This is a genomic window from Paenibacillus sp. YIM B09110 (assembly GCF_037167145.1).
Classification (GTDB): domain Bacteria; phylum Bacillota; class Bacilli; order Paenibacillales; family Paenibacillaceae; genus Pristimantibacillus.
The window spans coordinates 1-53,001 of the sequence record NZ_JBANSP010000038.1; the positions used below are offsets into that span (position 1 = coordinate 1).

General features: G+C 49.9%; 37 protein-coding genes, 13 tRNA genes and 1 pseudogene. 39 read left to right on the top strand and 12 right to left on the bottom strand.

The features are described 5' to 3' along the window. Window positions 1-196: 196 nt before the first annotated feature. The 13 genes from V8F51_RS29420 to V8F51_RS29480 all read left to right on the top strand — a co-directional run bounded on the left by V8F51_RS29420 (window position 197) and on the right by V8F51_RS29480 (window position 1,586). Window positions 197-273, top strand: a tRNA-Ile gene (locus tag V8F51_RS29420). A 9-nt stretch (window positions 274-282) separates the two neighbouring features. Then, window positions 283-358 (top strand) — tRNA-Ala (locus V8F51_RS29425). Between the two features lie 3 nt (window positions 359-361). Next, a tRNA-Asn gene (locus V8F51_RS29430) sits at window positions 362-437 on the top strand. A gap of 3 nt (window positions 438-440) precedes the next feature. Next, window positions 441-531: transfer RNA gene (locus tag V8F51_RS29435), tRNA-Ser, on the top strand. Window positions 532-577: 46 nt separating this feature from the next. Then, window positions 578-652 (top strand) — tRNA-Glu (locus V8F51_RS29440). Window positions 653-656: 4 nt separating this feature from the next. Further along, window positions 657-732, top strand: a tRNA-Val gene (locus tag V8F51_RS29445). A 17-nt stretch (window positions 733-749) separates the two neighbouring features. Continuing rightward, a tRNA-Met gene (locus tag V8F51_RS29450) sits at window positions 750-826 on the top strand. 35 nt (window positions 827-861) lie between these two features. Continuing rightward, window positions 862-938, top strand: a tRNA-Asp gene (locus V8F51_RS29455). 53 nt (window positions 939-991) lie between these two features. Continuing rightward, window positions 992-1,067: transfer RNA gene (locus V8F51_RS29460), tRNA-Thr, on the top strand. Window positions 1,068-1,156: 89 nt separating this feature from the next. Further along, window positions 1,157-1,232, top strand: a tRNA-Lys gene (locus tag V8F51_RS29465). A gap of 113 nt (window positions 1,233-1,345) precedes the next feature. After that, window positions 1,346-1,420, top strand: a tRNA-Gly gene (locus V8F51_RS29470). A 10-nt stretch (window positions 1,421-1,430) separates the two neighbouring features. Further along, a tRNA-Arg gene (locus tag V8F51_RS29475) sits at window positions 1,431-1,507 on the top strand. Window positions 1,508-1,512: 5 nt separating this feature from the next. After that, window positions 1,513-1,586 (top strand) — tRNA-Pro (locus V8F51_RS29480). 252 nt (window positions 1,587-1,838) lie between these two features. Here V8F51_RS29480 and V8F51_RS29485 read toward each other — a convergent pair. Continuing rightward, window positions 1,839-2,789 carry a DsbA family protein gene (locus V8F51_RS29485; protein ID WP_442956510.1) on the bottom strand — a complete coding sequence of 317 codons (951 nt, stop codon included), beginning with the start codon at window positions 2,787-2,789 and terminating at the stop codon, window positions 1,839-1,841. A 167-nt stretch (window positions 2,790-2,956) separates the two neighbouring features. Here V8F51_RS29485 and V8F51_RS29490 point away from each other — a divergent pair, with 167 nt between their 5' ends. Continuing rightward, complete coding sequence (locus tag V8F51_RS29490; protein ID WP_337104080.1) at window positions 2,957-3,514, top strand: TetR/AcrR family transcriptional regulator; 558 nt, start codon at window positions 2,957-2,959, stop codon at window positions 3,512-3,514. Between the two features lie 10 nt (window positions 3,515-3,524). Here V8F51_RS29490 and V8F51_RS29495 read toward each other — a convergent pair whose 3' ends face one another. After that, window positions 3,525-4,490, bottom strand: coding sequence for a helix-turn-helix transcriptional regulator (locus V8F51_RS29495; protein ID WP_337104081.1), 966 nt, complete (start codon window positions 4,488-4,490; stop codon window positions 3,525-3,527). 146 nt (window positions 4,491-4,636) lie between these two features. On the opposite strand from V8F51_RS29495, the gene V8F51_RS29500 reads away from it, so the two are divergent. From V8F51_RS29500 to V8F51_RS29510, 3 genes are all read left to right on the top strand, one after another. Continuing rightward, window positions 4,637-4,936: a DoxX family protein gene (locus V8F51_RS29500; protein ID WP_337104082.1), complete on the top strand. Its 300-nt coding sequence runs from the start codon at window positions 4,637-4,639 to the stop codon at window positions 4,934-4,936. Between the two features lie 77 nt (window positions 4,937-5,013). After that, window positions 5,014-5,493, top strand: coding sequence for a GyrI-like domain-containing protein (locus tag V8F51_RS29505; RefSeq protein ID WP_337104083.1), 480 nt, complete (start codon window positions 5,014-5,016; stop codon window positions 5,491-5,493). A 23-nt stretch (window positions 5,494-5,516) separates the two neighbouring features. Then, the gene (locus V8F51_RS29510; protein WP_337104084.1) at window positions 5,517-5,984 is read left to right on the top strand and encodes a phage tail protein; all 468 of its coding nucleotides are present in this window, start codon (window positions 5,517-5,519) and stop codon (window positions 5,982-5,984) included. An 8-nt stretch (window positions 5,985-5,992) separates the two neighbouring features. Here the strand turns inward: V8F51_RS29510 and V8F51_RS29515 are convergent, their stop codons facing one another. Then, on the bottom strand, window positions 5,993-6,166 hold the full coding sequence (locus V8F51_RS29515) for a hypothetical protein (protein ID WP_337104085.1): 174 nt from the start codon (window positions 6,164-6,166) through the stop codon (window positions 5,993-5,995). Beyond that, window positions 6,163-6,402, bottom strand: coding sequence for a hypothetical protein (locus tag V8F51_RS29520; RefSeq protein ID WP_337104086.1), 240 nt, complete (start codon window positions 6,400-6,402; stop codon window positions 6,163-6,165). Before V8F51_RS29520 ends, V8F51_RS29515 begins: the two co-directional genes overlap by 4 nt. A 503-nt stretch (window positions 6,403-6,905) precedes the next feature. Here V8F51_RS29520 and V8F51_RS29525 point away from each other — a divergent pair. The 10 genes and pseudogenes from V8F51_RS29525 (at window position 6,906) to V8F51_RS29565 (ending at window position 21,013) form a co-directional block, all read left to right on the top strand. After that, window positions 6,906-9,929 carry an ATP-binding protein gene (locus tag V8F51_RS29525; RefSeq protein WP_337104087.1) on the top strand — a complete coding sequence of 1,008 codons (3,024 nt, stop codon included), beginning with the start codon at window positions 6,906-6,908 and terminating at the stop codon, window positions 9,927-9,929. A 4-nt stretch (window positions 9,930-9,933) separates the two neighbouring features. After that, window positions 9,934-11,046, top strand: coding sequence for a response regulator (locus V8F51_RS29530; RefSeq protein ID WP_337104088.1), 1,113 nt, complete (start codon window positions 9,934-9,936; stop codon window positions 11,044-11,046). Between the two features lie 266 nt (window positions 11,047-11,312). Continuing rightward, window positions 11,313-11,705, top strand: a pseudogene (locus tag V8F51_RS31630) (DNRLRE domain-containing protein); the annotation flags it as partial. Window positions 11,706-11,747: 42 nt separating this feature from the next. Then, window positions 11,748-14,291: an S-layer homology domain-containing protein gene (locus tag V8F51_RS29535; RefSeq protein ID WP_442956512.1), complete on the top strand. Its 2,544-nt coding sequence runs from the start codon at window positions 11,748-11,750 to the stop codon at window positions 14,289-14,291. 134 nt (window positions 14,292-14,425) lie between these two features. After that, window positions 14,426-15,262, top strand: a complete 837-nt coding sequence (locus V8F51_RS29540) for an alpha/beta hydrolase (RefSeq protein ID WP_337104090.1) — start codon at window positions 14,426-14,428, stop codon at window positions 15,260-15,262. A gap of 234 nt (window positions 15,263-15,496) precedes the next feature. Next, a complete protein-coding gene (locus V8F51_RS29545) occupies window positions 15,497-16,585 on the top strand; it encodes an iron-siderophore ABC transporter substrate-binding protein (protein WP_337104091.1) in 1,089 nt (362 codons plus the stop codon). After that, window positions 16,578-17,618 carry a FecCD family ABC transporter permease gene (locus V8F51_RS29550; protein WP_337104092.1) on the top strand — a complete coding sequence of 347 codons (1,041 nt, stop codon included), beginning with the start codon at window positions 16,578-16,580 and terminating at the stop codon, window positions 17,616-17,618. The genes V8F51_RS29545 and V8F51_RS29550 overlap by 8 nt, the downstream gene beginning before the upstream one ends. Next, a complete protein-coding gene (locus tag V8F51_RS29555; protein WP_337104093.1) occupies window positions 17,615-18,646 on the top strand; it encodes a FecCD family ABC transporter permease in 1,032 nt (343 codons plus the stop codon). Before V8F51_RS29550 ends, V8F51_RS29555 begins: the two co-directional genes overlap by 4 nt. Before the next feature lies 1 nt (window position 18,647). Further along, the gene (locus V8F51_RS29560) at window positions 18,648-19,451 is read left to right on the top strand and encodes an ABC transporter ATP-binding protein (protein ID WP_337104094.1); all 804 of its coding nucleotides are present in this window, start codon (window positions 18,648-18,650) and stop codon (window positions 19,449-19,451) included. A gap of 197 nt (window positions 19,452-19,648) precedes the next feature. Beyond that, on the top strand, window positions 19,649-21,013 hold the full coding sequence (locus tag V8F51_RS29565; protein ID WP_337104095.1) for a TrkH family potassium uptake protein: 1,365 nt from the start codon (window positions 19,649-19,651) through the stop codon (window positions 21,011-21,013). 251 nt (window positions 21,014-21,264) lie between these two features. Here V8F51_RS29565 and V8F51_RS29570 read toward each other — a convergent pair whose 3' ends face one another. Continuing rightward, window positions 21,265-22,356: a GntR family transcriptional regulator gene (locus tag V8F51_RS29570; RefSeq protein ID WP_337104096.1), complete on the bottom strand. Its 1,092-nt coding sequence runs from the start codon at window positions 22,354-22,356 to the stop codon at window positions 21,265-21,267. A 322-nt stretch (window positions 22,357-22,678) separates the two neighbouring features. Here V8F51_RS29570 and V8F51_RS29575 point away from each other — a divergent pair, with 322 nt between their 5' ends. From V8F51_RS29575 to araA, 3 genes are read left to right on the top strand one after another with little or no spacing between them, the layout of a single operon-like run. After that, on the top strand, window positions 22,679-24,295 hold the full coding sequence (locus V8F51_RS29575; RefSeq protein ID WP_337104097.1) for a xylulokinase: 1,617 nt from the start codon (window positions 22,679-22,681) through the stop codon (window positions 24,293-24,295). A 2-nt stretch (window positions 24,296-24,297) separates the two neighbouring features. After that, window positions 24,298-24,993 (top strand): L-ribulose-5-phosphate 4-epimerase, encoded by a 696-nt coding sequence (locus tag V8F51_RS29580; RefSeq protein WP_337104098.1) that lies wholly within the window; start codon window positions 24,298-24,300, stop codon window positions 24,991-24,993. A gap of 44 nt (window positions 24,994-25,037) precedes the next feature. Next, entirely contained in the window at window positions 25,038-26,462 is a 1,425-nt protein-coding gene (gene araA / locus V8F51_RS29585) for an L-arabinose isomerase (protein ID WP_337104099.1), read from the top strand. Window positions 26,463-26,569: 107 nt separating this feature from the next. Here araA and V8F51_RS29590 read toward each other — a convergent pair whose 3' ends face one another. From V8F51_RS29590 to V8F51_RS29600, 3 genes are all read right to left on the bottom strand, one after another. After that, entirely contained in the window at window positions 26,570-27,595 is a 1,026-nt protein-coding gene (locus V8F51_RS29590) for a carbohydrate-binding family 9-like protein (protein ID WP_337104100.1), read from the bottom strand. 160 nt (window positions 27,596-27,755) lie between these two features. Further along, the gene (gene nspC / locus V8F51_RS29595) at window positions 27,756-28,883 is read right to left on the bottom strand and encodes a carboxynorspermidine decarboxylase (RefSeq protein WP_337104101.1); all 1,128 of its coding nucleotides are present in this window, start codon (window positions 28,881-28,883) and stop codon (window positions 27,756-27,758) included. A 1-nt stretch (window position 28,884) separates the two neighbouring features. Further along, window positions 28,885-30,123 carry a saccharopine dehydrogenase family protein gene (locus V8F51_RS29600; protein ID WP_337104102.1) on the bottom strand — a complete coding sequence of 413 codons (1,239 nt, stop codon included), beginning with the start codon at window positions 30,121-30,123 and terminating at the stop codon, window positions 28,885-28,887. Between the two features lie 571 nt (window positions 30,124-30,694). On the opposite strand from V8F51_RS29600, the gene V8F51_RS29605 reads away from it, so the two are divergent. The 4 genes from V8F51_RS29605 (at window position 30,695) to V8F51_RS29620 (ending at window position 36,609) form a co-directional block, all read left to right on the top strand. Beyond that, on the top strand, window positions 30,695-30,820 hold the full coding sequence (locus V8F51_RS29605; protein WP_337104115.1) for a hypothetical protein: 126 nt from the start codon (window positions 30,695-30,697) through the stop codon (window positions 30,818-30,820). 28 nt (window positions 30,821-30,848) lie between these two features. Continuing rightward, window positions 30,849-31,877, top strand: a complete 1,029-nt coding sequence (locus tag V8F51_RS29610; protein WP_442956511.1) for an NADP-dependent oxidoreductase — start codon at window positions 30,849-30,851, stop codon at window positions 31,875-31,877. A gap of 334 nt (window positions 31,878-32,211) precedes the next feature. After that, window positions 32,212-34,008, top strand: a complete 1,797-nt coding sequence (locus V8F51_RS29615) for a putative bifunctional diguanylate cyclase/phosphodiesterase (protein WP_337104103.1) — start codon at window positions 32,212-32,214, stop codon at window positions 34,006-34,008. 108 nt (window positions 34,009-34,116) lie between these two features. Continuing rightward, window positions 34,117-36,609: an S-layer homology domain-containing protein gene (locus V8F51_RS29620; RefSeq protein ID WP_337104104.1), complete on the top strand. Its 2,493-nt coding sequence runs from the start codon at window positions 34,117-34,119 to the stop codon at window positions 36,607-36,609. A 111-nt stretch (window positions 36,610-36,720) separates the two neighbouring features. On the opposite strand, the gene V8F51_RS29625 is transcribed toward V8F51_RS29620, so the two are convergent. After that, window positions 36,721-40,995 carry a helix-turn-helix transcriptional regulator gene (locus V8F51_RS29625; protein WP_337104105.1) on the bottom strand — a complete coding sequence of 1,425 codons (4,275 nt, stop codon included), beginning with the start codon at window positions 40,993-40,995 and terminating at the stop codon, window positions 36,721-36,723. Between the two features lie 326 nt (window positions 40,996-41,321). Next, window positions 41,322-41,501, bottom strand: a complete 180-nt coding sequence (locus tag V8F51_RS29630; RefSeq protein ID WP_337104106.1) for a hypothetical protein — start codon at window positions 41,499-41,501, stop codon at window positions 41,322-41,324. Window positions 41,502-41,723: 222 nt separating this feature from the next. Between V8F51_RS29630 and V8F51_RS29635 the strand changes: the two genes are divergently transcribed. Further along, complete coding sequence (locus tag V8F51_RS29635) at window positions 41,724-45,287, top strand: S-layer homology domain-containing protein (protein WP_337104107.1); 3,564 nt, start codon at window positions 41,724-41,726, stop codon at window positions 45,285-45,287. 257 nt (window positions 45,288-45,544) lie between these two features. Then, window positions 45,545-46,429, top strand: a complete 885-nt coding sequence (locus V8F51_RS29640) for an AraC family transcriptional regulator (protein ID WP_337104108.1) — start codon at window positions 45,545-45,547, stop codon at window positions 46,427-46,429. 81 nt (window positions 46,430-46,510) lie between these two features. On the opposite strand, the gene V8F51_RS29645 is transcribed toward V8F51_RS29640, so the two are convergent. Beyond that, the gene (locus tag V8F51_RS29645; protein ID WP_337104109.1) at window positions 46,511-47,002 is read right to left on the bottom strand and encodes a pyridoxamine 5'-phosphate oxidase family protein; all 492 of its coding nucleotides are present in this window, start codon (window positions 47,000-47,002) and stop codon (window positions 46,511-46,513) included. Between the two features lie 200 nt (window positions 47,003-47,202). Between V8F51_RS29645 and V8F51_RS29650 the strand changes: the two genes are divergently transcribed. From V8F51_RS29650 to V8F51_RS29660, 3 genes are read left to right on the top strand one after another with little or no spacing between them, the layout of a single operon-like run. Then, window positions 47,203-48,378 (top strand): glycosyltransferase family 4 protein, encoded by a 1,176-nt coding sequence (locus V8F51_RS29650; protein ID WP_337104110.1) that lies wholly within the window; start codon window positions 47,203-47,205, stop codon window positions 48,376-48,378. 2 nt (window positions 48,379-48,380) lie between these two features. Next, the gene (locus V8F51_RS29655; RefSeq protein ID WP_337104111.1) at window positions 48,381-49,706 is read left to right on the top strand and encodes a UDP-glucose dehydrogenase family protein; all 1,326 of its coding nucleotides are present in this window, start codon (window positions 48,381-48,383) and stop codon (window positions 49,704-49,706) included. A 42-nt stretch (window positions 49,707-49,748) separates the two neighbouring features. Next, window positions 49,749-50,720, top strand: coding sequence for a metal-dependent hydrolase (locus V8F51_RS29660; protein WP_337104112.1), 972 nt, complete (start codon window positions 49,749-49,751; stop codon window positions 50,718-50,720). A gap of 76 nt (window positions 50,721-50,796) precedes the next feature. Here the strand turns inward: V8F51_RS29660 and V8F51_RS29665 are convergent. After that, a partial coding sequence (locus V8F51_RS29665; protein WP_337104113.1) for an S-layer homology domain-containing protein occupies window positions 50,797-53,001 on the bottom strand: 2,205 nt, incomplete at its 5' end.

Sequence of the window (53,001 nt, forward strand, 5' to 3'; positions counted from 1 at the left end):
ATAGGTTCGGGGTGGAAGCACAGCAATGTGTGTAGCTGACGAATACTAATCGGTCGAGGGCTTATCCTAAAAAGCTTATATGGTCCATACAACCTATAGGCAACAGCTAAAGTTCAGCAGCAACATTCTTTCGTATCCAGTTTTCAGGGTGTAATCATACTGAATGACATCACCCCACGACTTGTGGGTTTTTTATTGGCCTTTAGCTCAGCTGGTTAGAGCGCACCCCTGATAAGGGTGAGGTCGGTGGTTCGAGTCCACTAAGGCCAACCATATATGTACGGGGCCATAGCTCAGCTGGGAGAGCGCCTGCCTTGCAAGCAGGAGGTCAGCGGTTCGATCCCGCTTGGCTCCACCATATTCCCTGATAGCTCAGTTGGTAGAGCACTCGACTGTTAATCGAGTTGTCACAGGTTCGAGTCCTGTTCGGGGAGCCATACAGAGAGGTGTCCGAGTGGTCGAAGGAGCACGATTGGAAATCGTGTATATGTTAACCGCGTATCGAGGGTTCGAATCCCTTCCTCTCTGCCAGTTAAGCTTATGCTTACGTAGCAGATTTTGCTTCGCAAAACTTTAAGGCCCGTTGGTCAAGGGGTTAAGACACCTCCCTTTCACGGAGGTAACAGGGGTTCGAATCCCCTACGGGTCACCATTATGGAGGATTAGCTCAGCTGGGAGAGCATCTGCCTTACAAGCAGAGGGTCGGCGGTTCGATCCCGTCATCCTCCACCATGATACATTCGTAACGACGCGGGGTGGAGCAGCCCGGTAGCTCGTCGGGCTCATAACCCGAAGGCCGCAGGTTCAAATCCTGCCCCCGCAACCAAACTTTACCTTCGGGTTTATCCGAGAATATGATGTGGAGCTGTGGTGTAGAGGCCTAACATGCCTGCCTGTCACGCAGGAGACCGCGGGTTCGAATCCCGTCAGCTCCGCCACTTTCCCCAAAAAAGTGAGCCACCATGATGTACTTGATGGAACTGTAACGCATGCCGTTGTAGCTCAATTGGTAGAGCAACTGACTTGTAATCAGTAGGTTGGGGGTTCAAGTCCTCTCGACGGCACCATTTGAAGGATTAGCAAAGCGACCAAACGCGGGAGACTGTGAATATCTTCCCTCGGTTTTGAGTCCTTAATCCCCAGACTTTTTTTTTAAGAGCCATTAGCTCAGTTGGTAGAGCACCTGACTTTTAATCAGGGTGTCGTAGGTTCGAGTCCTACATGGCTCACCAGTATTACCTTGGTTTTACACGGGCACGTATGGCGGAATTGGCAGACGCACTAGATTCAGGTTCTAGTGTCAGCAATGACGTGGACGTTCGAGTCCTCTTGACCACATCAACTAGCGGAAGTGGCTCAGCGGTAGAGCATCGCCTTGCCAAGGCGAGGGTCGCGGGTTCGATTCCCGTCTTCCGCTCCATTTTATTTTTGCGGCCTTAGCTCAGCTGGATAGAGCGTTTGACTACGAATCAAAAGGTCAGGAGTTCGAATCTCTTAGGCCGCGCCACTTTTCGGGATGTAGCTCAGCTTGGTAGAGCACCTGGTTTGGGACCAGGGGGTCGCATGTTCAAATCGTGTCATCCCGATTTCAAAAAAAGGATTATCTAATAAGATCATTTTGTGATCTTATTAGATAATCCTTTTTTTATGGGTAGCGTCCAAGCGGCTGGTTCAAGCGAAACAATCCAGGCGGGTAATAATATTGCCGAGTTCACGTATCAGGGACAAGGTTGATTCTATTTTGATTCATAAACGAAGGCACCCGGCGGGGTGTCTTCGTTTTATGCTCAAGGCTTCCGAAGATCAACTTCACATCAGGATATGACTTTTCTCCATAATTATTTCGTAGTTTTAAAATAGGATTCCCCTAGAAGTTCCTTCGCTTGATAACTGCTTGGTAAAAGTTCTCTTTCAATAAAAGCTTTGATTTCCGACTTTTCAATATCATACATAACTTCAATCTCTTTAGAAAATAACAGCTTTTCTTTTTCAAGCAAGTTAGAAAGGGATAACTGCTTTTTTGGTTGTAATTCTTCCGTATTTAGAATTTGCTTTAGGCCATCAACATAGGACTCTAACGGACGGCTGCCTGTGATTTTTATCCCTTTATTTTCCCCATTCATTATAATAATCGTCGGGAAACCTCTAACTCCAAGGCTTCTGGCGAGACTAAAATCTTTATTCAATAATTGTTGGCCGGTTTGTTGTTCGGCATCTTGAACAATAGCTTCTCCATCAAGTCCAATCTGATTTACGATGTCTATCATGATGGTTTCATCGGCAATGTTTCGATTAAATGCGAACAGAGCTTCTCGTGAGCGTCTTAAGTAATCATAGGCTAATTCATCGTTATAAATTTTTTGAATCACTTTAAATACACGAGAAGGCGGGAAGGAGGATTGAACCGGATTGTCTAGCATCAGAGAACCGTCAATCGGCATGCGCGAATGTTCTCCAACCTCTCTCCAGTGGCCGAAGACGTCAGCAGGTCCCGATATTCCGTTACGCGGGTCGACAGGCTCATCACTCCACTTTTCCAGCAATCCACCCATAACCGTATGAAAGTTGAAATAATGCCCATATTGCTCTTTAAAACGACGAAGAACAGGTTCAAGCGCCCAGCAGTGAGAGCAGATGGGATCCGTCACATAATAAACTTCAATAGATTTCTGAGGGTGATTAAAATCGATAATCTCCAATTCTTCCTCCCCGGCTGTTCCGCATACACCTGTTTCTAAATCACAAATCATAGGATTATCATTTATCATTCGTTTATCCCCATTTGCCATCATTGTTGCCTCCCTAAAGTGTCATAAACAAACGTTGTTAGTAACATCACTTTGTTTTACAATCATATTCTAGCCATAAAAAATGTAACGGAATACCAATAGATCATTCCATATGTCGTTTATGCAACACATGGATACAATTGTTTAAAAAGTTGGAGGGACATGATATGACTCAATCAAAGACAGATCCCCGCGTTTTACGAACTCGTAAGTTAATTATGGACTCTTTTATTGAACTTTCAGGGAAAAAAGAATTCAAGGATATTACCGTTAAGGATATTACAACAGAGGCTAAGATTAATCGTGCAACGTTCTATTACCACTTTGACGATATATATGACTTGTTGAACAAGGTATTGTCGGAAGTTTTATTGATCAATTTGAATGCCATAGACTTCGAGAAAAGCGAATTAAATGAAGCATCGATTATTGATATCTTCGTGGCCGTAACGGATTTTCAGAAATCGTTATCCAGTCGATGTCATAGAGGTTACGATGAGACCATAGCCCGTATTATTAGGGAACAGCTTGAAATTATTTTCTACGGAATGTTGCGAAAGCAACATTCTGCAGAAGACGATAACTCTCCGAGAATTACTGCTATCATTTTAAGTTGGGGCGTTTATGGCGCTTCTGTGGAGTGGAGGAGGAATAGTAAGGAATTATTGCCGGAGGAATTTGTTAAGTCGGCCATTCCTTTTCTGCTGTCTGGGATTAAACACTAAGCGATGGCATTCAATCATTCCCGAAAACATCCATCCTCTCCTGCAAACCCTCCAAAACCTTGTTTGGCACCTCTCTAACCTTGATATCTTCACCTAAGAAAAGTAGCCAATTTGTCACTTCGGCCAATTCCTCCGGATGATGAACATTGATGAACGTCTTTAGAATAGCCGTAGTTTGATAAGGATTCGTATAGGAAATGGAAATTTTTAATGGATGGTACTTTTTGAACTGGGCAATCGCCTTTGGACCGAGTTCAACGACTAGATTGACGGCTTCTTCCTGCTTGCTCAGCTGTTCGACAATCTTCTTCTTGCTAATTCTTTTTTTCTCAGGGTATGGTTTGACATCGGTGAGGTTGTCGACTGGAATAATCCGCCTCTTTTCCTCCTCTAGATCGAAGCCTTCAATTTGCCAAGAGCTTTTTTCACGATATAGGCGCATGAGATAGATAGGATAAGATTTTATTTCCCTACCTTCTTCAACGGTAACCGCTAAGTAGCAGTCCATAAGAAGGTTTTGGATGAGTTGTTCCAGCATGGGATGGGGCAGATCCGATAGATCTAGCAGGTCAGGATTGTGGGGGTTGGTACCTTCGAAGAGCAAGATTTGATTTAACAGAACAAGGTCATCTTGCTGGTTTTGAGAGATGAGACCGAGCAATTTTTCCGCTAAAGAGTGGCGACTCTTGAGATACGGGAGTTGCAGATTTCGTGTGGCCATGAAGGCGATAAAAAGAGCCTTAATCTCATTATCGGTAAAGCGGACAGTGGGCAGCACGGAGTTTTTCATCACAAAATAACCCCCGTCCCTCCCGACTTCGGCGACTAGAGGCATTCCCATTGCTTCAATTTCCCTAATATCTCTAATCGCCGTCGAACGGGAGATATTAAACTCCTGCATGATTTCCGAAATGGTAAAATGGGCGCGGTTGTTGATGTACCGCATGATGATATTAATCCGTTCTACTTTTTTCATGGGCACCTCTAAACAGTGTCATATTTTGATATGATTTAAAGTTATTATAAACGCATCAAGTAAAAAAACAAATCATTTGATCCATTCAAGAAAAGGAGTGGTGATGTATTTATTAAGAAGTAAACGAGATCATTGGAGGGATGAAATTGAGTACGATAATCGGTAATGGTAAAATTAAGAAAGCAGAATATCGTCTTATTGGAAAGATAGTTGCTTATTGGACTGTCACAGTAATACTCGCATTCTCAATTGCGTTAAGCGGTGTCGGGCAACTGATGCGATATGGGGGGAATGTCGATCTAGTGACCGATATTGGTTTCCCGTTATATATCACGAACATTCTCGGAGGCTGGAAATTGCTTGGAGTCATTGCGATCGTAATGCCGCGCTTGGCATCGCCTCTTGGGCGCTGCGTCCGAATAGCCGTAAACAGTACCACGTTTTGACATGATTTATATTTATAATAGACCTATCAAGTGAAAAACAAATCAGTTAATCGAATCCCAAAAAAGGAGTGTTTATTATGACCATGTATACCCTTGAGGAAAAAGACAGTTTTATCGTACTAGGTGTTGGAACAGAGCTTAAGAGCGATTACACCGATTATGCCGGCATGAACAAGGAGAAGGAAAACTTCTGGCAAGCAGTGGAGCAGGATGGAAGGCTTGACGCTTTGAAGGCTATTGCCGCGAATGATTACATTTTTGCCGTGAATGAAGCTGTAAATCACAAAATGATGTATTATGCGGGTGTTATGACAGAAGGAACGGTAGCGGAAGAACACAGAGTTATTCAATTCCCGAAGGGGCAATACCTCGTCGTTAAAGGTGAAGGGAATACAGCCGAAGAGATGAGCAATAAGCTTACCGGCATTGCCTTTGGCAAAGCCTTGCCGGATGCCAAAAATTTCGCCTATGTCGGCGGACCCAATGCAACGGTTGAGATGGGGCAGCGAGACGGCTCCGTATACGGGGAAATGTGGATTCCTGTTGTTAGGAAATAAACGAAACCATTGGAGGGATGAGAATGTCCTATATCGTTGACTTTAAAAATGTGTCTACGGCTGGTCTGGAATCTTCACCGGTAGCAGAAGCGCTTGCGGGACTGCGTGCGAATGAAGGCCGTTACTTCATGAACAAATATAAGCATGAATTTACGGTTGTGCCAGCCAGCGAGAGTCAGGAAACGGTTGAATACGTACATCGAATTCTGAAAGAAGAACGCGGCATTGAGTTTGCGGCTAAACCTCTGGAGACATCGCAGCTTCAAGTGGAAAATATTAAATGGACCTTTGTCTTTTATGAGGACGGTCTAGCGGTTAACGTCTTGTATACGGTTGATGACCCTAAGAAACGGGCAGTCGGTTTTAAGCTATCCGAGGGGATGGAAGTACCCGGAGAGTTGGAAGAGAAAAAGTTCAAATTTGCAAGACAGAAATCCAAACTGGCTGGGACGATCCGAGGCTCGTTCTTCGTCATTAAAGGAGAATATTGAAGCAATATCTAATCTGATCCAATAAGAGCACCCGCCGGTCTGGAGTCGAACTCATTCCGGCGGGTTTTGTTTATGGCGATCAAGCAAATGATAAGTGGCGGCAGTACGCCGATGGGCAGCGTGGTTAACATCGGCCCTCTCTTGATATCGCTTGCTTCATGAATTCGTTTGTTCAACCTCATCCGACACCGTCGCTTTCCAATAAGGAATAGAAGTTATCGCGATCCTCGTTATCGAATTTGCCGAGCGACCGTACTCTGACAAAGGCATGACCGCCATGCAGGTCGATTTCCTCCCCGTAACTATTGAAGAGCGCAATCATATGGCCTTCCTGATTCGACTCCATGTACCCGTAGCATTCGGCCGCGGGCTCCTCTCCGTAAATGAGCATAAACTTGATTTTGTCGACTTTGTGCATGCGGCTCCCCCCTATTTCGTTTAGTTTCCCCAATGATATGAACAACATTTTACGTCATGCCGATTGAATTGGAAAAAGCGATTTTGTCTCCTATCCTCGTATATTCATCCTTTTATTTGAAAACATAGGGGGGATTCTTCGCCGCTTCGCATTTTTGCGCATTTTCTCTTGACGGGATGAGGTTTGGAGACTATGATATCGTGCCGGTCAAATCAACAAGGTTTTTTTGCATTGTATTTTGCGGTGCACGGGGTATTTACCTTTAATGAACTCACGGTTAAAATAATTCAATCTCTAAATTGAAGGAATGAAACACTTAAAGTAGAAATTATAGAATGGGGACATGTAACAGTTAAATTCGGTGTTACATGAAAGGTTTCAATACAATCAGCTCAATAGTGAGAGTAGTGGAGGAGCGAGCTTCATGTCGCTCCTTTTTTATATATGTAGTGGCAGGAAAAGAATTATAAATGGTAAGCATTGCATGAAAAGATGGTGATGCCATGGTCAGAAAAAATGCCGTATTGCTTGGAATGATAGGCGTGTTCGTCATTGTTACGATTGTGAATGTGTTTCAATGGCTTAATCCGCGGGCGCATACCTTGAGGGCGAGCGGAGGATTGCTCGACGCGACGAAATGGGATTTTGAGCAGCAGGGAGTTCTCTCCCTGCGCGGGCAGTGGGAGTTCTATGAGGGGAAACTGTTAGGCCCGGAAGATTTCCAACCTGGCGGCGAATTGAAAGGTCGTTTCGTTCAAGTGCCCGGAGGCTGGAAACACACACTCGCTTCACAAGACAAAAACGGTTATGGAGCCGGGACGTACCGGCTGCTTATCCATACGAACGAAGCAGCGCTGTACAGCATGCGGGCCAAAAAAATCCGAATGTCCAGCCGTATATTCATGAATGGCATCGATTTGGGAGGCAACGGGCGTCCTTCCTTATCGGCGGAGGGCTTCGTGCCGAGCAACGTGCCCTTCTTCGGCACTGTCCAAGCGGAAGCGGGAACCGTTGAGATTATTATTCAGGTGGCCAGCTTTAACTACCTGGAAGGCGGTTTGGTTCAGCTGCCGGAATTCGGACTCGCGAATGACGTGATGAAGAGGCGCGAAGATTCCAAACTCGCCGATATGATTCAGATGACGATTTTGCTTGCATTCGGATTGTATTATGCGGGCATGTTCAGACAGTGGCGCCGGGAGCCGCATCTGATGCATTTTTGCCTTTTTTGTCTGTCGCTGGGATTGTTCTTCAGCATCGACAACGAAATATTGGCGATTGATTTTGTGCCCGGTTTGACGTTTCTGTGGCTTCAAAAAATGCTTTTTCTATTGCCGCTCCTGTCGTTTTTCTTCTTCACGCATTATGTATACCGGTACCTAGAGGAGCGGGAGAACGCTGTATTTATTTGGCTTCGCAGACTGACCTACGTGTACCTTGCGATGATTATTCTGGTACCAAATCGTTATTTGGTCAGCCTCCTTGACGCCGGAATTGCGATCGAAGCGGCCGCCTTTGGCATTATGTTCTATGCCGTCTTCCGCAGCCGCAGCCGCGGAGACCTTAGCAGCCATTATATTACGCTCGGCATTTTCTTCCTGCTCGTCAGCTGGCTCTATGCCCAGTTGCGCTACCAGCTTGCGCTCGACAATCCTTATTATATGATCGTAACGCCGGCGCTGCTTGTTCTGTCGCAAGCGCTGCTCATGTCCGATCAACTTCAGCTTAGCTTTAGGAGAAGCGAGCAACTGTCCGAGCGATTGCTGCAATATGATCGCCAGAAAGACGAATTTCTGGTCAAAACCTCGCACGAGCTGCGAACGCCGCTGCATGGTATCGTAAATCTATCGCAGGCGCTGCTCGACAATCGGACTAGGCCGCTCCAAGCTGAGCATCGCGACAATATTCGGATGCTGCATCTGTTGGGCAGACGTCTGGCGGGACTGGTTCATGATATTCTCGATTTAAACCGGATTCGTCACGGGCAACTGCTGATCCATACCACTTCCGTCAACCTGGGGATGTCGGTCCAGTTCGTGATGGAGACGCTGTCCATCTCGCCGGTCAACAAGGAGGTACAGCTCGTCAATGCGCTGCCGGCTAAGATTCCGCTCATCCTTGCAGACGAGAACCGGCTAAAGCAGATTTTGTACAACTTGCTCGAAAATGGGCTGAAATATACGAGAAAAGGTACGGTGAGCATTTCCGCGGAGCGGAGGGGGGACGAGCTTGCCATCTCGGTGTCGGATACGGGAAAAGGCATTCCTGCGCAAGAGATTGCCGGCCTGTTCCAGCCGTTCGTACAGTTGGAGGAAGACGGAAAGGCAGGCGAGGGACTTGGCCTCGGACTGAGCATTGCGAAGCAGCTTGTGGAGCTGCAAGGCGGTCAATTAGAGGTTGAATCCGCAATCGGTATCGGATCGAGGTTTACTTTTACGCTGCCGATCGATCTGGCGTCAGAGGAGGCCGCCGCCGCCGCCGTTTCGGAGGAGACGATGTCTTTCTCGTTGTCCGGGCTGATGCAGGACCATCAGGAGTCGGACTTTCACCTTCTCATTGTAGACGATGAGCCTTCCAACCTGAAAATATTGATCGATGAGATCTCTTCTATGCGTTATGGCTATACGGCGGTCGGAAGCGGAGAAGAAGCACTTGAAGCATTGCGCCGCAACAAGATTAAGCCGGACCTGTTGCTGCTCGATCTCATGATGCCGGGCATCTCCGGTCTTGACGTATGTCGGGAGATTCGAATGCTGCATGGACTTGCGGAATTGCCTGTACTCATGATGACCGCCTCCGGACAGACGGGCGATATCGTGGCTTCGTTCGCCGCCGGCGCGAACGATATTGTGCAGAAGCCGTTTGAGCTGGCCGAATTGAGGGCGAGGGTACAGTCGCTGCTGGCGATGAAGAGCTCGTCCGAGCATGCGGTGCGCCGGGAGATGGATTTCCTGCAGGCGCAAATTACGCCGCATTTCCTGTACAACAGCATGAATGCTCTTATAGGACTTAGTTATAAAGATGTGGACAAGCTGCGGGAGACCATCCACAATCTGACGACCTACTTGCGGGCTAAATTCACGTTTGTCTACTCGGGAGAGCTCGTTCCGTTCGAGCGCGAGCTGGAATTGGTCACGGCGTATCTGGCGATTGAACAGCTGCGTTTTGGAAGCAGGCTGGCTGTCCGGATGGAGATTGAGGCAGGCTTCCACTGCATGCTGCCGCCGCTGGCGCTTCAGCCGATCGTGGAAAATGCGGTGCGGCACGGCATCGGGCCGAAATCATCCGGAGGCACGCTGCGAATCGCCGCATGCAGGCGCGAAGGCGGAGCGGAAATAACCGTGGAGGATGACGGTGCCGGCATCGGTGAGGAATTGCTGCATGTGTTGAGAGAAGGGCAGGCCGCCGGGGTCGGAATTGGCAATGTAAACCGTCGTCTTCAAATGGTCTACGGCGTCGGATTGGACATCCGCAGCAGCGTTGGAAAAGGCACGTTGATTAGGCTGCAAATACCGGAGGCGAAATAAAGCGATGATAAAAGCGATATTGATTGACGACGAGGAAATTGCGCTCGACGTAATGGAAATTGTGCTGCTGGAGGTCGGCGGGGTAACCGTGCTCGACAAGTTTCGCCTAGTGTCCGATGCAATCGCACGCTCTGATGGGATGCAGCCGGATTTGATCTTCCTCGATATCGAGATGCCGGAGATGAACGGGCTTGCGGCTTCGGCCGCGCTTCTCGCGATGTTTCCCGATGCGGATATCGTTTATGTGACCGCCCACCATCACTATGCGGTAGATGCCTTCGATACGAAGGCGATCGGTTATTTGCTTAAGCCGGTAGCCAAGCACCGGCTTGTCAAAACATTGGAGAGACATGCGGAGCTTCGTGACAAAGCAGCGCAGCGGGCTGGAAGCTTGGCTCAAAGCCGGAATAGCATGAATTCCCTCGAGCCCTCCAGACGGTCGTTGTCTCTGAAGCTGCTCGAAAGCATGGAGCTGTACGATGCCGAAGGCCGTTTGATCACATGGCGGACGAAGAAGACAAAAGAAATGTTCGGTTATTTGTGGCATCATGTCGGAACTCCCGTGTACCGGTACCGCATACTCGAGCATCTGTGGCCGGAACTTGATTCCGAGCGGGCGCAAGCGCTGTTTCATACGACGATGTATTATGTGCGGAATACGCTGAAGTTGGCGGGTTTTCCGGAGATGATCGGTTTCGGAGACGAGCGTTACTGGATGCGGACGGACGAAGTGGCATGCGATGTGACGCGGCTGGAAGCGTTGATCGGGAGAGTGAGTCAGGCGAGCGATGCGGAGGAGCTGCTGTCGCTCTATCGCGGCGATTATTTCGAGACGGAAAATTACAGTTGGGCGAATAGCAAAAAGTACGAGCTGCGTGCGGCAGTCATTCGACATTTGGAGACCTGGGCAGAGCATGACCTTGACGCTTCGCTGAAGGAACGTCTGCTGCGCAGGCTGCTCGAGCTGCATCCCTATCAGGAGAAATACTATGACCATTTGGCGCTGCATTTGATTTTGTTGGGAGACTCGGCAGCTGCAGACGAAGTGAATCGTCTTAAAGAAACGACATTCGGGACCGACTTGGGAATGCATTTTAACGCGAAAAGTCGCGAATAATCGAATTGTTTGGAAAATGTTTAGAGGTCGATTGTTAATCTTTTCCCATGCGAACGATGATTTCATTGCAGAAGGGAAGAGTTTCATTGAAAAAACGATCGAAGTTCGGTTTGTTGTCCAGATTAAAGCTTCAACTGCTGCTGGCTTTTGTCCTGGCAGTTCCGCCGATCGCGTTGGCCGGCACGGCAAGCGCGGAGTCCAGTTCGACGGCGACGTTTGCAAGCGAGCTGCTAGCGAGCTGCGAGTACAAAAGCGACGTGAATACTATGAGCACCACCTCGACTTGCCAAGATACGATATCTATCGGTACGAATGCGGGCTACTCGCTTATAGGCGTACTAGGTTTTGATTTGACGGGTCTCGAAGAGACGGTGCTTGAGGCCAATCTAGAGCTGTTCGTTACCGATAATTACGCCAATGGCGATGGTAGCCCCGAGCTGAAAATTTATCAGCATATCGGAGACTGGACGAAGCCCGCAACGAGTTCGGAGGCCTCGGCTGATAGACCTTTTTTTGGCGGTTTGCAATCGCGAAAGTATGCCGTAACGGAGGAAGGTGGCCATTGGGTGAAGTTCAATATTGCTCCGCTGGTGCGCGACAGTATCGCCAAAGGAGAAGACGAACTCGTTCTCGTACTGGAAGGCTCTTGGGCGGAATCCCCGGAACAGCGTTTCTTCCAGTACGCATCGACAGGCGCGAACATGCCCAAGCTGAATATTGCTTACACGACTTCGTCCGTCCAACTGCCGACTCCGCATACGCGAATTGCAGCAGGCGATGGATTTACGCTGTCGCTTCAGAATAACGGAACAGTCAAGGCCTATGGTTGGATTAATGGTCAGAAAATTGAAGTGCCTGACAGCCTGACCGGTGTGCAATCGGTTTACGCGTCCAACCAGTGCGGGTATGCGATTAAGACAAGCGGTTCCGTCGTGGCTTTGGGTGATGGCTGTACCGTTCCCAATGAAGTGCCGGAGGAAGGCGTCGTCGGGCTCGTACTCGACGGGTACGCCTCCGCTGCCTTGAAGAATGACGGGACGATCATCTCCTGGGGGAATCGCCCATTCAATGAGGAATGGAACACGTACCATGCCCTATTCAAATCCATTGCTGGCGGGAATGACCATGCGTCAGCACTGACGTGGGATAATGCTGTCGTCAGTTGGGGCTCCGCGTATTCGACGTCAGTGCCTGGAGACTTGCCTGAAACGACGGCCATCGCTTCTGGAATTAATCATACGCTTGCGCTGCTGACGGATGGGACGGTCAAAATGTGGGGGCCCCCTTACTTAGACAACGTGGTTCCGGAAAACGTAACGGACGTCGTGGCGATCGATGCGAACGACAACTTTTCCGTGGCGCTGAAGAGTGACGGGAAGCTTGTCGTATGGGGAGACGGCGGAGCGCTGCAACCGCCGCCCGGGCTTAACGGCGTCGTAGCCATCGCAGCGGGAAGGTATCATATAATCGCGCTGAAGTCGGACGGCACTTTGGTCGGCTGGGGGCAGAACCGGAACGGCGAAACGCTCACCCCGGCACCACCCATCGGCGGATTGTCATGGTCGCCCGGCAGCGAGATCGGCACGACGACGGCGACGATCGCGGACGGGAGTCTGCAGGACGAGCGCTACGGCGATCTGATTCTGAAATATCGGATCGGCAATTCAGGCAGTGACAGACAGCCTTATGTCGGTGAAGATCCATCCGATTTCGGCTTTGAAACGGAGCTTCAGCCTGGTGAGAATCTGGCCGTTTCTCCGGGGCAGCATATTTATGTCGTGGCGGAGTACGATGAGGAAGACGACAAGAAAGTAGCCTACTGGTCGGATGTCGTCATTAAAAAAAATCAAGTGAAGCAAGCGCCAGGCAGCAATAACAACAATACGTCCGCGCCAAACAACGATAAGGAAATCATAGTGGTGGACGTTGTCATCGGCGGAGAGCAGCCGGCCGACACCGTCAAAGTGGAGATTGAGCGGACGAGACAGGCCAACGGACAACTATTCGACCTCGTCACATTCGACGAAGCCAAGGCGAACGAAGTCGCCGAGCGGGCCGCGACGGCCAATCAGCATGTAGCCAGAATCGTCATTCCCGACACCAAAGACGAAGTCGGCGAAGTTCGCGTGAACGTGCCGCGCAGCGCGCTGGCAGTGCTTCAGAAGAACAAGATCGACCTGGAAATTTACACGGATAACGCGGTCATTCGCGTTCCGATCGCTTCGCTGGTCGGATTGGACGAAGATTTTTACTTCCGCCTCGTTCCTATTCGAGAGGCTGCGCTTCGTCAAGAAATCGAGCAGCGCGCTCGAACGGAAGAGGTCGTCAGGAAGATTGCCGGCAACGACGGTATAGAGGTCGTGGGCCGTCCGATGACCATTGTGACGAACTTATCAAGCAGGGCGATTACGCTGACGCTTCCTTTGCGGGATGTCGTGCTGCCGCAAGATCCGCAGGAGCGGGCGGCATATTTGAATCAAATGGGTATCTTTATCGAGCATACGGATGGAGAGAAAGAAGTGGTAACCGGCAAGACGGTAACCGGGACGGACGGCAAGCTTGGGTTGCAATTCGGCGTCAACAAGTTTAGTACGTTCACGATATTGCATATGGCAGCATTAGGCGACGAAGAACAGCAGTCGGAGACCCACGCCAAGTATATCAATGGCTATCCGGACGGCACATTCAGAGCGGAGCGCAGCATTACAAGGGCGGAGATGGCCACGCTGCTGGTCAACAGCGGCATTATACCGACATCCTCGGAGCCAAATAGAGCGTCGTTCCCGGATGTTGCTGCCGAGCACTGGGCTGTCACGAATATCGGACAGGCGGAGAAGTCAGGGCTGCTTGTCGGTTACCCGGACGGAACCTACCGGGTCGACGCTTCAATTACGCGCGCGGAGATGGCCGCCATCGCTTATCGGTATTTGAAGCTGGAAAGTGAGCCTTCCCGCACATTCTCGGACGTGCCGGCATCCCATTGGGCAAGCGGCATGATCTCAGCTCTATCCGGCTATATGGACGGCTATCCGGATTTGACGTTCCGTCCGAACGACAAGCTCACCCGTGCCGAAGCGGTAACCATTCTGAATCGGATCCTAAAGCGGGGGCCGCTTAACGGAGTCGTGAAGCCGAGCTGGCCGGATGTGGCCGCGTCCTACTGGGCGTTCGCAGATATTGAAGAAGCTTCGACGGACCACGCTTATACGCTTCGATCTGAAGGCGGAGAATGGCTGACTGAGTAGTTTATAACACGAATGAAACGGTGAGGGCCATCGGCTCTCACCGTTTATGCGTTAATATGGCTACGTATTGTTTATTGCTTCCTATCGGATCGCACGTTAAGATTCTTGTAAACCCACTACTAGGAGAGTCATTTATGACGAATAATACGGCTTTGCCGTGGAAAGACGTTTTGTCCAGCGACACGATACATACAATTACCGGTGATGTAAGGGTAATCGAAGCGTTCCCGATTCCGCAGCTGCAGACGGAACGCAGAGTGTGGATTTATTTGCCGAGAAGCTATAACGAAGGCTCTCGCTGTTATCCCGTCCTCTATATGCATGATGGTCAAAATGTGTTCAATCAAGCGACGTCTTGGGGAAGCGAGTGGGGCGTCGATGAAACGTTGGAGCAAATGACGATTAATGAACCTGCGCTCGAGGTTATCGTGGTCGCTATCGATCATGGAGGCGATCAGCGTAACAATGAGTATAACTTCACGATCAATAAGGAGTATGGTTTCGGAGGCAAGGGCGAAGCTCATGCAGCGTTCCTCGCCGAGACGCTCAAGCCGTATATCGACAGCTGCTACCGAACGCTCACCGAACCGCAGCATACCATGATTGGCGGAAGCTCGTTCGGAGCCTATATTTCGCTCTACATCGCCCTACGTTATCCGGCTCAGTTCGGCCGTGTGAGCGGCATTTCGTTCGTAATGTGGCAAGACGACGGGGCGATCATTCAACTGATCCAGCAATCGGTTTTGTCTCCAGCGCTGCGCATCTACCTGAGTATTGGAGAGCTAGAGACCGACAATGCCGACTTTAATCGGATTGCCCATGAACATGTTGAGTTGGCAAGGCAAAAGCTGATCGCAGCAGGGGTAGCAGAGAATCGAATTCGATTCGACTTCATTCCGGGCGGAACGCATCATGAATCCACATGGGGTCCGCTGTTTGCCGAGGCTCATCGTTGGCTGCTCCAGCCATAATGTTGCGCTTTAAACGTACAATAGAGGATGTAATCGCAGCTTAACCGTATTTCCCCAAACCGCAAAAATCCGCAAATCCATTGGATTTGCGGATTTTTGCGGTTTGAAGAAGCATCTCCAACGAATACAGTCTGTCTACATGTTTTTATATTGACAACAATAAACCCTGCCTATATAATTTACGAGAGATTGATAATCATTATCAATAAATTTATAAGTAAAGAAGGGTCTACTATGAAAGCTAGAAAAAAATTGACTGTGCCAATGATTATATCCTCACTTGCGCTTGTGCTCGTGCTGGCAGGATGCGGCGCAAACAGTAACAGCAATAGCAACGCCGGCGCATCGGCTACTAATGCTCCAAGCGCGACGAACGCGGCGAGCGAAGCGCCAGCTTCGGAACAATCCGCGACTCAGTATCCAATTACGATTAAACATGCGCTCGGCGAAACGGTAATTGAAGAGAAGCCGGAACGCGTTGTTACAATTTCGTGGGCGAACCATGATATCGCTCTTGCTCTTGGTGTAGTGCCTGTCGGCTTCTCGGAAGCAAACTACGGCGTTCAAGACGGTTCCAGACTGTTGCCTTGGACGAAAGCGAAGCTCGAAGAGCTTGGCGCAACGGAACCTAATTTGTTCCAGGATACGGACGGTCTTGATTTCGAAGCGATCTCGGACGCAAATCCCGATGTCATTCTGGCGGCTTATTCCGGCATCACTCCGGAAGAATATGAGACGTTGTCTCAGATCGCACCGGTTGTCGCTTATCAGACGGCGCCGTGGGTAGCGAGCTGGCGTGAGCAGGTTCAATATGATTCCATAGGCATGGGCTTGCAGGCCGAAGGCGAGCAGCTCATTAAGGACACTGAGAGCCTCATCAAGGAGAAGGCTGCCGCACATCCGGAGCTTGCGGGCAAGAAAGCTGCCTTCGTTTACATCAATCCTGCCGATCTGTCGACGCTCTCGGTTTATGCTCCCGGCGATCCTCGTGGAGACTTCCTGATCGAGCTTGGCATGCCATTCTCGGATGCTCTGGCAAGCCTCGCGACGGACAGCTTCTACCTGCAGCTTAGCGCCGAGAACGCCGATGCGCTCAATGATACGGATATTATCATCACCTACGGTGACGACAAGCTGCTTGCTGCGCTTCAGGCCGATCCGCTGCTAGGCAAAGTTCCTGCAATCCAAAGAGGATCCGTTGTAGTAATTGAAGACAATACGCCGCTTGCGGCTGCGGGTAACCCGAATCCACTGTCGGTTGCGTACACGATCGATGAATATTTGGGATTGATCGGAGAAGCAGCCAAGAAGATCAATGAGTAATCCATCGTCTCTTACCGATAAACCGCAGGGATCGATTACGCCGACTTATTTTACAATCGTTTTGATTGTTTGTCTGCTCGTGCTCGGCATTTGCGTGCTTGCATCGTTGGCGTTCGGTTCTCGAATAATCGCATTTCAGAATGTAGTGGACGGATTGTTTAACCCGTCCGCCGATTCTTATGACGCCGATGTCATTCGTCAACGAATGACCCGGACGGTGTTCAGTCTCTTATGCGGCGGCGCGCTTGGTGTCGCGGGCGCCTTAATGCAAGCGGTCACCCGCAATCCGATTGCGGATCCGAGCATTCTCGGCGTGAACACTGGCGCAGCTTTGTTTGTAGTTGTCGGGATTGCTTTTTTTAACATTGGATCGGCGAATGAGTACATTGTATTTGCATGCGTCGGGGCAGCGGTTACTGCATTATTCGTGCTTGGAGTAGGCTCGTTGGGACGAGGCGGAGCTACGCCTGTCAAGCTTGTGTTAGCGGGGGCGGCCACCAGCGCCGTTCTTGCTTCGCTCGTGAGCGCTATTGTTATTCCGCGCACTAACGTTCTAGACCAGGTCCGGCGTTGGCAGGTAGGAAGCGTCGGGGGAGTTAGCTGGAGCGATATTGCGACGTTCTCCCCTTTCTTCCTGATCGGTATTCTAATTGCCGTAATCACGGCTCCTGCCTTGAACGCTTTGGCTCTGGGTGACGAGACGGCGACCGGCTTAGGCGTGAGGACAGGAGTGCTTCGGTTAGTGTCGTCGTTGGCTGCCGTTGTGTTGTGCGGTACGGTAACCGCCCTTGCAGGACCAATCGGCTTTGTGGGGCTGCTCTCGACACATCTGATTCGGTTAATTATCGGTCCCGATCAGCGTTTCCTGATTCCGATGTCGGCTTTGGTTGGAGCTATTGTACTTACGGGCTCCGACGTCTTGGGCAGAATTCTTGGAAGACCAGGGGAGCTGGAGGTAGCCGTCGTAACCGCCTTCGTCGGCGCCCCAATTCTAATTCTAGTAGCGATGAGATCGAAAGTGCGTACCTTATGATGAATAATACGATAAATATGATTATGTTGGGCAGACGTCAGAGACGCCGTCGATATGTGCTGGTTACGAGCATTCTTGCGGTCATCTCTTGTGCGCTTTGCGGTTTGATGCTCTATTTGGGAAATACGATCTATTCATTGGATGTCATTATTCGGGTGCTGACGGGAGAGAAAATTAAAGGGGCAACATTTGCGATTGAAACGATTCGGCTCCCTAGAATGCTGGCGGGACTGTTCGCCGGCTTCGCCTTCGGCTTGTCCGGCAGCGTCTTCCAGACCATGCTGCGCAATCCGCTTGCGAACCCGAACGTACTCGGCATAACTACCGGCTCCAGTGTAGCGGCCATCTTTTGTATCGTGATTCTGCATACGAGCGAAGCCGTTGTTTTCGTTGCCTCGGTCCTTGCCGGGCTGGCTACGGTTACGCTTCTCTATTTTTTGTCCATAAGAAAATCTTTTTCGCTCGGGCGGCTGATTCTAGTTGGCATTGGTCTAGATGCGATGCTTGGAGCCGTTATCTCTTATCTGCTGCGGATAAGCGCTGAGTATGACATAGCCAAAGCTTATCGTTGGTTAAGCGGCAGCCTAAACGGTTCGCAGATGGATGAGCTTCCGCCGCTTATCATAACGGTGCTTGTATGTACTCCGGTTATTATTCTGTTAGGGAAGCCTCTTGGTCTGCTTGAGCTGGGCGAACAGGCAGCCACTTCACTGGGGATCCATACGAACAGAACTCGAATAGCGCTGATCCTGGGCTCGGTATGCATGATTGCAGTCGCTACCGCGACAACAGGCCCAATTGCTTTCGTGGCCTTTCTGGCTGGACCAATCGCAAGCAGATTGGTGGGCATAGGTTATTCCACGGTAGTGCCGGCTGGTCTTGTTGGCGTTATCTTGGTTCTGGCAGCGGATTTAATCGGACAATTTGCATTCGAGACCAGATTTCCTGTAGGCGTGATCACCGGAATCCTCGGGGCGCCTTATCTGATCTATCTGCTCATCCGAATGAATCGAAAGGGAGATTTCTAACATGAAGCCGAAGCATCAGTTCCAGGCGGAGCAAGTCGTCTCCGGTTATGAACAGAAAAGGGTTGTCCATGGAGTAAGTATCTCCATTCCAAGCAATCAGATAAGCGTTATAATCGGAGCCAACGCCTGCGGCAAGTCCACTCTGCTCAAAACCATGGCAAGGCTCATCAAGCCAGAATCCGGTCATGTTATGCTTGATGGCAAATCTATTGATCAATACCCGCCCAAGCAGTTAGCCAAGATCGTCGGGTTGCTTCCGCAATCGCCTATTGTGCCGGAAGGTATCAGTGTCGCGGATCTGATCGGTCGAGGCCGATTCCCGCACCAGACTTGGCTCGGCGGTTGGACCAAAAAGGATTACGAGGCTGTCGCGGAAGCGATGGAGATTATGAAGATAACGGAGCTGGCCAATAGCAATATTGACGAGTTGTCCGGCGGTCAACGTCAACGTGTCTGGATTGCGATGGCTTTGGCCCAACAGACCGACATTTTATTTCTTGACGAACCGACGACTTTCCTGGATATTACTTATCAAGTCGAGATACTGGATTTGCTCACCGATCTGAATCGGAAGCGCGGAACGACGATCGTCATGGTTCTGCATGACATCAATTTATCCGCCCGTTATGCCGATCATATTTTCGCGCTCCGCGAAGGTAAGCTGGTAGCGGAAGGCGATCCGTCCAAGGTCATCACGAGCGATTTGATTAAGGATGTCTTCGGACTCGATTGCACGGTCATTGCCGATCCTGTTTCCAAATCTCCGCTGATCGTACCGATCGGGCGCCATTATGTGTACGCTTGATTGTCTGCAACTGGAGGGGCTTTTCCTGACAAAGGAAAGGCCCCTTTTTGCCATAGCTTAGTGGAGTTTCTGCCGGCTTCTCATATTCAATGACTGTTTCCATATTTATTTGTCAGACGTATTCATTCCGCATTAGGAACAAACAATAGGGTTGATATCCTATCATGCGGCGGGAATGCGAAAGGAATAGGTTGATTATGGGAAGTAAAATGCGGGATTGGATCAATAAGCGGTCGCCTGCCCAGGTGATTACCGGTTATTATTTAGCGGCGGTTATCATATCGATTCTGTTGTTCAGCCTTCCTGCCGTTCGTAAACCCGGCGTTTCGGTATCCTTTTTCGATACCGTCTTTACTGCCGTCAGTATCGTAAGCGACACGGGGCTCGGCGTATTTAATGTGGCGGAAACCTACAGCGTATTCGGCTATTTCGTCATTATGCTCGTATTGCAATTCGGGGGTATCGGCATCATGGCGATGAGCACGTTTTTTTGGCTTCTGTTCGGCAGAAAAATCGGCTTGCGCGAACGCCGTCTGATCATGGTCGACAATAATCAGTTCGCTATATCGGGTCTCGTCAAATTGGTTAAAGATATTTTGATTATCACTCTTCTGACCGAGCTCATAGGGGCGCTTATTTTCGGATTTCGATTCTTAAACTATTACGACACCTGGGAGGAAGCATTCGTTCAAGGGTTGTTCGCGGCAGTCAGCGCCACGACGAACGCCGGAATGGATATTACCGGCCAATCGCTTATGCCTTACGCGCACGACTACTTTGTGCAGCTCGTTACGATAACGCTTATCGTGTTCGGGGCAATCGGGTTTCCCGTGCTGATCGAGGTAAAGGCGTATATTTCCCACAAGCGGAGGAGGCTTACGAACCGATTCCAGTTTTCGTTATTTACGAAGATAACGACGTCCACTTACGGCATTCTCCTTGTTATTGGGGCTCTTCTTATTTGGCTGATGGAAAACCAGCATTATTTTAAGGGTATGTCGTGGCATGAAAGTCTGTTCTATGCCTTGTTCCAATCGACAACGACAAGAAGCGCCGGACTTACGACAATGGATATTAACGACTTCACAATGCCGACTCTGCTGCTTATGAGCGTCTATATGTTTATTGGGGGGTCCCCTAATTCCGTAGGCGGCGGTATCCGGACGACCACTTTCGCCTTAAACATATTGTTTATTTATCACTTTGCAAAAGGAAACCGCTCCATCAGAGTATTTAATCGGGAGCTTCATCCGGACGATATATTGAAGTCGCTAGCGATCTCGTTGCTCGCGATTGTCTTATGTTGCTTATCGGTTATCACGATTTGCATTACCGACAGGCAGCATCCGCTTATTGCTATTGTGTTGGAGGTTTGCTCCGCCTTCGGCACGGTAGGCTTGTCTACGGGAATTACCCCGGACCTTAGCATTATTGCGCAATGTATACTCATGATTTTGATGTTTCTCGGAAGAATCGGCTTAACGACCTGCTTATATTTCATTGGCGGCGGCCTAAACGATGCAAAGTTCCACTATCCTGTAGAGAGGGTAATGACGGGTTAAAGAAAAGGCCATCCGGCAAAGGATGGCCTTAAGCTTGTCGTTACAGACTTATGCGATAGGATTGGGTACGCAGATGTCTCTTATGGCGTTCATTGCGAACGGATCTGAAGGGACTGCAAGTATCCGTTCCTAAGTCCAACGGCGTATGGTGGGATGATTGGCCCGGCTTGAGATGCCCAATCCTGCTTGTTCATGGCGGTAAGAGCTTCATTCGGTCACCGTTAGGAGTGACGCCATCCTTGGAACAACTACTATTCCACTTCGATGGCTTTTACCGTTTCGCCCTCGATTAATACGGGCTGGTAGTAGGTGGTGGTCGGCAAGTCCTTTTTGCCTTGTAAATTCTTAATGACCCAGTCCGCTGCGTCGCGTCCCATTTGTTCTTGGGGGTGCGTCAGCGTCGTGAGCTGGATATTGGCGTTTTTGGCGATATAGGAATTGTCTTGGCCAATAATGGATAGCTCGTCCGGAATGGAAATGCCCAGCTTTCTGCAGACATGTACGACTTCCAAGCCTACCTCGTCGTTGTAACACACAAGCGCGGTTAACTCATCCCGATTGTCGTTCAGGTACGCTTCCAGGTTAGCGGACAGGTCCGGCTTCGTCTCCGTATCGAAAGACAGCACATGCTCTTGTTGGAAACGCAATTTGGCTTCTCCAAGAGCCTTAATAAACCCCTTCATTCTAAACTTACCTTGCAAATCATCCATTTTCGCAATAATGCCAATCTGGGTATGTCCTTTGGCAATCAGTTCCCGGGTTGCGAGATAGCTGGACTGCACGTCATCCAGGCAGAAGAAAGGAACTTCCAACTCTTCATAATAGGCATTGATCATCGCGAAAGGAACCTCCTGCTCCTTGAACGACAGATAATAAGCGATGTTAGGGTTGTATACGTTGCTTCGGGTAGGCTCTATAATCAATCCGTCCACGCCGTAGGACAGCATCATTTCCAACGCCTTTTTTTCCTGAGCGACATTATTATTGGTGCTGGCTAGAAGCAAGGAGTAGTTGTCTTCGTTTAATCGGCTTTCGATGCCGCGGATAATGGACGGAAAGATGTAGTCCGAGATATAAGTCGTGATGACGCCGATCGTCTTGTTCGCGGCTTTCGCACCCGTTCTGGAACGGTATTGGCTGCTGACGTACGTGCCGGAACCTCTCTCGCTGCGAAGGAAACCTTCGTTCGATAGCTCCAGCAAAGCCTTTCGAACGGTCTGCCGGCTAACATTGTAGCTCTCCTGCAAGGCGAGCTCCGAAGGGATTTTGTCGCCTGCTTTGTACGTCCCCGAAAGGATATAGCTTTTGATATCTTCAATAATGAGCTGGTACTTTGGCTTCATCTATTTCACTTCTTTCATCATCATTATAAAGTTGTACGTACATATTCTAGCATGAATGACATGGAATGCAACAATAATGACAACATTTGCGTCGCGAATGGTACAAGTTTGTTGCTTTTTCTTAAAGAAAAACGATATTTAGACGAAGAAGGACGGCATCTCGCCTTATGTTAGTATAACTATTAGACTATATTGACAAATGTACGTACAGAAAATATACTTAGGCTGTCAGTTAGAGAAAGCGCCTTCTTTACTTTGAAGGTTGCGATAGGAGCGGGTTCATATCGTGCAAACCGCGAACAGAGAGGGGATAGACGTGATCATGAATCATGTAGACTTGAAAGAAGCGATAACGAAGGGCGAAACTTCGCTCGGTATCGAATTCGGATCTACGCGGATCAAAGCGGTGCTGGTCGACCGTCGTTTCGAGACGATCGCATCGGGCAGCTTTGAGTGGGAGAATCAGCTGAAGGACGGATATTGGACATACAAGCAGGCGGATATTATATCGGGCCTCCAAACCGCTTATCGCGAATTGAAGCAGGATGTAGAGCGTCAATACGCAGTTACCCTAAAGACCGTCGGCGCAATTGGGTTTTCCGCTATGATGCACGGCTATATGGCCTTCGATGGAACGGGTGAGCTACTGGTGCCGTTTAGGACGTGGCGCAATGCAACGACGGGGGCGGCGGCAAGGGAATTAACGGACTTATTCCAATTCAATATTCCCGAGCGCTGGAGTATCGCTCATTTGTACCAAGCGATATTGAATCAAGAGGAGCATGTGCCTCGCATTGATTTCGTAACGACGCTGGCCGGATATATTCACTGGCTGCTGACTGGCAATAAAGTGATCGGCATTGGAGATGCTTCCGGCATCTTCCCTATAGATGAAGCTACCCATAGTTACCATCCAACGATGGTTAAGCAATTCAATGAATTAATCGCGGGCAAAGGCTATGCGCTGAAGCTTGAAGAGGTGCTTCCCAAAGTGTATCTCTCCGGCGAGCAGGCTGGCGGGCTAACGTCCGCGGGAGCCGCGCTTCTGGACCCGGCCGGGGATCTGCAGACCGGCATTCCGCTTTGTCCTCCGGAAGGCGATGCCGGCACGGGCATGGTAGCGACGAATAGCGTCAAGAAGCGTACGGGCAACATTTCCGTAGGAACTTCCGTTTTCGCGATGATCGTACTCGAAAAAGAATTGTCCAAGGTGTATCCGGAGATAGATATGGTCACTACGCCGGACGGCAGTCCGGTCGGCATGGTGCATGCCAACAACTGCTCCAGCGATCTTAACGCCTGGATGGGGTTGTTCCGCGAATTTTCCGAAGCGATGGGATATGGCGCGGATTCCGGCAAATTGTTCAGCGTGCTGTTGAATAAGGCGTTGGAAGCCGACCCGGACGGCGGCGGTTTGCTTAGCTACGGTTATCTCTCGGGCGAGAATATTACGGGATTGGATAAAGGCCGCCCGTTGTTCGTTCGCTCGCCGGAAAGCAACTTTAATCTGGCTAACTTCATGCGAACGCATCTATTCACGGCTTTCGGAGCGCTCAAGCTGGGCATGGACATTTTAACGGAAAACGAACAGGTGGCCATCGATAGCATTTTGGCTCACGGCGGACTCTTCAAAACCCCTGTCGTTGGACAAAAAGCGTTAGCCGCTGCGCTAAACGTACCGATCTCGGTTATGTCCACGGCTGGAGAAGGCGGGGCATGGGGCATGGCGCTTCTAGCTTCGTACATGACGGGCAAGGATCAAGGAGAGAGCTTGTCGGACTTCCTCGAGCAGAAAGTGTTCAAAGATGCCGAAGGGCAGGAGATCGCTCCTGATGCAACCGATGTACAAGGTTTCCAAACCTTTATTAAACGATATCAAGCAGGTCTTGCCATAGAACAAGCCGCTGTAGACCATCTGCTAGAGAACGGGAGGGACTAAAGTTGTTAGAGCAACTGAAAGAAGAGGTATACCAAGCGAATCTCGATTTGCCGAAGCACGGACTCGTGAAATTCACTTGGGGCAATGCGAGCGCCGTCGATCGGGATAGCGGCCTGTTCGTCATCAAACCGAGCGGAGTCAGCTATGAAAAGATGAAGCCGAGCGACATGGTCGTCGTGGATCTCGACGGTAAGGTGGTCGAGGGTGATATGAGACCTTCTTCCGATACCGCGACTCACGCCGTGTTGTACAAACACTATCCGCAAATCGGCGGCATCGTGCATACGCACTCGACCTGGGCAACGATCTGGGCGCAAGCGGGACTCGATGTTCCCGTCATGGGAACGACGCATGCGGATACCTTCTATGGCGCCGTGCCTTGCGCGCGGTTCTTGAACCAAGAGGAGGTTGACCGCGGATACGAGGCGGAGACCGGCCACGTTATTATCGAAACGTTCGAGAAGCGCGGATTGGATGTCATGGCGATTCCGGCCGTCCTGCTCCAAGGACATGCTCCTTTCACTTGGGGTAAAGACGTGAAGTCGGCTGTCGTGAACAGCGTCGTGCTGGAGGAAGTGTGCAAAATGAATTTGTACGCACGGCAACTGAACAACTTTGCCAAAGAACTTCCCCAAGGCATTCTGGATAAGCACTACCTTCGGAAACACGGCAAGGATGCCTACTACGGGCAGAAGTAATAGCCATTACGCCATTATAAAATAGTGAAAAGAGGATGATTAAGATGTCAACAACAGCAGCAAAACAATTCTGGTTCGTCGTAGGCTCGCAGCACCTGTACGGGGAAGAAGCGCTCGCTGAAGTGAAGGCCCATGCACAGACGATGACTGACGCATTAAACAATAGCGGCGTGCTTCCATATCCGCTTGTCCTGCAGGACCTTGCTGTCAGCGCCGATAAAATCACAAGCATCATGAAAGAAGTCAACTATCGCGACGAAGTAGCGGGCGTTATTACTTGGATGCATACGTTCTCGCCGGCAAAAATGTGGATTCGCGGCACGAAGCTGCTTCAGAAGCCTCTTCTTCATTTGGCGACGCAATATAACGAAAGCATTCCTTGGGCAACGATCGACATGGACTTCATGAACTTGAACCAAGCCGCTCACGGCGACCGCGAATACGGCTTCATCAATGCCCGTCTGAAGAAACAAAATAAAATCGTCGTAGGCTACTGGGAACGTGCGGAAGTGCAGCAGCAGCTTGCGGATTGGATGGACGTAGCGGTTGCTTATAACGAGAGCTTCAATATCAAAGTCGCTCGTTTCGGCGACAACATGCGCAACGTTGGCGTAACGGAAGGCGATAAGGTCGAAGCGCAAATTCAATTCGGATGGACGGTAGACTACTACGGCATCGGCGACCTTGTACAATATGTGAATGCCGTTACCGAGCAGGAAATCGATGATCTGATGGCTCAATACGCAGAGCTCTATAATTTCGATTATGGCACGTACAGCAAAGAAGCTTGGGAAGCTAGCGTTAGAATCCAAGCGGGCTATGAAATTGCGATCAAACGTTTCTTGGACGAAAAAGGCTACAATGCTTTCACGTCCAACTTCGAAGATCTGCATGGCATGAAGCAGCTTCCGGGCCTTGCCGTTCAACGCCTGATGGCGCAGGGATACGGCTTTGCCGGCGAGGGCGACTGGAAGACGGCTGCGCTCGACCGCTTGATGAAGGTAATGAGCCGCCATCAGAACACGGGCTTCATGGAGGATTACACGTACGAAATGGCTGCCGGTCAGGAAGCGATTCTGCAATCCCATATGCTCGAGGTCGATCCTTCCTTGGCAGCGGGCAAGCCGACCATTCTTGTATCGCCGCTCGGAATCGGCGATCGCGAAGATCCGGCGCGTCTCGTATTCGATGGCAAAGCCGGCGATGGCGTCGTCGTATCGATGGCTGACTTCGGCACTCATTATAAGCTGCTGATCAACGAGGTTACCGCATTCGAGCCGACGGTTCCGGCTCCTAATCTTCCTGTGGCCCGCGTTCTGTGGTCAGTGAAGCCGAACTTCCAGGATGGAGTAAGAGCTTGGATCGAGAATGGCGGCGGCCACCATACGGTCGTTTCCTTGAACCTGACGACAGACCAAATCGTGACCTACGCTAAGCTGGTTAACTTGGAATACGTCGTCATTAAGTAATCCATAATGAAATGCAAAAACCGTTTTTTCGTAAATGGGCGATTGTATGCCTTTACGAAGAAACGGTTTTTTTTAGAATAATCTCATATGCGAGAAGGGTATTTGAATTACTCTTTCCATAACATCCCGTCTTCACGAATACAGAATACAGATTGTCCGTCAGAGGAAGGGGCTTTAATTTGGAACAGGCCGCTGGTCGTTTCGATGATGGGCTCTATGCTCCAACAATCCTCGCCCATCAGAAGCTTCGCGTCGCGCGAAAAATGGCCATGCGCTTCGAAATAGTTGCGTTCACGGTAGTAGAGCCGGCGCAGCTCCCATTTGATCAGCTCGTCCGCCGGCAGCTCGAATGTCGAAGGCTCGCCGTTGTCATCCGTGAATACGACATAACCCCATAGTTCCGGATAATGCATATTAACGATGCCCATCGGCGACCACACCCAGTTATCTTCCGGATACGGCTTTCCCGTGTCCGGGTTGATTACTTTGCGGTATTCGCCATCGTGTACCTCGGCTTGCCACTCGACGCGCGAGAAATTGACGCGCCAGAACTCGCCGGAAGCCGGCGGTCGCTTATCAGCCGCGCATTCCCGTAAGCTGGCCCAAGGCATTGCCACTTCGACGCTCCACTTGCGGTTGTCCGCAGAAGGACGATTAAGCTCACCGTCGATATGCACGGCGGTCTTCAATCCTGCGATATCCCAGCCGTTCACCGGCGGGCCGCCATCCCGGTATGGCTTGACCAGAAGCAAATCCCATACCGTATTCAGCGCATTAATTTCGAATTCATAATATTGATGGCTGTCGCCGTCGGGATCGATAAAAATCTCGAAATCATTGTCATAAAAGATGACCGAATCGCGCTCTGTCAGCGTCGCCCAAATCTGATCCTCGATTAGCTCCGCCGCAAAGTAGAAATACTCGTCATCCCACAGCATTTTGACCCGCGTCTGCTTTGCGGGCTTGGGACGGAGATCGCCCTCGATATCGACGAAATCCCCGGTCCATTCCGCAGCCGCCCAGAAAGGCTTATCAACACGGCCGTCCAGCTCAAGCGGACCCTGCGCGCGTCGGCATAGATAGTGTTCAGGTGCATAGGCAATATTCGGTTCCGGCACTCCGCTTCTGTTCATATTCTCATCCTCCGTTTTGGTTTCGTTCATTAGTTATAATCATGAATGGTTCTACTTAAAATTCGCCAGTAAAAATTTTCTATTTGAATGACAATATTAAAAAATAAGCCTTAACCCTTCTTATGCAGCAGGGTTAAGGCTTTCGTTATCAAATCACGCATTAAGCTAGTCTCGTCTTGAAATCCTCATAGCCGAATTCGCGAACGACGCGGCAATTGCCGTCTTTGTCCTGCACGGCAATTGCCGGAAGCGGCATGCCGTTGAACGTGTTGGTTTTCACCATGGAGTAGATAGCCATATCTCCAAACACGAGTCTGTCGCCGTTCTTTAGAGGCTGATCGAAGGAATAGTCACCGATGACATCGCCCGTCAGGCAGGTTGGACCGCCAAGCCGGTAGGTGTAAGGCTTCTCGCCGGCTTCGCCCGAGCCGAAGAGCGGCGGGCGGTACGGCATTTCCAGAACATCCGGCATATGGCATGTCGCCGATGTGTCCACGATCGCAATCTCGATGCCGTTCTTATGGATATCCAGTACGGAGGTGACCATGTAGCCCGCGTTAAGCGCGATAGCCTCGCCGGGTTCAAGGTAAACCTTCAGACTGTAATTATCCTGCATTCGCCGAATACAAGCTTCGAGTCTCGGAATATCATAGTCGTCTCTTGTAATATGGTGCCCGCCGCCGAAATTAATCCATTCCATCTGCGGCAACCATTGCCCGAATTTTTCTTCGACCGCATTCAGCGTAGTCTCCAAAGCGTTCGAGTTCTGTTGGCAAAGGGTATGGAAGTGCAGTCCCGAAACACCTTCAAGCAGTTCAGGTCGGAAATTCTCCAGATTCACGCCGAATCTGGATCCTGGCGAACATGGATCATACATTTCATGTCCTTCTTGGGTCGAGCACTCCGGATTGATGCGAAGGCCGACTTTTCTGCCGGCTGCAAGAGCTTTGGCTTTATACTTCTCCAGCTGCGAGAAAGAATTGAAAATAATATGGTCGCAAATGGCTATAATTTCGTCGATCTCATCTTCACGATAGGCAGGGGCAAAGACGTGATTTTCTTTGCCCATTTCTTCGTGTCCGAGCCGCGCTTCGTATAGCCCGCTCGCCGTCGTACCGCATAAATATTGTCCGATAAGGGGATACATCGCGGTCATTGAAAAAGCTTTTTGCGCCAGTATGATCTTAGCTCCCGTACGCTGCATGACGCCGTTCAAAATCTTTAGGTTTTTCTCGATGAGCGCTTCATCGACTACGAAACAGGGTGTCGGTAATTCCTCGAACCGCATATTAACGAACGAGCTCCGGTTTTTTTGCATCCTCAGGCAACGTGTCAACAAGGACTGGGTTAAAGTCCTCTACCCAAGGAAGGCCCCATTTGTTCAGCTCTTCCATGAACGGATCAGGATTGAACTCTTCGACATTGTATACGCCTGGTTTATTCCATTTGCCAGTCATGACCATTGCCGCGCCGATCATGGCAGGAACGCCAGTCGTATAGGAAATGGCTTGCGAGCCGACTTCTTTATAGCACTCTTGGTGGTCGCAAACATTGTAGACGTAATACGTTTTTTCTTGGCCGTCTTTTTTGCCTTTGAAGATGCAGCCGATGTTCGTTTTGCCAACCGTACGCGGTCCTAGGGAAGCCGGGTCCGGCAGAAGAGCTTTAAGGAATTGAAGCGGAATGATTTGTTTTCCTTCGTATTCGATCGGTTCGATGGAAGTCATTCCTACGTTCTCAAGCGCCTTCAAGTGCATGAGATAGCTTGGGCCGAATGTCATGAAGAAACGGATGCGTTTCAGGCCAGGCATGTTTTGCGCAAGGGACTCAAGCTCTTCATGGTAAAGCAGATACATATCTTTTTCGCCGACTTCGGCGAAGTTGTAGCTGCGTTTGATTTCCATCGGTTTCGTTTCGATCCATTCACCGTTTTCCCAGTAACGGCCGTTAGCCGATACTTCGCGGATGTTGATCTCCGGGTTGAAGTTGGTTGCGAACGGATAGCCGTGATCGCCGCCGTTGCAATCCAGAATGTCGATATATTCGATTTCGTCAAAATAGTGCTTCAGCGCATAAGCGGAGAATACGCCGGTTACACCTGGGTCGAAGCCGCTGCCGAGCAGAGCCGTGATTCCAGCTTGTTCAAAGCGCTCGCGGTAATCCCATTGCCATTTATATTCGAACTTCGCCGTATCTTCCGGCTCATAGTTCGCTGTATCCATGTAGTTCGTTTTAGTGGCCAGGCAAGCATCCATGATCGTCAAATCTTGGTATGGCAAAGCTAAGTTCATGACGATATCCGGTTTGACTTCGTTAATCAAAGCGATCAACTCGTCTACGTTATTCGCATCGACCTGCGCTGTCGTGATTTTGGTTTTGCCGCCGTCCAATTTGGCTTTCAGTTCGTCGCATTTGGATTTCGTGCGGCTGGCGATGCAGATTTCCTCGAATACTTCGCTGTTTTGAACGCATTTATGAATTGCTACTGATGCTACGCCTCCGGCGCCAATGACTAGTGCTTTTCCCATTTTTCCATTCTCCTGACCCAAGTAAATTTTATCGTTTCTAAAAAACCAACAAAAAAAGCAAGCGAAACACGCACCCATGCGCATCACACTTGCTTTGATATGATTAAATATAAAGTCATTCCCAATAAGCATGACTGGACAAAGCTCTTGCGTGCTCGTCAGTCAGCCATAAAACGTAAAGTTTCATGGAAAGGCCCTTCATATTCAAATATATCATGTTAGGATCAGAGTCTATATAGCAAATAATTACTTTTACCACTCTTATTGACCGTTTCACAAGTTGATGTGCATATGCACTTGGTTGTAAAGTAACCAACTTATAAAATTTGAGCTTTTAACTCAATCAATAAAGCAACGAAAGTTGCCGATCGGCATTTGACCCGGCTGTCCGTATGGCCTTAACTTCTTGGTGGAAGTGGTCAAAGATTATCTGCTTGGAAAGATCCTAGATACATCCGAATATTAGCTTTCCAAAAATCATGCTCCTTCATAATAGCAGGATAGCGATTCTGGAGCAATATAAATTTTTAGGAATCGCATATTTTTTTTCGCGATGTCGAAATCTAGGGCGATGGGCATGGATAAATCGAATGTCACCTACCATCTGAAGATAATGTATGAAGCCGATCTAATTCGGTTCATGCGGGAAAGGCAGGACAAGAAGAATTTTTTGTTTAAGGGGCAGGAAAGCCTATGATCAATGAGGGTGACCGAGTTAAACGAATATGAGGAAAAGAGTGATTAAAGACATGATGAACCGCAAAATCCTGTTGCGCTCCCGTCCGCAAGGCTGGCCGACGGATGAGAATTTTGAATTCCAAGAAGCGCCGTTGCCGCAGCCCGGAGAAGGCCAGGTGCTCATCCGAGCCATCTATTTGTCCGTAGACCCTTATATGCGTGGGAGAATGAGCGCGGCTAAATCTTATGTCGAGCCTTACCGGATCGGGGAAGTTATCGAAGGCGGAGGCGTAGGCGAAGTTATCGAGTCCCGTTCGGACAAGTTCCAGCCGGGCGACAAGGTATTGGGCATGCTCGGCTGGCAGCTGTATGGCGTCGCGGATGCGGACAAGCTCCGCAAGATCGACGAGCAGACAGCTCCGCTCTCAGCTTATCTCGGCGTTATCGGCATGACAGGGCTGACCGCTTATTTCGGATTAATGGATATCGGCCGTCCGAAGGCCGGCGAGACCGTAGTCGTATCGGGTGCCGCGGGGGCGGTTGGCTCCATTGTTGGTCAGATCGCCAAGATTCAAGGCGCAAGGGTCGTGGGAATCGCAGGCTCTGACGACAAGACGGCATGGCTGACGGAGCAGCTCGGCTTCGACGCCGCGATCAATTACAGAACGACTCCTAATCTGAAGGATGCTTTGGAGAAGGAATGCCCGCAGGGCGTGGACGTCTATTTCGACAACGTCGGAGGAGATATTACTGACGCGGTTATCGGCCAGTTGAACGATCATGCGCGTATTGCGTTGTGCGGCTCTATTTCCGCCTACAACGATTCGGAAGGCAAGGACATCGGCCCTCGGGTTCTGGTCAAACTAATCAAGACGCGCTCGCTTATGAAGGGGTTTGTCCTGGGGGATTACGCCGACCGTTTACCGGAGGGAGCCAAGATGCTCGGCCAATGGCTGTCCGAAGGCAAGCTCAAATACGAAGAGACCGTTATCGAAGGGTTCGATCGCATACCCGAGGCACTGCTCGAGCTCTTCAAAGGGACCAACATCGGCAAAATGCTCGTCAAGGTCGGGTAGTTACTAAACGCACCTCCTAGAATTGACATTGGAAAAACCGCGGGTTATTCCGATAATAGTTCTAGGGGTGCATTTTTTAAATATAGGAAAGTATAAGTTTCACTCTTATACATACGCCTATATTTCAACGCGAAACGTAAGCTTTTGCCGCCAGAGGGCGGCGTCAGCCGTTTACGCTTGTGGCCACTTCAATAAAAAATAAAGAGGGAATACGATGGAGTGGAACGCAGGACCCATATATAGCGCAATTGTAATCGGATTGATCATCCTTATTTATTCTAGGGAATACGGCGGTATACGAACCATTCAGAATCAGATGTTTCGAATGACTTTGATGACTACGATTTTATCTATGATCAGCATCTTAATTTCCGTAAAATTAAACATGGCGATGACCAAGTTTCCTCTATTGCTAGTCGAATTTTTTAATGTGTTGAGCAGAATTTCAATGACGGTCATTGCGCCGCTATTCTTTTATTACACGATAACGATTATTTGGTCGATTAAAGAAGTATTTTTCAAGTGGATACGATTTACCGTTTGGGTTTATATGCTTTTTGCACTGATGATTATGAGTTCGCCATTTTCAGGCATTATTTATACGATTTCTGATGACCACACTATTGAAAGAGGACCGTTGTATAACTTAATGTACGCTGTGCCTGCATTCTATATTGTGCTGCTTCTCGTTTTATTGTTCTTTACGCGTCACAGACTTTCACGAAGTTTGAATCTTGTTATATTGTCATTTCCAGTGCTGTGCCTCATCTTCGTAACGATTGAATTTATTTATCCTTATTTACTTATTTCGAGTACTGCAGCGACTGCATCGTTGGTGATTACTTATTTGTATATCCAGAACAAAAAAATTCTCGAGGATGATTTGACAGGAACGATGAACCGTCGCGCGTTTGCCAAAGTCGTAAGCATGCGTTTAGAGGATCGAAGTCCATTCAAAATTATTGTCGTAAGTTTGGACGAATTTAGAAGCATTAATAATCATTATGGCGAGCAGATCGGGGATCGTCTTTTGCAAGAAGTAGCTCATTACTTAATGAATGCACAGTCTAATGCCCAAGTATTTCGTCTTTCGGGTGATGAGTTTGCTCTATTAACAACGGTTACCGAACAGCAGCAGCTCATTCAGGCGATAAGTATCCGTTTGTCTCAGCAGTGGATTATAGGAGGAATTAAGCTTTCTATTCATGCTACGATTGCTGAGCTTAATATTCCGGAAGTGACGGATACGCTCGAGGATACGGTTCATGTGCTTGAATATAGTATTCGCGAGGAAAAATTACTTCATAAGAACAGTGCGATTACGATTAATAGTGGCGCGTTGGAACGCATGCATCGCAAAAATAAAGTGTATGAGTATTTGAAACAGACGATTGAAAGACGAGAGCTGGAAATTGTTTATCAGCCGATTTATCATGTTGAAACCGATAGTTATCCCGTTTTCGAAGCATTGGCAAGACTCACTAGTCCGGAGCTTGGACCGATTTCTCCACTGGAGTTCATTGCCATTGCGGAAGAGAAAGGACTTATTAATCAATTAGGTGAGGTTTTGCTGGAGCAAGTATGTAGAACGATCAGAAAGCTAGAGAGCAATGGCACTCCGTTTCAACATATTAATATTAATTTCTCGCCCATACAAATGATGAATGACAATATCGTTTCGGAAGTAGAACATGTGATTCGGAGAGAACAAGTAGATCCGGCTCGTATTCATCTGGAAATTACAGAAAGTGTAGTGATCGATAATTTTGACAAGATTAATAACATTATGAATGGTTTCGATCGTCACGGTATTCATATTAGTCTCGATGATTATGGAACGGGCTATTCTAACTTGTCTAACATTATCCATTTGCCGTTCAAGGGGATTAAGATCGATAAATCTTTGTTGTATCGGGCCTCGGAAAGCCAATCCACTTTCGTCATCATTCAAGCTTTGTCTCGCTCTTTCCAGCAAATCGATAAACTTATTGTGATTGAAGGCGTTGAGACGGAGGAGCATATTAAGCTTGCTCGCGCGATTGGCTGCGACTACTTGCAAGGTTATTATTTCGCTAAGCCTATGACGACGGAAAATCTGATTGTTTTTTTGGAGGGTAAATCTCTCTCATAACTTATAAGTCCGCTACGTTACAATACCCTGTATAATAGCAATGGAGGAGAGGGCGGAAAAATCCATATAAGAGGATGGATACTAGATTTACTTAGGAGGCTTACATAAATGTTAAGAGGTAGGAACAAAGTTGCATCCATTGCACTCGTATTATGTTTATTTATAGGTATGTTTCCAAATACGATGATCGCTAATGCGGAGAGCTCATCATCGAAGGACTTTCTTTCTTTTTCCGTAGAGGGAAATCCCGGTGTTATTGACGACGTGAACGCTACGATTGAGGTTATCGTGCCTTACCGTTCTGCGGTCAATAATATGCTTGAAACGTTTACGGTTAGCGAAGGTGCATCTGTGCTTAATCATACGAGTAATGTTACACGATCAAGTTATGAGAATGAAGTGGAATTAACGGTTGTCGCTGAGGATAACACTACCAAAGTTTACAAGGTAACTGTAACCATTGGACCAAGCAACTTAAAATCGATCACCTTATTTAACTTATTGGATCCGGCAACGACAGGTTTTATTGATGATGAGGCTTATGCTATCTTTCTCTACGTTCCGCAAGGTACGAATATAAAAGCGTTAAAGCCTACATTCGAGACAGATGACAGCGGGGCTCAAATCCTAGTTGATGAGGTTGTTCAAACTAGCGGTAGCACCGCGCAAGATTTTTCGGAGCCCGTAATTTATACCGTAAAAGCGCTGGATGGCAGCACGCGAAACTATACGGTAACCGTTAATTTTCAAACCGAGCCTAGTACGGCCAAAGAAATCACTTTCTTTGGATTGGCTTCGCTGTCTTCGATTGGAATTATCGTTGAAACTAACCATACGATAACAATCACCGTTCCTAACGGTACGGACCGGACAGCGTTAGTGCCTACTTTTATAACGACGGGTACTAGAGTCATCATTATGAATGAATATCAACAAGAAGTACAACAAGTTAGCGGGGAAGGCGTCGTTAATTTTTCATTGTCTGTTGATTCACCTGTAGACTATGTTGTGTATGATGAAGCAGGCGACACTCAGACCTATAGAGTTACCGTGAGAGAAGCAGATAGCAGTGCCAGCTCAACCAAAGAAATGCAAACCTTCAGCCTTGGAGGAATAGCGGGTATCGTGGATGAAGATGCGCATACGATATCGGTTGTTTTACCTTCCGGTGCTTCGCGTCAAAACAGAATCGCCTCGTTCACGACTAACGGTGAATTCGTATATATCGGGAATACATTGCAGCAATCCGAGGTTACAGCAAACGAGTTTACGAGTCCGCAAACGTACACAGTAGTCGCTGCGAACGGATTGACGCAAAATTATGTGGTAACCGTATCGCTAGAAAATGAGCTGGATTCATACAATCTCATCTATCCTATAGAGGCGGTTGGTGTGATCGACCCTGATGATCATACAATCACGTTTGATATTCCGTATGGAACAGATCTGAGCGTAACCAAGGCGGAATTTGTTACGACGGGAGATCATCTTGAAATTAATGGTGTCGAGCAAATATCGGGTGTGACGGAAACGGATCTAAGTTTATCTCCCGTTATTCATGCGGTAGACTCTGACTATTCGTCTATTCCTTATACGGTGATCTTGAATATCGGTTTAAATCCGGCGAAGGAGCTTACCTCTTTCAAAATAACGAACCCAGAACGTAATGGGGTAGTCAATCAGGTGAACCATACGATCATGATAACCGTACCTTACGGTACGAACGTAACCCAAATAGCCCCGACCTTTACGAGCACAGGTTCAACTGTGAAGGTAGGGATCGAGAATCAGGTTAGCGGCGTTACAACGCAAAACTTTACGAATCCGGTAACGTATTCCGTATACGCAGCCGATGGCACCATTCAAGACTACGTCGTTACGGTTATAGTAGCACCACGCTCGTCTTCCGATAATAATCCATCCGTGCCAACGGAGCCGAATACTCCTACGCCAACGTTTAAGTCTGTAGTCAATCAAGAGAAGTTGTTGGCATATTTGAAGGGTAAAGTCGAGCAAGCGCCAATGAATCCGATTAACGGTGTATTCTCAGATGTTAACCAGCATTGGAGTAAGGAGAACATTGATCTATTCGTCAAATTGGGTTTCGTGACGGGTTATGAAGACGACACCTTCCGCCCGAATGCTCCGATAACTCGTGCTGAGTTTGCTGCCATGATCGTTAGAGTATTCAATCTTGACGCGCTAAGCAGCCCACAGAGCTTTACCGATGTGAAGGAAGGGTACTGGGCGAGTCAAGCTATTGAGGCACTGGCTGCCAACGGCATAATCGTTGGTTATGCAGACGGTACGTTCAGACCGGGCGAGGAAATTTCTCGTGCCGAGATCATAGCTATCATTAGCCGTATCGTAGACTTTAACGCGATAGAGAAGCACCAAGCGGTAGCCTTCAATGACATTGAAAGCTCTTGGAATGCGAATGAAATTCGTGCAGCGGCAGCTGCCGGAATCATTGAAGGACGCGCTGCAGGCAGCTTTGCTCCGGAAGAACAGTCGACTAGAGCTGAAGCTTTAAGCATTATACTGCGTGTACTGAATTTGAATCCCGATATTAAATCATTGCTGGACCAGCTTCAATCTTAATCTTGGCATATAAATAAATTTAACACGTCCCCAACCCCCGTAGGCTTTGCGCTGCGGGGGTTGTTTTTTTTGCGCGGATAGCTTTCACCTGTTGTAGTCTTGGTTAATGGTCTAATCAAGCAGCTTCAGCTCTTTTGCTTGCATAATTGCTTTCGTTCGGCGGTTTACCTTGAGTTTGGCGAATATATGCTTCACATGCACTTTGACGGTGCCGGCCGCAATAACGAGCCGTTCGGCTATTTCTTTGTTGGAGAGCCCCGCGGCAAGCAACGCCAGCACCTCCAGCTCGCGCTCGGTCAATGGCTCCTCTATCGCGTCAGTTTGCTCTGGCATTACTTCTACATCGCTATTCACGGCGGTAGCTTCATCTTCGGATGACTGGCGCAACACGCACATCATCAGAGCTTGCGAGGCCATTGCGAGCAGCACGCCGGTTTGCGCTGCATCGAGTACGCCGGTAGTAAGGCGATTCTCCAGAAAAAGCACGCCGAGCAGTGTGCCATGGATCTTGACGGGCATGCAAAGCATGGACTGCGGGCGATGCAGCGCCATGTATGGGTTGCGAGTGATCCAGCTGTCCGGCTCGCCGTTGTACGTAACGGTCTCTTGCGTCCGGTAAACGTAGCGGATAATGCCCTCAGGCAGCAGCGGGCTTCCTTGCAGCTCGCGCTCGGCGGCGACAGCAGCTTCATTCGGCTCGGCGTAGACTTGGATACGCAAATCGCCGTCGTTCGCTGACAGCAAAGCACCTGTGCCGGCGCCGGCATACGTCATAATGACCGTCAACAGCTCGGCAAGCATAGCATCGGCGCTGTCGCGTCCGGTAATGACGCGAGTTGCCCGCAGGATGGCGGCTAGTTCGGCTTCGAGATCGGAGGCGGGCCGTTCCTGCTTATCGGTAGCCGCTGCAGCTTCGACGGGCGTTAATTGTGCGTCTCGCAGACTGTCATGGCCGGCTTGCAGCTTTTGTTCGTTCCGATTTCCGCTCCGTTTATTGGTGAGCTGTGCAATCTTCCTGGGCAGCTCCCATTCCGAATAACCTTCAAGCGCTATCCGATCGTAATGGCGAGCGGACGCTTCCCGTCCGCTGCGCTCGTAGAATCGTCCGGCCAGCTCGCCCCCGAGCGCCTTAACGCGCAGATCGCCGTATTCGTAGGCTTCCCGGAGCGCCGTATCGTATAGCCGTTCGGCGTCTTTGATTCGTCCTCGCGCTTCGGCGTAGGCGGCATGCAGCAGCGTGCAGCGCGCCCGGAAGTTGGTCTCGCTGCCGTCCGCGAATCGGCGGAACCGGCGCAGCAGCTTTTGGATGCGGGCAGCTTTGCCGCGCTGCGGCACCCGTCCCTCGGCTGTGCAGGAGCCAATCATGGAGAGCGCTTCGTAGAAGCAGCATTCCGGCATATGCGGAAGATGAGTTGCATATGGCTCGTGCGGCGCTGCTTTGGCACTCCATGCCTCGGCTTCCTCGTAGCGTCCCTCGAGGCAGAATAACTGCGCTTTGTACGTGCTGTACTGGTAAAGCGTCGTTGCTGCCGTCTCTTCTTGCCCGATACGGGCGAGAAACGCCTCTTCCGAGAACCGGCCATCGTTGAAGGAAACCGGCGATTCCGTTCTTCCCTGCAGCGCGGCGATCCATTGCTCGTATAAAAAGAAGTTTTGCTGCACGAACTCGTCTTTTGTTGTCTCCAGCACGGTCAAGTACTCGGCAATGACGCGTGCCATTTCGCTAAGCGAGCTGCGTGTATACAGAGAATTGACGTGACCGCCCATTGCGTAGCTGGCAAAAATATAATTACCGGCGTTCATGCCGTGACGCATCGCCTGCGGCAAGTAGTAGTCGGTTTCGCGGGCGTCTCCGGCAAAAATGCTGCTGACCGCGCTGTACATGGTGAACGCCATGCTGCTGACCGAAGCCATGCCGCTGCTTTCGGCGAGTTGGATGCCCAGCCCCCCGAGTCTCCGGGCTTGTTTATGATTGCGCCAGGCGGTTTCCGCAAGCATCCCGTAAGCGGAGAAGACGACCGCTGTAAGCGGCGATTGGCCGCCGCGCAGCGACAACCTCAGCGCGTGGCTCGTCAGCATAAAGAAAATGCTTTTGTCCGTAAAAAAGCTGGATGGCACAATAGCCGCGATTTGTCCTAATGCAGCGGATAGCCGCGGATCGGTCATCTCAGGCAGTAGATGCGACCGTTTCCGTGAGCGCAACAGCAGCCAGTTTGTTTTCCACTTCTCAGTTAGAAGCCGCAGCGGTCCCGGGTCAGAAGACAGGCGAATACCCAATTCAGCTAAGCTATGCAGCCCAAGCGCCGTTCCTTCGGTATATTTGCCTTGGTTAATCAATTGCATAATGCGAATCATTCGAATGCGGCTGCGCTCAATCGGGTTCCGAGCTCGTGTAAGCAAACGTTCAATCCGTTGCAGCGAATCTTCCGACTGGCCGCACAGATAAGCGCATTCTGCCAAACGGGCGTGCAGCTCAAAGCATAATTCAAAGCGGTTGTTCCAATGCTGCTCCTTCAGTAACGAGCTTCCGTGAAAGAAATATCCGAGCGCGGCGTCATAGGCCGAAGAAGCCAAGGCGTAATTGCCGGCCTTTAAATTCAGTACCGCAAGCGACAGTCTCTCTTCGTCGCCGCGCAGAAGTTCCGCCCCGCGATTCATATGCAGCGCCTGCTCGAACAGACGCTCATCGCTATCGCTTTCGTCTGAGCCGCTGGCAGAGAGAGCCCGTCCAATCGCAAGATGGAGCTGCTGACGTTTCGATTCATCCATACGGCCATAAATCAGCTTTTGAATGCTGTCATGGGTGAAGCGGTCGTTTCCATCAGGCTGTGTGACAACCAGTCCTTCGACTTCCACCGCATGCCAAGCTGTCAAGCTGTCTTCTGCGGAGAGTCCGCATACTCGCGCGGCAAGCTCGGTAGTAAATATGAAGCCAATGCAGGACGCGGCCTCCACCAGTGATAAGGCAGCTTGCGGAAGCAGTCTAAGACGATACTCCAGAAGACCGCCGATCTCGAATTCCGCATCATCGACAGGGACAGAATCGAGCTGCCATTGCCACATATTTTTATCGACCTGAAACTGTAATCGCCGTTCATCGCGCAACCGGAGCAGCAGTTGCTTGAAATGGAACGGATTGCCGCCGGTATGCGTGACAATCGCTGTACTAAGGGGTTGCGTCTGTTGCTCATCCGCGCCAAGCGTGTCTGCCGCCAGCTGGTTTAATGTTGCCATAGGCAGTGGAGAAAGCCGGATTTGTCTTACGGCGGTTTGCTCTGATGCGCTTCCCTGACCGCTCAAGCCCGGGAGCTTAATCGAGGGGTCAAGATCGGGGCGATAGGAACCGACGAGCAGCAAGTATTGGCATTCCGGGTCGCGAATTAACGCATCGAGCAGCTGTAGGGAGGAGGCATCCGCCCACTGCAGATCGTCAATAAACAGCACAAGGGGATGTTCCTTGGCTGCAAGCGCCTGCGCAAAGCGGCGGAACGCATAGAGAAACCGTTTGCGCGCTTCCGCCGTTGGCAGTTCTTCTTCGCTGCCTGCGACGGTTCCAAGCAGCAGGCGAGCTTCGGGAATAAGGGCGGTAATGACGCCAGCAACACTGCCGATTGTCCGCGTCAGCTTAACGCGCAAAGCCTCAACGAAGGCTTCTGATTCGCCAAGCAGTCGGCGTATAAGACCGCGAAACGCTTTGACGATTGGCTCATAAGGGACGCCTGCCGCAAGCTGCTCGAATTTGCCGGAAATGAAATAATAGGAGTCGGCCAGCTTACCGTCGCGGAAGGTTTCCTCGATTAGCCTTGTCTTTCCAATGCCGGCCTCTCCGCATACATATACGGCTTCGGACGAGCCAAGGCAAACGGAACGGAACGCTTGCTCGAGCTGAACGGCTTCGGATTCCCGGCCGTAAAATCCGGGCGCTCCGTGCTGAGCGGGATTCCCTTGTTCACAGCCTTCAAGAGCAGCCAGCAGGTTTTCCGATGAGGCAAACCGGTTGTCTGGGTTTTTATCCAGCAGCTTCAGCACGAGTTGATCCAGCGCCGCCGGCAGCTCTGGAAGACGCCCGCATAGGGAAAGAGGACTTTGCGCTAGATGCATGTACATCCACTCCAGCGGATCATCCGCGGCAAAAGGCGGCTCGCCGGCAAGCATTTCATAGAAAATAACGCCTAATGAATACAGGGAGCTGCGCTCATCCTCCTGTCGTCTCATGCGGCCGGTACGCTCAGGGGAGCAGTAGGGCCAGTCGGCTTCGCTCAGCGGTCCGCTGCGTTCAGGCTGCATAAGCCGGACTTCGCCGCTTGCGGTAATTGCAATGGTATCTGGCCGCAAATCGGGCAGCGGACAGCCTTGCTCGCTGCTTGCGGCAAGCGCGACAGCCATTGCGCGCGCGAGCGGCAGAAATTGGTCCGAAGGCATCTTTGGCCGTGTGTTTAACCGTTCACTTAACGTAATAAAAGGCAGATTAATTGGTGATTCTAGCCTGTTGTGAGAACTAGGGGCATTCGACATCTATAAAACCATCCTTCGAGCAATCTAGGCATATATTCGAAAAATGAGGGTTTTTGTTTGTGGGGTATGACTGAATATTCCTCATAAACTAGTTTATCGTCAGTGGTTAACTATGTAAATTGTCGATTTACGGGGCAATAAAACGCCAGCGCCAAGGGCAAATCCCTGGCGCTGGCGTTTTATTGCTTTCGATATGTCTACTCGCCGATGCTTAAGACGAAGGTGACAATCGTGACGATGATGGTCGCGAATAGCATGATAATAAAATACCATTTTGAAAACTTTCGTGTGAAGGTTGTTCCTTGCAGCCATGACCCTACGTAAACGGCAATGGTGAAAATAATCATTGCGACCAAAGCAATTAATGCATTTTCCATCCGGTCGTCATTTCCTTCCTTTAGAATGTCTTTGTTTTCCTATATTAAAGAAGAGATGCAGGCTATTCCATACCTCGTTTGAGGTATATTTGCGCGAAAAATGCGGATTAAACGAAAAAATACCCCAAATGGGTAATAGTTTTCTGCAGAGCGGTGTATTAATCTTGTTGAATTAGAAGCGATTGCAAGTGCAATGATTTCACAAACGAAAGGAATATGAATATGCAGAAAAGAAGCTTATTGTCTACGCTGGCAGCCGTTACGCTGCTGCTGCCGCTAATTGGGTCGCTTGCGACAGCCGCTATGGTTACTCCGGTTAGCGCCGCAGCAGCTGCTACAGGAGAAGTCATGACCGGCTTCCAGAATGAGACCAATGATCTTTATGACGGTTACGTCACGGAATACACCTTCAGCTCGGGCGGCGTCGTACAGCAAAGCGCTGCTCCTCCGTCCGACGCTGATTGGATTACGCCTTCCAATATTAATGATACGGGTTGGGGCTATAGCTGGAACGAAGTGTTTACTTATAGCGATTTTGGCGAAATCGATGAGACAACCGACCCGATGAGTATTCCGCCAACGGCGGCTTGGGTAACGATTTCTTCTTTCCAACTTTCTTCGGTACCAATAGGAAATCCGGTCTATCATTATTCCGTTAACGGAACCGATGTTCTGACCGCCACGGATGCGTTGGATATTCCGTCCAACGCTCTGTGGGCAACGATTGTTTCCTTTACCGACGGCTGGAATCAAATTAAAAACGAAACGTTTACGGCATACACGCTGGAACGAACGATTCCATCCGTTACTTCGTTGGAGCTCACATCCGCTAACGGCCAAGACGGTTATCTGAAGAACGGCGCTGCGGTGATTCTTACGCTGCATACGGATGTTCGTATTGCGAGACCTGTTCTGGAGATGGCCGGCAATGATATGCCGGTAGCGGGAAGCGGCACGAGTTGGAACGCCGTCCTTACTATAACCACATCACAAGTGCCTGATGGAAATTTGTCAGTATCCGCTGCGTTCTATTCGGAGGAGGGGGTTCCGGGACAGGTTCAATACGGGACGACGGACGGTTCATCCTTCATAGTCGACCAAACGGCGCCAGCCCTTTCCCATTCGCTGTCTCCAGCGGGTGCGACAAACGAGGATGTGACGGTACAGGTTACGGCGAGCGATGCTGGAATCGGTGTTGGACTGATGAAGTGGGCACCGGGCACGCAATCGGGTTATTATGTCATAACAGAAGGAACGACGTTTACGGGAAGTTTTACGGCGACAGCTAACGGATCATATACGGTATATGCGCAGGATCAGCTTGGCAACCCTGCTATGTTTTTCATAACCGTCTCGAACATTGACCGTACAAATCCGACCGTATCACTTACGGCGAGTTCCACCGCACCGACGAGCGCCGATATTGCAGTGACGGCGACGGCTGCCGATAATGTTGCCATAGACAAGCAGCTATGGGCTGCGGGTTTGCAGAATGCGTCGTATTTTCAAACGGGAAACGGAACCTCGTTTACCGGTCAATTTTTTGCAACCGCGAGAGGCGCTTATTCCGTGTATGTGGAAGATACGGCTGGCAATTATGCGATAACGGCCATTACAGTGTCAAATGTATTCAAGACGGCGCCTGCATTGACGGTTACGGTTTACCCGGAGGCGCCGACGAATGATACGGTGCTGGTAGAGATTGAAGCACAGGCCGATGGGGAGGATGAAGGCAACGCGCTTGTTGCGCTCCGATGGGCCGAGGGCGATCAGGAGATCGCGTATTTTGCTGACGGCGGCGGTCAGGACGTTTTTACCGATCGAGCATTCGAAGCGAGCGAGAATGGGAAATATACGATTTATGCACGAGATACGGTTGGCAATGAGAAGATATCTATTATTGATATAACCAATATCGACCTTACAGCGCCTACGCTGACGCTGACGCCGGACGTTACCGCTCCGACTAACGATGACGTGACGATCACGGTGACTGCCGAGGATGCTGACAGCGGCCTCCGTCGGGTGCGATGGTCTGCAACGGAACCGGATTTTGATAGTCCGTGGCCTTCCAGCGAGGTGGAGGACGGCGAATTTACTGTGGAATCGAATGGAACTTACACCGTTATGGCTTTCGACAATGCGGGCAATGAAACGATTCGTCAGATTAGCGTGACGAACATCATGAACGACGTTCCCACGGTGCTGCTGCGTCCCGGGACGACCGCGCCTGTTGGCGATAAGGTTTCCGTAGCAGTGGAAGCCGCCGCCTTGGGCGCGGGCAATGCGATTGACGTTGTTTTGTGGGCAGCGGGAGATTTGCCAACCGGCTTTTTCCGTGAAGGGTTAAGCGATGATATTACGGAAGAATTGCAGTTCGATGTGACGAAGAACGGAATATACACGGTCTACGTTCGCGATATTGCCGGCAACGAAGCTGTAGAGAAGATACGAATTAATAATATTCGGAGTGCGAATACAGCACCTGGAAGCGTGCAAAAAAATGTGTTTATCGCGGAACTGAACGGCAAGCTGACGACGGGGCTGAATGAAACGATCACAAGCAGTCCCGACGGCTTGATTATGTATGATCTGAAGTTGGATGATGCAACGGCAATCGCCGCTCTTGCGCCGGCAAACGGTGAGGACGAGCTGCGTATTGAACCAGATGGCGATACCGCTCCACAGATTGATGCGGTTACGCTTACTCTGTCGGCAAAGGTGCAGTCACAGCTGAAGGAACGAGGCATTAGGCTTACTTTGGACATTGGCGACGCCATTTATGAATTGCCAGCTGGCTTTTCGGCTAACGGAGGCGGCGAGCTGACTGTGCAACTGAGGGCGCTGCGCCAGTCAACGGACGCCAATCAGCTGCTTACCGGCGCGACTGAATCCCGCTCTAAGGAGTGGCAACTGAAGCCTGCGGGCGTTCCTGTTGCGTTTACAACAAACGCAGCAGGTACAGCTGACAGTGATAGTTTGGTTATCCCGTTACCGGATAGACTTGACGCCACGGCGTCGCGCAAGCTCGCCGTCTACCTAGAAAGCGGCGACGATTACAAAACAATCTCAGCGGGCACAGTCCGTTACGATTCGCAAGGACGCGCAACAGGTATCGCGGTTGACGCCGGCGCTTCAGGCCGCGTGCTGGTGCTGCAGGCTGAGCCTATAGCTGTCACGTATGAACGCTACATTAACGGCTATGCCGACGGCAGCTTTGCTCCTTCGCGTACTATAACGCGAGCGGAGTTAGCGGCTCTTCTCATGAAGCTGTCTACGTCAGAAGACGTTACTAATAGCGGCGACGCAACTGCTGCGTACGGCGATGTGCCGCATACGCACTGGGCCGCTGACGCTATCGACTATGTGACTGCTGCCGGATGGATGGGCGGGGGATCGAACGGCCTGTTCCGTCCGGGTGATCAGCTGACGCGTGCGGAACTGGCTACCGTGCTTGTACGGTGGCGCGGGGTACAAGCAATCGGACGCACCGACTTTGCAGACGCGGATTCCCACTGGGCTTCCGAGGCCATTGCTTCTGCCGAGCGGAAAGGGTGGTTGGTCGGTTATACGGACGGGAGCTTCCGTCCCGATGCTAGCGTGACGCGTGCCGAGGCGGTTAAGGTGCTGAACCGTGTACTCGGTCGTCCATCGCTCGTGGAAGATGGTCTGTCTTGGTCCGACGTACCAGCCTCCCACTGGGCGGCTGACGCTGTTCGGTCCGCTTCGCAATCGTTCGATGCTCTTCATTATCTCAGCGGTAAGGTAGAACTGATCGTCAAATAAGAGTGAATTTATAATTAGATAAGCAAAAAGAAACCGTTTCTCCGTAGAATGGAAGCTTAACTTACCATTTACGAAAGGAACGGTTTCCTTGTATATTCAGGAGTAATAAATCTATTAATAATGGGAGAACTTCAAATGAGCTATGATTTAGTGAGCTCTCCTCTTTCATTGCCAATCGCCCTGCAATAGTTGAACGGAATTAGTCGGATGGCTGGCAATGGATGCTGCTACTCTAAGAGAGAAGGGAGGTTATTGGGGTGAATGTGATTGATCATTTGAATAATGCGCTAGACTATATTGAACAAAATCTAGAGGATGAAATCAATGAGCACGAAATTGCAAGGCGAGCTTATTGTTCTGTCTACCATTTCAAAAGAATGTTTTCCTACTTGGCGGGCATTTCGCTTCAAGATTACATTCGTCGAAGACGCCTATCGCTTGCTGCACTTGAATTGCAGAGCAGTACCGTGAAAGTGATTGACATCGCCATAAAGTATGGCTACCATTCCCCTGATTCATTTACGCGCGCTTTCCAAAGCCAACATGGCATTACGCCTACAGAAATGAGAGTCACGAACCAGTCGCTGAAAGTATATCCTCCAATGACCTTCCGTTTATCGATTGGAGGGAGCGAACCGATGAAGTTCAGAATTGAGAATAAGGAAGCCTTTCAGGTGATTGGGATAACCAATCGAGTTACGCCAGTTGATATGGGCGAACATCCGGGTGTCGAACATGTTTGGAGATCAACCGATCATGACACCTACGCCGAGCTGAAATCGCTCAACAACGTGGAACCGTACGGCATTCTCCATGTGGACAGGGGAGATGGGAGCGGACTTGTGAAGGGAGAATACGATTACTATTTATCCGTTGCTTCAACAAAGCCGTGCCCGGACAAGTTCACGCGATTAGACGTACCGAGTATGACTTGGGTCGTTATTGATGTAAAGGTTCCTTGGGGTCCTGAGAAGTGGCAGCAAATCTATGGGGAATGGTTCCCATCCTCAGGCTATGAGCAGATCGAAGGCCCAAGGATACAGATTGGCCCCGAAATTGCGATTGGCATAGAGAATCAAGTCAAAGTCATGACAGAAGAAGTGGAAGTCGAGTATTGGATACCTGTTAAGCAGGTTCGCTAGAATTGTTAATTGGTATATTTCACGAGCATTCGCACAAAAGGGCCATCCGGTAAAGGATGGCCCCAAAACTTCAATGAACGGCTAATTTAACTCCACGATCTTGTTGATGTCCGTACCTTCCGTATTTTTGCCCATCAGCCTGCGGAACAAGAATTTCGCCATCTTGAACTTGTTGCCGGAATCCCAATATTCGGCCGTTTCAGCCTTCACTTTAATGAGTACGAGATTAGGATCGTCATAGGACGTTTCCAACAGCTCCTCGTACATGGGATTCCAGAACTGCTTCAGCTTTTCGGTGCTGTCCACCAACTCGGCTTCGCCGCGTATAGAAACAAAGGATTTGCCTGCATAAGCTACGTTGACTTGCCGTTTCTGGAGCAATTCGTGGAACTTTCCGGTGTCTTTCTTAGTCAGGAACCATAGGTCTCCGTCGAACTCGACATCTTGGGTTTTCATGGGGCGCGAAACGAGTCCATCTTCCGATATCGTAGTCAGCATTGCCGTTTTAATATCTTTGATTAACTCGCGAACGGTTTCAATCGCTTCTTGGTTTTCGGTTGTTACATTCGTCAATCCATTCACCTTTTCCTCATGTTTTTCAATAGCATTCCACCCTTTGCGCAATTGCATGTATAAAGAAGCTCAGGTCAAGATGTATTACACGGGCAAGTCCGAAATTTTCATAAACATTACTTGGCGATAAAGCAGCGATAATGATTGCGTGCTACTTTGGGGATAGATCGAAATATAGGTCTGAAAAAGGGAGTGAATGGATGAGGATTGCTGTTTTCTCAGACACGTTTGTCCCCCAGGTCAATGGCGTCGCGCTTACCTTAAAGCGTTGGACCGACTACCTGTCCATGCAGGGTGCCAATTGCAAGCTGTTCGTACCTACGGAGCCGGAGCCTGTCTATGAGGATCTGGTGTGTCGGCTGGCCAGTATCCCCTTCTGGGCTTATCCGGAGCATCGATTCGTTATTCCTAATTTGCTGCGTATACGCAATGAACTTGCTGAGTTCAAACCAGACATTGTTCATATTGCCACCCCGTTTAATGTAGGTCTTGCCGGAATGTATGCCGCTCAGAAGCTTCATATCCCCATCGTTGCCTCGTATCATACCCATTTCGACCAGTATCTCGAGTCTTATTGGTTTCCGTTCGCGCATTCCTGGTACTGGTCTTATATGAAATGGTTTCATCGTAACTGTCGCGCCATCTTCGCTCCTTCGAATGAGACCATTCATCTATTGCAATCCAAGGGATTAAATGAAGCCCAGTTATGGTCGCGGGGGGTGGACTGCGACAGGTTCACGCCATTGAAGCGTTCCGATCGTGTTCGTGAGCTTTACGGGATTAAGGAGCGATACCTCCTGTTATTCGTTGGTCGACTGGCTCCCGAGAAAGACCTGGATGTTTTGCTTCAATTAATGCATGGGCTACCTGACCGAATTCGTGGTCAAGTGCATTGGCTTGTTGTCGGCGAGGGTCCAATGATGGATCAAGGCCGCAAGGAAGCTCCGCAGAATGTGACCTTTACCGGTTACCGGAGCGGGGAAGAACTTGCCGAATTATATGCATCCTCCGATTTATTTGTTTTTCCCTCTGCCACGGAAACCTTCGGCAACGTCGTGTTAGAGGCGGCGGCCTCCGGTCTCCCTGCTATAGTAGCCGACAGAGGGGGCGTGACTGAGATTGTCCAGCATGGAAAAACCGGTTTACATGCTGAAGCGGGAAATGTAGAGAGCTTTCTTGCTGCGTTAACCGACTGGTTCGACGAGCCTGACAAATGGCAATTGTTTCGTACGGAGGCTAGGGAATATGCGCAATCCCGCACTTGGGATCATGCGATGGAGTCGATATACACCCGTTGTCAGCAGATTGTGGAAATGGAGCAGAATCCGGAGAAAGCCGGAAGCGGGCGCATACAGGGAGAGGGTGAACCCGCTTGAAGATGACAGTCATGGGTACGGGATATGTCGGTTTGGTCACCGGGGCATCCTTGGCTCGTCTGGGACACGAAGTGGTGTGCGTAGATGTGAATAAAGATAAAATTAGGCTGCTCAAATCTGGTGGCATGCCGATCTGGGAGCCGGGGCTTGAGGATATAATCCGCGATGCGGAGCTCGAGGGACTGCTGGATTACTCAATAGATGCTGCTGCGGCCGTATCTTGCAGCGACGCTGTCTTTGTGACAATAGGCACCCCTTCATCCGAGTCAGGCGAAGCGGATCTTTCCGCCTTATGGTCGGCCATATATGCAATAACACCGATGCTGCCCGATGACGGACTTTTAATCATCAAAAGTACGGTCCCTGCAGGAACATGCGAACAAATCGAAGCTTATCTCCGCAAACGACTTCCCCTTTCCTCCCGCATTGCTGTTGCCCATAATCCCGAGTTTTTGCGACAGGGTTCTGCTGTCCGGGATTTTCTTGTTCCGGATCGAATGATATTCGGCGCTGCCAATCCAGAAACGCATAATCGGCTGGAAGAGATCTATGCACCGATTCAATCGCCTAAGATAAAATGCGGGTTAAGGGAAGCAGAGTTGATTAAGTGTGCTTCCAATGCTTTTTTGGCCATGAAAATATCTTATGCCAACATGATGTCTGATTTATGCGATGCACTTGGGGTTTCTGTAGATGCTGTTGCGGAAGGAATAGGACTAGACCGTCGGATTGGTTCCGAGTTTCTGCGCGCCGGTGCCGGATATGGAGGCTCTTGCTTTCCCAAGGATCTTCGCGCGCTAATGGCGTTGGCAGAGCGAGAGCATTTGGATATGGAATTGCTGAAAGCAACCGAAGCAATCAACAGGCGGCGTGTTCAGGTCATTCGCAAAAAGCTGGAAAGCGTCTTTGGCGGAACTTTGAACGGTAAGCATTTTACGATATACGGATTGGCCTTTAAGCCGAATACCGATGATACTCGTGAATCGCCAGCGCTTAAGATCTATTCGATGCTGCAAGAAGCAGGGGGGCGTATAACGGCATATGACCCGGTTGTTACGTGCTTGCCGAACCTGCAGATTGATCTCGCCACAGATATGTATGAGGCAGCCGCGGAGAGCGATTGCGTGGTGATTGTAACCGACTGGGATCAGTTCCGCGACTTGGACTGGGGCAGATTGAGGCAATTGATGAGGTCGCCTTACATTTTGGATGCGAGAAATATGTTGGACACTGCGGTGATGGCCGCAAACTGTGAGCGATATGGCTTGCACTATATGTCTCTGGGCCGTCCTTCCGTAACACCGGATGTTCCATTAACGATAGGCTGAACAGATCATATTGACCCCAATTTCGGTGAAGAGGTGATTGATATGGATACCGCAAGCCATCTTCTTCTCGGCGTCACTTTAGGCGGGCTGGCAATGGCTTTAGCCGATCCTGCCATCGGTGACCATTCGTCAGCTGTGTACGGATTATTCGCGGCAGCTATCGTTGGCTCGAATGCTCCCGATTTCGACATCGCCATTCGTATTCGCGGATATGAATCCTATTTATTGCATCATCGGGGATTCAGCCACTCATTGCCGATGCTGGCGGGTTGGCCGATTATACTTACTCCTTTAATTGCGTATCTATTTCATGCTTGGGATTATATGATCCCGCTGTTCCTCTGGACAATGGCTGGTGTCGTGCTTCATGTTTTTCTCGATTTCTTCAATGCTTATGGCGTGCAATGTTTCCGGCCGATCTCAAGGAAATGGTTTCACGGCGATGCGATCCCCATTTTTGACCCTCTCCTATTCGGACTTCATTTAGCAGGATTGTTATTATGGCTGTTTGGCGTCATTTCGGCACAGATTGTATTCCCTCTTTTATACGTTATCACCTTTCTCTTCATCGGATACCGGATCGTGATTCATCGTTTGATGCTGCATATGGTTCGAAGGCGTTATGGAATCGAAGGGGATTCCTTCTTAATTCCCAAATGGTTGCCCCATAATTGGGGATACGTTCACGAAACGGATCAGACCTATATTGCTGGATCGATCCGCGGCACTTTTCTAAGGGAAGAAACGTTATTCCAAAAGGGAGAGCAGAACGACGATGTCGTTCAAGCGATCATGGGCAGCGACGGCGTCCGCAGCTTTCTTGCCTTTGCGCATCGTGTGCACATTTCTTGTAAAAAAGTTCAGAACGGTTACATGGTAGAGCTGCGGGACGTCCGTTTTCGGCATGGTGAAAAGCTTCCCTTTGGAGTGGATATTACGCTGGATGACCGTTTGCAGGTAACTGGAAACACCTTTGGGTGGAAAAAGAAGCTGTGGGAACCTCCGTTTTCATAAGTGAATCATAAAAAAAGAGCGAAATGGCTCGTCGTTATGGGCCATTTCGCTCTTCTTTGTAAGTTAGATGACTTTATTACAACCCATTAATCAGTGCCTTGATCGAGCTGTCGCTTTCCAGAGCGCGGATAATGAGCGTCACCGTTTCAGCGCGAGTCGTCGTGCTATTAGGCGCGAATGAGGAAGTGGAAATCCCTTGTACGAGATTGGCCGAGGATGCCTGCTCGATCGCATTCGCTGCCCAGTAACTGCTGCTCACGTCTGTAAAGCTTGCCGATGTCCCTTTCGCCAACACGTCAAGATTCAGGATGCGGGAGATGATTGTTACCATCTCTGCACGGGTGATCGTTTCATTTGGTTTAAAGCTGCCATCCGCATAACCGTTCACGACTCCCTTATCAGCCAACACGGCGATGTAACCAGAGGCCCAAGTCGAGCCCGTATCAGTGAAGTTGGCCGAAGTTGTGATTGGTGCCAATGCGAATGCACGGGCAATCATAGCGGCGAATTCCGCTCTTGTTACAGATGCATCCGGTTGGAAGGTTTGATCCTCGTATCCCGTTACGATACCCAGCTTTAGCGCTTTCGTAATGGCGCTGCTGCCCCAATGATCAGCGGTGTCGCTGAACGACTTGTTCTCGTTGTTCGCGGCGATCGCTGCGTTTACTGCTTTCAGTACTGCTTCTTGATTAACCACATTTGATTGGAAAGGATTTACACTGGTTTCAGGCGCATCCGTGCCTTCCGTTTCATTGTTCCCCGTATCGGTAGAAGAATCTGTTCCAGAGTCAGTATCGGAGCCCGAATCTGTGCCAGAGCCAGAGCCCGTCGAAGCAGTAAGCCTCAACGCAATTTTGTCGGACTGGTAAACGATTTGAGCCTTGTACGAGCTTGGCAAGCCGTTAATCTCGACATCGGAGAATTGTCCGGTCCGCTGATTTGCCTCATGACTGATTAGGGTGATGGTTCCCTTGCTTGGCACATAGTCATCCGTAAAGTTCACTTGCAGCGTACCATTTACATTAACCGCACCGCTTGATTCAATTACATCACTTGCGCTAGCTACATTCAGTTCCAGGATACCCTCGGCAGCTTGGGTGAAGCTTCCGCCAATGGTCAGCTTGCCTGTTACATTCTCTACCAGCGTACCGCTGTTATTCAACACGTTGCCGCTGCCGAACGCCGTCGCGGAATTGCCCTCAAGCGTACCTGCGGTAAGCTCGGTGCCTCCGGAATACGTGTTGCTGCCCGTCAGCGTCAGTTTGCCGGTTCCTTCCTTCGTCAGCTTGCCTGAGCCGGCGATATCGTTCTTCCAGCTATCTGCTGCATGGAAGCCGCCCTCGGACGTATCCATCGTTACAGTTACGTTGCTGTTGAAGGCGCCATAGCCGTCTGCAGCAGCAAACAGATTCAAACGTCCCCATCCCTCCGGATCATCGAGCAAAGGATAGCCGGAAGGCAGGCCGGTTGTCGCCAGAACCTCGCGACGCTGCTCGTCGCTCAAGTAAGGCAGGCGAGTCTCCAGCAGTACTTCGGCGCCCTTCGGAACTACTACGGCTTCCGTCGTGGAAGCGATCGGTGTGAATCCGTAGGTTAGGCGCTCCGTATATTGCTCTTTATTCTTATCATAATCGCTGAAGCGATCTTCAGCCGTACCGCTTTCTTTCAGCAGAATCTCATGAGCCTGGTCGTATGCGGCTTGCTTAAGCTCTGCATTATCCGGGTCTGCCAGAGTAGCGGCGGCCAGTGCCGTAGCCATGACGCGTCCGCCCATGACATCAAGCGGCGAATGCATGCCGGCAACGATCCGATTGTTGCCCATTTCGGAAGCGCGGGTCAGCATTTCCTGGAACCGTTCAGGGGCTGCATAGGCCAGTGCCAGCGAGGCAAGATATGAGGCGTTCGTATGACCGCTCGGGAAGCCGCCATCCGTTTCCGGCGTGGTCGTGTTTCTCGCAGGGACGAGCGTAGGCACGATGACAGAAGTATCCAGCCAACGCCATGGACGCATATAGTTGTAATAGTTTTTAGCCGGCGTCGTAGAAGCATAGTTGCCTCGCAGCGTGCCGATCAGGTCGACCATTTTGCCGAGCTCGGAGTCCGAATTACCGCCTTTATTGGTTCCGTTCCCGTCATTGTACTTGACCGTCGCAGCGTCGGCCGGGATGGTCGTAATGGTGGTGAATGTTCCTGTTTTCTCGCGGTACACATTCGCCAGCGATCCAAGACCGTCAATGGCACCGTAGGTTTGGTTGCGCCGGTCGTCGTAATAAGCCGCGAT

What these genes read in the sequence shown, in the direction of transcription:
- V8F51_RS29485 (WP_442956510.1), bottom strand. Translation starts at nt 2,789, where the DNA reads ATGGCAAATGGGGATAAACGAATGATAAATGATAATCCTATGATTTGT.
- V8F51_RS29490 (WP_337104080.1), top strand. Translation starts at nt 2,957, where the DNA reads ATGACTCAATCAAAGACAGATCCCCGCGTTTTACGAACTCGTAAGTTA.
- V8F51_RS29495 (WP_337104081.1), bottom strand. Translation starts at nt 4,490, where the DNA reads ATGAAAAAAGTAGAACGGATTAATATCATCATGCGGTACATCAACAAC.
- V8F51_RS29505 (WP_337104083.1), top strand. Translation starts at nt 5,014, where the DNA reads ATGACCATGTATACCCTTGAGGAAAAAGACAGTTTTATCGTACTAGGT.
- V8F51_RS29510 (WP_337104084.1), top strand. Translation starts at nt 5,517, where the DNA reads ATGTCCTATATCGTTGACTTTAAAAATGTGTCTACGGCTGGTCTGGAA.
- V8F51_RS29515 (WP_337104085.1), bottom strand. Translation starts at nt 6,166, where the DNA reads ATGAGGTTGAACAAACGAATTCATGAAGCAAGCGATATCAAGAGAGGG.
- V8F51_RS29520 (WP_337104086.1), bottom strand. Translation starts at nt 6,402, where the DNA reads ATGCACAAAGTCGACAAAATCAAGTTTATGCTCATTTACGGAGAGGAG.
- V8F51_RS29525 (WP_337104087.1), top strand. Translation starts at nt 6,906, where the DNA reads ATGGTCAGAAAAAATGCCGTATTGCTTGGAATGATAGGCGTGTTCGTC.
- V8F51_RS29530 (WP_337104088.1), top strand. Translation starts at nt 9,934, where the DNA reads ATGATAAAAGCGATATTGATTGACGACGAGGAAATTGCGCTCGACGTA.
- V8F51_RS29535 (WP_442956512.1), top strand. Translation starts at nt 11,748, where the DNA reads ATGCCCAAGCTGAATATTGCTTACACGACTTCGTCCGTCCAACTGCCG.
- V8F51_RS29540 (WP_337104090.1), top strand. Translation starts at nt 14,426, where the DNA reads ATGACGAATAATACGGCTTTGCCGTGGAAAGACGTTTTGTCCAGCGAC.
- V8F51_RS29545 (WP_337104091.1), top strand. Translation starts at nt 15,497, where the DNA reads ATGAAAGCTAGAAAAAAATTGACTGTGCCAATGATTATATCCTCACTT.
- V8F51_RS29550 (WP_337104092.1), top strand. Translation starts at nt 16,578, where the DNA reads ATGAGTAATCCATCGTCTCTTACCGATAAACCGCAGGGATCGATTACG.
- V8F51_RS29555 (WP_337104093.1), top strand. Translation starts at nt 17,615, where the DNA reads ATGATGAATAATACGATAAATATGATTATGTTGGGCAGACGTCAGAGA.
- V8F51_RS29560 (WP_337104094.1), top strand. Translation starts at nt 18,648, where the DNA reads ATGAAGCCGAAGCATCAGTTCCAGGCGGAGCAAGTCGTCTCCGGTTAT.
- V8F51_RS29565 (WP_337104095.1), top strand. Translation starts at nt 19,649, where the DNA reads ATGGGAAGTAAAATGCGGGATTGGATCAATAAGCGGTCGCCTGCCCAG.
- V8F51_RS29570 (WP_337104096.1), bottom strand. Translation starts at nt 22,356, where the DNA reads ATGAAGCCAAAGTACCAGCTCATTATTGAAGATATCAAAAGCTATATC.
- V8F51_RS29575 (WP_337104097.1), top strand. Translation starts at nt 22,679, where the DNA reads ATGAATCATGTAGACTTGAAAGAAGCGATAACGAAGGGCGAAACTTCG.
- araA (WP_337104099.1), top strand. Translation starts at nt 25,038, where the DNA reads ATGTCAACAACAGCAGCAAAACAATTCTGGTTCGTCGTAGGCTCGCAG.
- V8F51_RS29590 (WP_337104100.1), bottom strand. Translation starts at nt 27,595, where the DNA reads ATGAACAGAAGCGGAGTGCCGGAACCGAATATTGCCTATGCACCTGAA.
- nspC (WP_337104101.1), bottom strand. Translation starts at nt 28,883, where the DNA reads ATGCGGTTCGAGGAATTACCGACACCCTGTTTCGTAGTCGATGAAGCG.
- V8F51_RS29600 (WP_337104102.1), bottom strand. Translation starts at nt 30,123, where the DNA reads ATGGGAAAAGCACTAGTCATTGGCGCCGGAGGCGTAGCATCAGTAGCA.
- V8F51_RS29605 (WP_337104115.1), top strand. Translation starts at nt 30,695, where the DNA reads ATGGGCATGGATAAATCGAATGTCACCTACCATCTGAAGATAATGTAT.
- V8F51_RS29610 (WP_442956511.1), top strand. Translation starts at nt 30,849, where the DNA reads ATGAGGAAAAGAGTGATTAAAGACATGATGAACCGCAAAATCCTGTTG.
- V8F51_RS29615 (WP_337104103.1), top strand. Translation starts at nt 32,212, where the DNA reads ATGACTACGATTTTATCTATGATCAGCATCTTAATTTCCGTAAAATTA.
- V8F51_RS29620 (WP_337104104.1), top strand. Translation starts at nt 34,117, where the DNA reads ATGTTAAGAGGTAGGAACAAAGTTGCATCCATTGCACTCGTATTATGT.
- V8F51_RS29625 (WP_337104105.1), bottom strand. Translation starts at nt 40,995, where the DNA reads ATGGCTGTCGCGCTTGCCGCAAGCAGCGAGCAAGGCTGTCCGCTGCCC.
- V8F51_RS29630 (WP_337104106.1), bottom strand. Translation starts at nt 41,501, where the DNA reads ATGGAAAATGCATTAATTGCTTTGGTCGCAATGATTATTTTCACCATT.
- V8F51_RS29635 (WP_337104107.1), top strand. Translation starts at nt 41,724, where the DNA reads ATGCAGAAAAGAAGCTTATTGTCTACGCTGGCAGCCGTTACGCTGCTG.
- V8F51_RS29650 (WP_337104110.1), top strand. Translation starts at nt 47,203, where the DNA reads ATGAGGATTGCTGTTTTCTCAGACACGTTTGTCCCCCAGGTCAATGGC.
- V8F51_RS29655 (WP_337104111.1), top strand. Translation starts at nt 48,381, where the DNA reads ATGACAGTCATGGGTACGGGATATGTCGGTTTGGTCACCGGGGCATCC.
- V8F51_RS29660 (WP_337104112.1), top strand. Translation starts at nt 49,749, where the DNA reads ATGGATACCGCAAGCCATCTTCTTCTCGGCGTCACTTTAGGCGGGCTG.